Annotated in this window: 41 protein-coding genes and 2 pseudogenes; 25 read left to right on the top strand and 18 right to left on the bottom strand. The window is 74.2% G+C overall.

Going from position 1 to position 40,428, the window contains the following annotated elements; all coding sequences use genetic code 11:
- The 4 genes from RH94_RS01675 to hypA form a co-directional block, all read left to right on the top strand.
- The coding region (locus tag RH94_RS01675) for a nickel-dependent hydrogenase large subunit (RefSeq protein ID WP_073945900.1) at positions 1–1,794 on the top strand (1,794 nt) is incomplete at its 5' end.
- Positions 1,787–2,383 carry a NifU family protein gene (locus RH94_RS01670; protein WP_073945899.1) on the top strand — a complete coding sequence of 199 codons (597 nt, stop codon included), beginning with the start codon at positions 1,787–1,789 and terminating at the stop codon, positions 2,381–2,383. The genes RH94_RS01675 and RH94_RS01670, both read left to right, overlap by 8 nt.
- A complete protein-coding gene (locus tag RH94_RS01665) occupies positions 2,380–2,976 on the top strand; it encodes a DUF5947 family protein (RefSeq protein WP_073945898.1) in 597 nt (198 codons plus the stop codon). Before RH94_RS01670 ends, RH94_RS01665 begins: the two co-directional genes overlap by 4 nt.
- Before the next feature lie 17 nt (positions 2,977–2,993).
- Positions 2,994–3,350: a hydrogenase maturation nickel metallochaperone HypA gene (gene hypA / locus RH94_RS01660; protein ID WP_073945897.1), complete on the top strand. Its 357-nt coding sequence runs from the start codon at positions 2,994–2,996 to the stop codon at positions 3,348–3,350.
- Positions 3,351–3,408: 58 nt separating this feature from the next.
- Here the strand turns inward: hypA and hypE are convergent, their stop codons facing one another.
- The 8 genes from hypE to RH94_RS01620 all read right to left on the bottom strand — a co-directional run bounded on the left by hypE (position 3,409) and on the right by RH94_RS01620 (position 11,973).
- A complete protein-coding gene (gene hypE / locus RH94_RS01655) occupies positions 3,409–4,491 on the bottom strand; it encodes a hydrogenase expression/formation protein HypE (protein WP_073945896.1) in 1,083 nt (360 codons plus the stop codon).
- A complete protein-coding gene (gene hypD, locus RH94_RS01650; RefSeq protein WP_073945895.1) occupies positions 4,484–5,644 on the bottom strand; it encodes a hydrogenase formation protein HypD in 1,161 nt (386 codons plus the stop codon). The genes hypE and hypD overlap by 8 nt, the downstream gene beginning before the upstream one ends.
- Positions 5,641–5,976 (bottom strand): HypC/HybG/HupF family hydrogenase formation chaperone, encoded by a 336-nt coding sequence (locus RH94_RS01645; protein WP_073945894.1) that lies wholly within the window; start codon positions 5,974–5,976, stop codon positions 5,641–5,643. The genes hypD and RH94_RS01645 overlap by 4 nt, the downstream gene beginning before the upstream one ends.
- 32 nt (positions 5,977–6,008) lie before the next feature.
- Positions 6,009–8,369 (bottom strand): carbamoyltransferase HypF, encoded by a 2,361-nt coding sequence (gene hypF / locus RH94_RS01640; protein ID WP_073945893.1) that lies wholly within the window; start codon positions 8,367–8,369, stop codon positions 6,009–6,011.
- Positions 8,366–9,154 (bottom strand): hydrogenase nickel incorporation protein HypB, encoded by a 789-nt coding sequence (gene hypB, locus RH94_RS01635; RefSeq protein WP_073945892.1) that lies wholly within the window; start codon positions 9,152–9,154, stop codon positions 8,366–8,368. Before hypB ends, hypF begins: the two co-directional genes overlap by 4 nt.
- A 54-nt stretch (positions 9,155–9,208) precedes the next feature.
- Complete coding sequence (locus RH94_RS01630; RefSeq protein WP_073945891.1) at positions 9,209–9,808, bottom strand: hydrogenase maturation protease; 600 nt, start codon at positions 9,806–9,808, stop codon at positions 9,209–9,211.
- Positions 9,805–11,514, bottom strand: coding sequence for an enoyl-CoA hydratase-related protein (locus tag RH94_RS01625; RefSeq protein ID WP_073945890.1), 1,710 nt, complete (start codon positions 11,512–11,514; stop codon positions 9,805–9,807). Before RH94_RS01625 ends, RH94_RS01630 begins: the two co-directional genes overlap by 4 nt.
- Before the next feature lie 90 nt (positions 11,515–11,604).
- Positions 11,605–11,973: a hypothetical protein gene (locus RH94_RS01620; protein ID WP_073945889.1), complete on the bottom strand. Its 369-nt coding sequence runs from the start codon at positions 11,971–11,973 to the stop codon at positions 11,605–11,607.
- A 78-nt stretch (positions 11,974–12,051) separates the two neighbouring features.
- Between RH94_RS01620 and RH94_RS01615 the strand changes: the two genes are divergently transcribed.
- Positions 12,052–12,417: a transglycosylase family protein gene (locus tag RH94_RS01615; RefSeq protein WP_073945888.1), complete on the top strand. Its 366-nt coding sequence runs from the start codon at positions 12,052–12,054 to the stop codon at positions 12,415–12,417.
- Between the two features lie 39 nt (positions 12,418–12,456).
- On the opposite strand, the gene RH94_RS01610 is transcribed toward RH94_RS01615, so the two are convergent.
- Together RH94_RS01610 and RH94_RS01605 are read right to left on the bottom strand one after the other, a co-directional pair.
- Positions 12,457–13,338 carry a YegS/Rv2252/BmrU family lipid kinase gene (locus RH94_RS01610; protein WP_073945887.1) on the bottom strand — a complete coding sequence of 294 codons (882 nt, stop codon included), beginning with the start codon at positions 13,336–13,338 and terminating at the stop codon, positions 12,457–12,459.
- 45 nt (positions 13,339–13,383) lie between these two features.
- Positions 13,384–14,979, bottom strand: a complete 1,596-nt coding sequence (locus tag RH94_RS01605; protein WP_073945886.1) for an FAD-binding oxidoreductase — start codon at positions 14,977–14,979, stop codon at positions 13,384–13,386.
- 68 nt (positions 14,980–15,047) lie between these two features.
- Between RH94_RS01605 and RH94_RS01600 the strand changes: the two genes are divergently transcribed.
- Complete coding sequence (locus tag RH94_RS01600; protein WP_073945885.1) at positions 15,048–15,665, top strand: TetR/AcrR family transcriptional regulator; 618 nt, start codon at positions 15,048–15,050, stop codon at positions 15,663–15,665.
- Entirely contained in the window at positions 15,662–17,260 is a 1,599-nt protein-coding gene (locus tag RH94_RS01595; protein WP_073945884.1) for a glycerol-3-phosphate dehydrogenase/oxidase, read from the top strand. The genes RH94_RS01600 and RH94_RS01595 overlap by 4 nt, the downstream gene beginning before the upstream one ends.
- Positions 17,261–17,289: 29 nt before the next feature.
- Here RH94_RS01595 and RH94_RS01590 read toward each other — a convergent pair whose 3' ends face one another.
- A complete protein-coding gene (locus RH94_RS01590) occupies positions 17,290–17,808 on the bottom strand; it encodes a hypothetical protein (RefSeq protein WP_073945883.1) in 519 nt (172 codons plus the stop codon).
- 165 nt (positions 17,809–17,973) lie between these two features.
- Entirely contained in the window at positions 17,974–20,253 is a 2,280-nt protein-coding gene (locus tag RH94_RS01585) for a catalase (protein WP_073945882.1), read from the bottom strand.
- Positions 20,254–20,710: 457 nt separating this feature from the next.
- Between RH94_RS01585 and RH94_RS41900 the strand changes: the two genes are divergently transcribed.
- The 10 genes and pseudogenes from RH94_RS41900 to RH94_RS41880 all read left to right on the top strand — a co-directional run.
- Positions 20,711–21,427, top strand: coding sequence for a lipoprotein (locus tag RH94_RS41900; RefSeq protein WP_234425453.1), 717 nt, complete (start codon positions 20,711–20,713; stop codon positions 21,425–21,427).
- The gene (locus tag RH94_RS01580; protein ID WP_234425452.1) at positions 21,357–21,989 is read left to right on the top strand and encodes a nucleotidyltransferase family protein; all 633 of its coding nucleotides are present in this window, start codon (positions 21,357–21,359) and stop codon (positions 21,987–21,989) included. Before RH94_RS41900 ends, RH94_RS01580 begins: the two co-directional genes overlap by 71 nt.
- On the top strand, positions 21,986–22,276 hold the full coding sequence (locus RH94_RS01575) for a hypothetical protein (RefSeq protein ID WP_073945881.1): 291 nt from the start codon (positions 21,986–21,988) through the stop codon (positions 22,274–22,276). Before RH94_RS01580 ends, RH94_RS01575 begins: the two co-directional genes overlap by 4 nt.
- A pseudogene (locus RH94_RS41895) lies at positions 22,273–22,680 on the top strand (metallophosphoesterase family protein); the annotation flags it as partial. The gene RH94_RS01575 and the pseudogene RH94_RS41895, both read left to right, overlap by 4 nt.
- 1 nt (position 22,681) lies before the next feature.
- Positions 22,682–23,034 (top strand): metallophosphoesterase family protein (locus RH94_RS41890; RefSeq protein ID WP_234425451.1); only part of this gene is annotated, 353 nt, incomplete at its 5' end.
- Between the two features lie 40 nt (positions 23,035–23,074).
- Positions 23,075–23,539: a low molecular weight protein-tyrosine-phosphatase gene (locus RH94_RS01565; RefSeq protein ID WP_073945879.1), complete on the top strand. Its 465-nt coding sequence runs from the start codon at positions 23,075–23,077 to the stop codon at positions 23,537–23,539.
- Complete coding sequence (locus tag RH94_RS01560; protein WP_073945878.1) at positions 23,536–24,399, top strand: fructosamine kinase family protein; 864 nt, start codon at positions 23,536–23,538, stop codon at positions 24,397–24,399. The genes RH94_RS01565 and RH94_RS01560 overlap by 4 nt, the downstream gene beginning before the upstream one ends.
- A gap of 166 nt (positions 24,400–24,565) precedes the next feature.
- Positions 24,566–25,258, top strand: a complete 693-nt coding sequence (locus RH94_RS01555) for a GAF and ANTAR domain-containing protein (protein WP_073945902.1) — start codon at positions 24,566–24,568, stop codon at positions 25,256–25,258.
- A gap of 193 nt (positions 25,259–25,451) precedes the next feature.
- A pseudogene (locus tag RH94_RS41885) lies at positions 25,452–26,048 on the top strand (PP2C family protein-serine/threonine phosphatase); the annotation flags it as partial.
- 1 nt (position 26,049) lies between these two features.
- Positions 26,050–26,694, top strand: a 645-nt coding sequence (locus RH94_RS41880) for a SpoIIE family protein phosphatase (protein ID WP_234425450.1), incomplete at its 5' end; no start/stop codon positions are given.
- A 44-nt stretch (positions 26,695–26,738) separates the two neighbouring features.
- Here the strand turns inward: RH94_RS41880 and RH94_RS01545 are convergent.
- Positions 26,739–28,583 (bottom strand): glycoside hydrolase family 15 protein, encoded by a 1,845-nt coding sequence (locus tag RH94_RS01545; protein WP_073945877.1) that lies wholly within the window; start codon positions 28,581–28,583, stop codon positions 26,739–26,741.
- A 179-nt stretch (positions 28,584–28,762) separates the two neighbouring features.
- Here RH94_RS01545 and RH94_RS01540 point away from each other — a divergent pair, with 179 nt between their 5' ends.
- The gene (locus RH94_RS01540; protein WP_073945876.1) at positions 28,763–28,969 is read left to right on the top strand and encodes a hypothetical protein; all 207 of its coding nucleotides are present in this window, start codon (positions 28,763–28,765) and stop codon (positions 28,967–28,969) included.
- Between the two features lie 56 nt (positions 28,970–29,025).
- Here RH94_RS01540 and RH94_RS01535 read toward each other — a convergent pair whose 3' ends face one another.
- Positions 29,026–29,493, bottom strand: coding sequence for a DUF5709 domain-containing protein (locus RH94_RS01535; RefSeq protein WP_073945875.1), 468 nt, complete (start codon positions 29,491–29,493; stop codon positions 29,026–29,028).
- Between the two features lie 226 nt (positions 29,494–29,719).
- Here RH94_RS01535 and RH94_RS01530 point away from each other — a divergent pair, with 226 nt between their 5' ends.
- The gene (locus tag RH94_RS01530) at positions 29,720–30,325 is read left to right on the top strand and encodes a phosphatase PAP2 family protein (protein WP_073945874.1); all 606 of its coding nucleotides are present in this window, start codon (positions 29,720–29,722) and stop codon (positions 30,323–30,325) included.
- A 5-nt stretch (positions 30,326–30,330) separates the two neighbouring features.
- Positions 30,331–31,038, top strand: coding sequence for a phosphatase PAP2 family protein (locus RH94_RS01525; protein WP_073945873.1), 708 nt, complete (start codon positions 30,331–30,333; stop codon positions 31,036–31,038).
- Positions 31,039–31,096: 58 nt separating this feature from the next.
- Here RH94_RS01525 and RH94_RS01520 read toward each other — a convergent pair whose 3' ends face one another.
- Positions 31,097–32,593 carry a hypothetical protein gene (locus tag RH94_RS01520; RefSeq protein WP_073945872.1) on the bottom strand — a complete coding sequence of 499 codons (1,497 nt, stop codon included), beginning with the start codon at positions 32,591–32,593 and terminating at the stop codon, positions 31,097–31,099.
- Positions 32,594–32,760: 167 nt separating this feature from the next.
- Between RH94_RS01520 and RH94_RS01515 the strand changes: the two genes are divergently transcribed.
- Positions 32,761–33,144, top strand: a complete 384-nt coding sequence (locus tag RH94_RS01515) for a BlaI/MecI/CopY family transcriptional regulator (RefSeq protein ID WP_073945871.1) — start codon at positions 32,761–32,763, stop codon at positions 33,142–33,144.
- Between the two features lie 23 nt (positions 33,145–33,167).
- Here the strand turns inward: RH94_RS01515 and RH94_RS01510 are convergent, their stop codons facing one another.
- Both RH94_RS01510 and RH94_RS01505 read right to left on the bottom strand, forming a co-directional pair.
- Positions 33,168–35,510: a glycoside hydrolase family 65 protein gene (locus RH94_RS01510; RefSeq protein WP_073945870.1), complete on the bottom strand. Its 2,343-nt coding sequence runs from the start codon at positions 35,508–35,510 to the stop codon at positions 33,168–33,170.
- Positions 35,507–36,256: a beta-phosphoglucomutase family hydrolase gene (locus RH94_RS01505; RefSeq protein WP_073945869.1), complete on the bottom strand. Its 750-nt coding sequence runs from the start codon at positions 36,254–36,256 to the stop codon at positions 35,507–35,509. Before RH94_RS01505 ends, RH94_RS01510 begins: the two co-directional genes overlap by 4 nt.
- Positions 36,257–36,382: 126 nt before the next feature.
- On the opposite strand from RH94_RS01505, the gene RH94_RS01500 reads away from it, so the two are divergent.
- Positions 36,383–37,042, top strand: coding sequence for a nucleoside/nucleotide kinase family protein (locus tag RH94_RS01500; protein WP_073945868.1), 660 nt, complete (start codon positions 36,383–36,385; stop codon positions 37,040–37,042).
- 99 nt (positions 37,043–37,141) lie between these two features.
- Here the strand turns inward: RH94_RS01500 and RH94_RS01495 are convergent, their stop codons facing one another.
- A complete protein-coding gene (locus RH94_RS01495) occupies positions 37,142–37,549 on the bottom strand; it encodes a DUF3662 domain-containing protein (RefSeq protein ID WP_073945867.1) in 408 nt (135 codons plus the stop codon).
- Between the two features lie 160 nt (positions 37,550–37,709).
- Between RH94_RS01495 and RH94_RS01490 the strand changes: the two genes are divergently transcribed.
- From RH94_RS01490 to RH94_RS41875, 3 genes are all read left to right on the top strand, one after another.
- The gene (locus RH94_RS01490; RefSeq protein WP_073945866.1) at positions 37,710–38,642 is read left to right on the top strand and encodes a MurR/RpiR family transcriptional regulator; all 933 of its coding nucleotides are present in this window, start codon (positions 37,710–37,712) and stop codon (positions 38,640–38,642) included.
- Between the two features lie 309 nt (positions 38,643–38,951).
- On the top strand, positions 38,952–39,332 hold the full coding sequence (locus RH94_RS01485; protein WP_073945865.1) for a hypothetical protein: 381 nt from the start codon (positions 38,952–38,954) through the stop codon (positions 39,330–39,332).
- A 252-nt stretch (positions 39,333–39,584) separates the two neighbouring features.
- A partial coding sequence (locus RH94_RS41875) for an ANTAR domain-containing protein (protein ID WP_324614215.1) occupies positions 39,585–40,428 on the top strand: 844 nt, incomplete at its 3' end.

The raw sequence follows: 40,428 nt of genomic DNA, 5'->3' as shown, positions 1-40,428 counted from the left end.
ATGACGACCACTCAGGCTCGTGCGGCGGGGCGCAGGCCCGCGCAGATCGTGGACATGTCCTGGGACCCGATCACCCGGATCATCGGCAACCTGGGCATCTACACGAAGATCGACTTCGCCAACCAGGAAGTCGTCGAGTGCCACTCCACCTCCTCCCTGTTCCGCGGCTACTCCGTCTTCATGCGCGGCAAGGACCCCCGCGACGCCGGCTTCATCACCTCCCGCATCTGCGGCATCTGCGGCGACAACCACACCACCTGCTCCAACTACGCCCAGCAGATGGCCTACGGCGCCAAACCCCCGCCCATGGCCGAACACATCACCAACCTCGGCGAAGCCGCCGAATACATGTTCGACCACACCATCTTCCAGGACAACCTCGTCTTCGTCGACTTCTGCGAGGCCATGGTCAAGGCCACCAACCCCTCCGTCCTGGCCCGCGCCGAACGCACCGAAGCCCCCCGCGGCCACCTCCACGGCTACCGCACCATCGCCGACATCATGCGCGCCTTCAACCCCTTCGAGGGCGAGGTCTACAAACAGGCCCTCAAGATCTCCCGCACCACCCGGGAGATGTTCTGCCTGATGGAGGGCCGCCACGTCCACCCCTCCACCCTCTATCCCGGCGGCGTGGGCACCATGCCCCAGCCCACCCTCTTCACCGACTACCTCACCCGCCTGCTGCGCATCATCGACTTCGTCAAACAGGCCGTCGCCATGAACGACGACGTCTTCGACTTCTTCTACGCCGCCCTGCCCGGCTACGAGGAGGTCGGCCGCCGCCGCATCCTCCTCGCCTGCTGGGGCGCCTTCCAAAACCCCGACACCTGCGACTACCGCTACGCCACGATGAACACCTGGGGCAAGGACATGTACGTCACCCCCGGCATCATCGTCGACGGCCAACTCGTCACCAACAACCTCACCGACATCAACCTCGGCCTGCGCATCCTCCTCGGCTCCTCCTACTACGACGACTGGACAGGCGAAGAGCCCTTCGTCACCCACGACCCCCTCGGCAACCCCGTCGACATCCGCCACCCCTGGAACCAGACCACCCTCCCCCACCCCCAAAAACGCACCTTCGAAAACAACTACTCCTGGGTCATGAGCCCCCGCTGGTACCACCCCGAAACCGGCCGGCACCTCGCCCTGGACACCGGCGGCGGCCCCCTGGCCCGCCTGTGGTCCACCGCCCTGAACGGCCTCGTCGACACCCCCTACGTCAAAGCCACCGGCCACAGCGTCCGCATCACCCTCCCCAAAGGCCAAACCCTCCCCGAACACACCCTGGAATGGACCATCCCCCAGTGGTCCAACACCCTCGAACGCGACCGCGCCCGCCCCTACTTCATCGCCTACGCCGCCGCCATGGCCCTCCACTTCCTCGACCAGGCCCAACACCTCGTCCGCGCCGGCGAAACCCACACCTTCACCAACTACGAGGTCCCCGACGAAGCCATCGGCTGCGGCTTCCACGAAGCCGTCCGCGGCGTCCTCTCCCACCACCTCGTCATCCGCGACAAAAAGATCGCCAACTACCACCCCTACCCCCCCACCCCCTGGAACGCCAGCCCCCGCGACCACTACGGCACCCCCGGCCCCTACGAAGACGCCGTCCAGGGCCAGCCCATCTTCGAGGAAAACGGCCCCGACACCTTCAAAGGCGTCGACATCATGCGCACCGTCCGCAGCTTCGACCCCTGCCTCCCCTGCGGCGTCCACATGTACACCGGCAACGGAAAAACACTGACGACGACGCATTCACCGATGTACGGAGCCAGCCATGGCTGACGCCGGGCAGGACCCCTGTGCCGGGCGGCTCGCCGACCCGGAGGTCGAGGCGCGGCTCGCCCGGCTGGACGAGCTGCTGGCGGGGCTGGAGGCCGCGCCGGGGCCGACCGTGCGGTCGGCTCTCGAGGCGGTGCGGCTGCTGACCGAGGTGTACGGCGAGGCGCTGGGCCGTGTGCTGGACCGGGCGGACGACGGCCTGGCCGGGGATCTGGCCGGGGACGAGCTGGTGGGGCACCTGCTGGTGCTGCATCAGATCCATCCCGAGCCCGCCGAGAGCCGGGCCGCCCGAGCGGTCGAACGGCTGCGGCCGGCCGTGCGGGAGCGCGGCGGTGACGTGGAGTGGGTCGGCGTGGACGATCGGGTGGCCCGGGTGCGGGTGAGCACGGGCGGCGGCGGATGCGGTTCCGGGTGCGGCAGTGGTAAGGCCGACGTCACCGACGCGGTGCGCGCGGCCGTGCTCGCCGCCGCTCCGGAACTGGCGGCGGTCGAACCGGTACCGGACACGTCCGGGAAGCGGCTGGCTCCCGCGTTCGTACCGCTGGAGACGCTGGCGCGCCGGAGCGGGCCGCGGGCGCGGGAGGCGCGGTGACGGCGGACGGGGCGCTGGCCCGGGTCATCCGCTCCTCGGCCGGGCGGACGGCGTCGGCGCCGGGCGAGGTGTGCGAGCTGTGTGCCGCGCCGGTGCCCGAGGAGCACCGTCACCTCTACGACACCGCCGAGGCCGAGGTGCGGTGTGCCTGCGGTCCCTGTTCGGTGCTCTTCACCGGCAGCGGGGCGGGCGGCGGGCACTTCCGGATCGTTCCCCGGCGCCGGGTGCGGCTGCCCCGGGTCGACACGGCGGCGCTGGGTGTACCGGTCGGCCTGGTGTTCTTCGTGCCGCGCGACGACGGCACGGTCACCGCGCAGGGTCCGAGCCCGGCGGGGGCCATGCGGTGGGAGGTGGACGCGGCGGCCTGGCGGCGGCTGGCCGACCGGTTCCCGCAGCTGGCCACGGTGGAACCGGAGGTGGAGGCGCTGCTGGTCAACACCGTCCAGGAGTTCGACCACCACTGGATCGTGCCCATCGACGACTGCTTCCGGATGGTCGCGACGGTCCGTCGCGAGTGGCGGGGCCTGTCCGGTGGGGGCCGGGTGTGGCCCGCCGTCCAGGAGTTCTTCGCGGAGCTCACCGAACGGAGTTGAACGGAGCTGAGGCGGCCGTGCACGAGTTGTCGATCGCGACCGCGATCGTGGAGCGGGCCGAGGAGGTCGCCCGCGCCGAGGGGACGGACCGCGTCTCGGCGGTGACGGTGCGGGTGGGCGAGCTGGCCGGTGTCGTACCCGACGCCCTGGGTTTCGCCTTCGAGGTGGCCCGGGAGGGCACCGCGCTGGCCGGGGCCCGGCTCGTGGTCGAGCAGGTGACCGCGTACGCGTACTGCGTGCCGTGCGACCAGGAGTTCCCGGTGGGCATGCCCCCGTTCTTCTGGTGCCCGCACTGCGACCGACCGTCGCAGGACCTGCGCAGCGGGCGGGAGTTGGAGATCACCGGGATCGAACCAGGGCCGGTTCCGGCCTGACCGGCCGTCCGGAGGCGTACGGCCCCGCCGGTGCCCGGCGGGGCCGTCGTGCGAGCGGTCAGCAGATGCGCGGCAGTTGCTCGCCGAGCGGCAGGTCGACGACGCGGGTGCCGCCGAGGCCGGTGGCGACCACGACCATGCCGGGGTGGTCGGCGACGCACTCGCCGATCAGCGTGGCACCGCCGCCCTGCGGGTGGGCGCGCATCGCCGCCAGGACGGCCTCGGCCTCCGTAGGGGGTACGAAGGCGACGAGACGGCCCTCGTTGGCGACGTACAGCGGGTCCAGGCCCAGGAAGCCGCAGGCGCCCGCGACCGCCTCCGGGACGGGGACGGCTCGCTCGTGCAGCCGGACGCCGGTGCCGGAGGCGCGGGCGATCTCGTTGAGGGACGCGGCGAGCCCGCCCCGGGTGGGGTCGCGCAGCACGTGGATGTCCGGGGTGACCGCCAGCATGGCCGCCACCAGGTCGGCCAGCGGCGCGGTGTCGCTGGCGACCTCGACACCGAACTCCAGGCCCTCCCGCACGCTCATGATGGCCACGCCGTGCAGGCCGATCGGGCCGCTGACGATGACGGCGTCGCCCGGCCGGGCCCGCTGCGGGCGGATGTCCACGCCTTCGGGGACGAGGCCGACGCCGGCGGTGGTGACGTACACGCCGTCGCCGTGTCCGGCCTCCACGACCTTGGTGTCCCCGGTGGCCACGGTGACGCCGGCGGCCTCGGCCGCCGCGCCCATCGCGCGCGCGACCCGGTCGACCACGGTCAGCTCCACGCCCTCCTCCAGGACGAAGGCCGCGGAGAGGTAGGCGGGCCGGGCGCCGCTCATCGCCAGGTCGTTGACGGTGCCGTTGACCGCCAGGTCGCCGAGGCAGCCGCCGGGGAAGAACAGCGGCCTGACGACGTAGGAGTCGGTGGAGAACGCCAGCCGGGCGCCGCCGAGGTGGAGGACGGCGGAGTCGCCCATGGCGGCGAGGACGGGGTTGCCGTAGGCCGGGGCGAAGACGTCCTGGATCAGTTCGGCGGACAGGGCACCGCCTCCGCCGTGGCCCATCACCACGACGGGCTGGTCGCGCAGGGGGGCGGGGCAGGTCCAGTTCGCGGGGTCGACGGGGGCCTCGGCCGCCGCGGGAGCGAGGTCAGCCAACGGGATTCATCTCCTCGTGCGGGACACGGGAGCCCTGCGGCGCAGGAGCGGCCGGTGAGGCCTGTCCGTTCAGCCGGCGGTACAGGTAGTAGGCGGCGCAGGCGCCCTCGTTGGAGACCATGGTGGCGCCGAGCGGGGTGCGCGGGGTGCAGGTGGTGCCGAACGCGGAGCACTCGGTGGGCTTGATCAGCCCCTGCAGGACCTCGCCGGCCCGGCACACGGCGGGCTCCTCGGTGCGGATGCCTTCGACGTCGAAGCGGTACTCGGCGTCGAAGGCGCGGTAGGCGTCCGACAGCCGCCAGCCGCTGGCGGGGATGCGTCCGATGCCGCGCCAGGAGCGGTCGGCGACCTCGAAGACCTCCTCCAGCATGCGCAGGGCGGCCGGGTTGCCCGTCTCGCGCACGGCGCGCGGGTAGGCGTTCTCCACCCGGTGCTCACCGCGCTCCAGCTGGTGGACGGCGCGGCGGATGCCCTCGAGGATGTCCAGCGGTTCGAAGCCGGTGACGACGACGGGGACGCGGTGCCGCTGCGCCAGCTCCGGGTACTCGGCGGTGCCCATGACGCTGCACACGTGCCCGGCGGCGAGGAAGCCCTGCACCCGGCAGTCCGGGGCCGTCATGATCGCCTCGATGGCCGGTGGTACCCGTACGTGGGAGACCAGGAGGCTGAAGTTGTCCAGGCCCAGGCGGCGGGCCTGGTGCACGGCCATGGCGTTGGCGGGGGCGGTCGTCTCGAAGCCGATGGCGAAGAAGACCACCTGGCGGCCGGGGTTCTGCCGGGCCAGCTGCAGGGCGTCCAGTGGTGAGTACACGACGCGTACGTCACCGCCCTCGCCCTTGACCCGGAACAGGTCCCGGTCGGTGCCCGGCACCCGCAGCATGTCGCCGAACGAGCAGAAGATCACCTCGGGCCGGGCGGCGATCTCCAGCGCCTTGTCGATGACCTCCAGCGGTGTGACACACACCGGGCAGCCGGGGCCATGGATCAACTCCACCTCTTCCGGCAGCAGTTGGTCGATGCCGTGCCGGATGATCGAGTGGGTCTGGCCGCCGCAGACCTCCATCAGCGCCCACGGCCGGGTGACGGTCGCGCGGATCTCGTCGAGCAGCCGCCGGGCCAGCTCGGGGTCGTTGAACTCGTCGATGTACTTCATCGGGACTCACTTCCGCTCTTCTCGCGTTCCCCGGCCCCGGGTGTGTGCGGGGCCGTGCCGTCGGCCTGCTCGGCCGCCTGCGCCCAGGCGTCGCCGAACTCCTCCTCCAGCAGGCCCAGTTGCTGGAACAGTTCCAGGGACGCCCGGGCCGACTCCTCGTCCAGGCGCTGCAGGGCGAACCCGACGTGGACGATCACGTACTCCCCCACCTCCAGGTCGGGCAGGTATTCGAAACACGCCTGTTTCTGCACTCCGCCGAAGTCGACCAGGCCGGTGAGGGGGTCGGCGCGGTGGTCGATGGCCACGACTTTGCCGGGCACTGCCAAACACATGGGTCACTCCGTCTCGTCGCTGTACGGCGACCTCAAGGGCGCCGTCCGTCCTGTCGTTCGTGGGCCGCGACCACGAGCTGTCCGAGGGCCAGTCCGCCGTCGGTCGGCGGAACTTCGCCGTGGCGCAGCACGGCGAAGCCGTCACCGGTCAGGAGCGCGGCGCACTCCTCCTCCAGCAGGCCGTTGACGAAGACGCCGCCGCTGAGGACGACGGTGGTCAGACCGGTGGCCGCGCGGGCGCGCCGGCAGATCTCCGCCACGGCCCGCGCGACGCCCCGGTGGAAACGCGCGGCGAGGACCGCTGCCGGGGTGCCGCGCCGCTGGTCGGCGAGGAGTTCCCGCAGCATGGGCGCCGGGTCGCAGCCCAGGGGGCCGGGACCGTCGGTGAGCCCGAAGGGGTACGCCGCGCGGTCCGCTTCCCGGGCGGCGGTGGCGGCCGCCTCCAGCTCCAGCGCGGCCTGCGCCTCGTATCCGACGCGGTGGCAGACGCCCACGAGGGAGGAGACGGCGTCGAAGAGCCGGCCCATGCTGGAAGTGGGCACACAGGCCAGATCCCGCTCCAACTGCCGCTTCAGGAAGGACAGTTCCTCGGGCGTGCAGGCGGCGACGGAGGGCAGGTGGGCGTCCCACGGCAGTCCGGCGGCCCACAGCCGGGCCAGCGCGAGGCGGCACGGGTTGGCCACGCCGGCGTCGCCGCCGGGCAGCGGGGCGGGGGTCAGGTGGGCGAAGCGGCGGTGGCCGGCGTAGTCGGCGAGCAGGACCTCGCCGCCCCAGACGGTGCCGTCGTCGCCGTATCCGGTGCCGTCGAAGGCGATGCCGATCACGGGGGTGGTGCCGTCGAGGCCGTGCTCGGCCATGGCGGAGGCGATGTGCGCGTGGTGGTGCTGGACCAGCACGGGCCGCTGTCCCGGTAGGTGGGCGGCCCGTCGGCGGGCCCAGCCGGTCGAGTGGTAGCCGGGGTGGCGGTCGGCGGCCACCAGGGCGGGGCTGACTCCGGTCAGGCGCAGCAGGTGCTGTTCGGCCCGGTGGGCGGCCTGGAGGGTGGCCAGGTCGCCCATGTCTCCGATGTGCGGGCCGAACCAGGCGTGGTCGCCGTCGCCGACGCAGGGCACGTTCTTCAGGTCGCCGCCCACCGCGAGCGCGGGACGCACGGGGACCGGCAGGCGCACCGGGCGGGGCACGTAGCCGCGGGAGCGGCGCAGCACCTGTTCGGTGCCGTCGGGGCGGACCCGCAGCAGGGAGTCGTCGCAGGGCGAGGCGATGGGGCGGTCGTGGGCGAGCCAGGCGTCGGCGAGTCCGGCCAGCCGGGTCAGCGCCTCCCCGTCGTCGGTGACGATGGGCTCGCCGGAGCGGTTGCCGCTGGTCATGACCAGAGCGCGGGGGCCGGGGGGATCGCCGGGCAGCCCGAACAGCAGGGTGTGCACGGGGGTGTAGGGCAGCATCACGCCGACGTGGGGGCTGCCGGGGCAGACCTCGTCGCACAGACGGAGCCCGTCCGGCCGTGTGCTGCGGCGCAGCAGGACGATGGGGCGCACCGGGCCGGTGAGCGCGGCCCGTTCGCGGTCGGTGGGGGCGGCGATCCGCTCGACGGTGGCGAGGTCGGGACACATCACCGCGAACGCCTTGCCGCCCCGTTCCTTGTGGGCGCGCAGGGTGGTGACGGCGCGGGCGTCGGTGGCGTCGCAGGCCAGGTGGTAGCCGCCGAGTCCCTTGACGGCGACGATCCGGCCGGTGGCGAGCAGGGCGCGGGCCGCGGCCAGGGCGTCCGCGTCCCGGGCCGGGCGGATGCCGCTGCCGTCGGCGGGGACCAGGCGCAGCCGGGGGCCGCAGTCGGGACAGGCCACGGGCTGGGCGTGGAAGCGTCGGTCGACGGGGTCGGCGTACTCCCGGGCGCAGGCGGGGCACATCGGGAAGCCGGCCATGGTCGTGACCGCGCGGTCGTACGGCATGGCGGTGGCGATGGTGAACCGGGGGCCGCAGTGGGTGCAGGTGATGAAGGGGTGCCGGTGGCGGCGGTCGGCGGGGTCGGCGAGCTCGCGCAGGCAGTCGGCGCAGGTCGCGGTGTCGGGCGGGAGCTGCGTGCGGCCGGGGGCGTGGTCGGTGGGGCGGATGGTGAACGGGTCGGTGGCGCCGGTGGCGGGGAGGTCCTCGAGGCCGATGCCGGTGACGGCGGCGAGCGGGGGCGGCTGCCGGGCCAGCCGGTCGCAGAACCGGTCGACGCCGTCCGGCGGGCCCTCGACCTCGATCAGCACGCCGCTCGCGGTGTTGCTCACGAAGCCGGCCAGCGCCAGGTCGGCGGCCAGGCGGTGCACGTAGGGCCGGAAGCCCACGCCCTGCACCGTGCCGCGCACGGTGAGCCTGCGGCGCACCGGGCCGGTGACGGGTGCGGTCATGAGGCGGTGGTGGTGGCGGGGTGCGGATGCGCGTGGTGGTCGTGGGCCGTCTCCCCGGCGGTCTCGTGGACCGCGTGGTCGTGGTCGTGGCCGTGGGGGTGCGGGGCGAGGGGAGGGTGGTGGGGCGGGGCTCCGTCGCGGGCGGCGAGCGCGCGTTCCAGGAGGGTGTCGACGCCGTCGCCGGTACGGGCGCAGGACCGTACGATCTCCACCCCGGGGTTGACCCGGTGCACGTTGGTCCGGAAGGCGTCCTCGTCGAAGCCGGCCGCCTCGGCCAGGTCCGTCTTGGTGACCACGACCAGGTGGGCGGAGCCGAAGGCGGTGGGGTACTTCAGCGGCTTGTCCTCGCCCTCGGTGACCGCCATCAGCACGATCCGCAGGGTCTCGCCCAGGTCGTAGGAGGCCGGGCAGACGAGGTTGCCGACGTTCTCCACGAACAGCACCGCGGTGTCCGCGGGCAGCCAGCCCTCCAGGCGGGTGCGCACCTGGCGGGCCTCCAGGTGGCAGAGTCCGTCGGTGAGCACCTGCTGGACCGGCGCGCCCGAGCGGGCCAGCCGGCGGGCGTCGTTCTCGGTGGCCAGGTCCGCGGTCAGCGCGGCCGCCGGGACACCCCGGCCGACGGCGTGGGCCAGTACGCGGCCGAGGAGTTCGGTCTTGCCGCTGCCGGGGCTGGACAGCAGGTTCACCAGTGCGACGCTCTGCCGGGCCAGGTCGTCGCGCAGGGTGGCGGCCAGGTCGTCGTTCCTGGCGAGGACGGCCTGCTTGACGTCGACGGACCGGCACATGGCACTGCTCCTCGGAAAGTGGGCTCAGGGACGGGGGAGAGAAAGGCGGGTCTGTCACCGATCTTCGGCCGCGCCGGCCGCGAGGTGCGGCAGCGCAGCCGTGGGGGCCGGGGCGTTTTCCTCCGGGCGGACCAACGGCGGGGTGGCGGCGGGGTCGGCGAGCAGGACGGGGACCATCGTGTGCAGGGCCTCGACGGCGTGGGCGACGGCCGCGCGGACCGGGGCGCTGAGCCCGGGGACGATGTCCTCGTCCCCGCGAAGGCGCACCCGGGGTTCACAGGCGAGCACGAGGACGCGCGGGAGCGGTCCGTCGCCCAGGTGCGCGGCCAGGGCCAGCACCCTGGCGGGGTCCATGCCGTGGGCCTCGGGCGGGGCGGCGGCGCCGGTGGGGTCGGGGGGTTCGGGCTCGATCAGGGACAGGGTGCCGGGCTCGTGGCCGCGCGGCGCCGCGTCGACCAGGACGGCCGTGTCGTATCCGTCGAGGAGTTCGTAGGCGAGGTCCAGACCGCGGATGCCGAAGTCCCTTACCCGCACCCCGGGCGGCAGCGGGCGGGGGCCGAGGGCCTGGATCACCTCGGGGCCGAAGGCGTCGTCGGCGAGGAAGATGTTGCCCACGCCGGCGACCAGCAGCCGGGGGCGGGGCGGGGGCGTCATCGGGCGTCCCCGGTGCGCGGGGCGCCGGCCGGTGCCAGGGGGCGGGTGCCGCCGGTGGGGGCCTTGCGGACGAAGGCCGAGCGCAGCGCGTGATAGGGGGCCGCGGGGTCGAAGAAGATGTCGTGCATCCGCGCCAGTTCGGCGCGGCGGTACTCCGCGAGCGGCCGTACCGCCTCGTCGCGCTCGCGCGCCGCCGCCTTGGCCTCGATCCGCCGGCCGAGGCCGGGGGCGGCGGCGAGCTCGGCCGCCATGCGGTCGACCTCGGCGGTGAACTCCCCCGCCGGGACGGGCACCGGGCGGTCCACCAGGCCGAGGCCGTGGGCGGTGGCGGCGCTCACCGGAAGGGCCTCGGTGGTCAGCCGCTCGGCGGTCTCGGCGCCGGTGCGGCGCGGCAGGCTGTAGGTCCAGAACTCGGAGCCGTACAGGCCCATCCGGCGGTAGTGCGGGTTGAGGACGGCACCGGTGCGGCACCACACCTCGTCGGCGGCGAGGGCGAGCATGACGCCGCCCGCGGCCGCGTTGCCGCCGAGCGCGGCGACGACCAGCCGGTCGGTGGTGCGCAGTACCGCCTCCACCAGGTCGTCGATGGCGCCCAGGTTGGTCCACGACTCGGCGGCGGGGTCGTCGGACGCCTCGATGACGTTCAGGTGGATGCCGTTGGAGAAGAAGTCGCGGGTGGCGCCGAGCACCAGGACCGGGGTGGGGCGGGTGAGCGCGTGGCGGTAGGCGGCGAGCAGCCTGCGGCACTGGTCGGTGCTCATCGCGCCGCCGGGGAAGGAGAAGGTGACGTAGCCGACGTCGCCGCGCCGCCGGTAGCGGATGTCGGTCCAGGTGCGCCGCTCGGGGGGCAGTTCGAGCGGGACGGGCGCCTCCGGGGGCGCGGTGGGGCCGAGGACGGAGGCGGCCGGGCGTTTGAAGGGCGCGGGGTCGCCGGAGTTCTTGCGCGGCCTCAGCTCCGGGATCCACACGGCGCCGTCCCGGGTGGCTCGGCACACGGCTCCCGCCCGGGTGGCGAGCAGTTCGCCGGGGCGGCCGCGCAGTCGGTCCTCGGGGTGGCCGCCGTGCAGGAAGAGCTCACGGCCGAGGAGTTCGTCGAGGACGCCCGGCTGGGAGTCGGCGCCGCGGAGCTTGCGCAGCACGGTGGCGGTGCTGTCGTTCTCCCAGTCGATACGGCGCTGCTCCTGGCGCAGGAAGTCGCGCCACACGACACGGATCGAGGGGTCGTTCTGCGACTGCGGTTTGAAGGAGCCGTCCGCGTGGCGCCGTACGGCCAGCAGTACGGCGGCCACGGCGGCGTCGGAGGCCTCGTTGCGGTACAGGTCGCTCTTGCCGACCGGCGCCGTGGGGAACGGCACCGCCGCCCAGATGTCACCGGCGTCCATCGCCGCCTCGGCCTGCAGGACCGTCACGCCCCAGTGCGGTGCCCGGTCGGCGATCGCCCGGTCCAGGGAGGAGGGACCGCGGTCCCCCGGGGGCCCCGGGTGCACGATGAGACAGGTGTGCTCCCGCCACACGTCCTCGGGCAGCGCCGTCTTGAGCATCGGCGCGACGACCAGGTCCGGGCTCGTCCCGGCGACCGCGGCACGGACCGCGTCGGGGCCGTGCGAGGCGAGCACGACGTCGACGCGGTGGCCGTGGTCCGACAGTTCGGCGTAGACGCGCTGGGACAGGCTGTTGAACGCGCTGGCGACGAGCAGAATGTCCATGACGCGGCATCGTGGCCGGTTTCGGGGGTGCCGGAAAGGGCCTTCGCAGGGTTTTCGTCCGTCCGCCTCAGGTCGCGTCCTCCGTCTGCATCAGGTCTCCTCCTCCATCCGGATCGAGTTGCGCAGGTCCTCGAAGGCCGGGCTGCGGTCGTCCTTGTTCATCTCCACCAGCGCCCGGGCGACGGCGTCGAGCTTGCGCTGGACCGCGTGCTCGGCGCGCATCTCGGCGTTCTTCAGCAGGGCGAGCAGCAGCAGCGTCACGGCGGTCATGGACTCGCCCGCCAACAGCAGCAGTTCGACGGGCAGCCGGGCCGCGTGGGCGGCGACGAAGAAGCCGACGAGGACCAGGCAGATCAGGAAGAAGACGGGGGAGCTGGTGAAGTTGGAGGCGTACTCGGCGAACTGCTCGAACCGGCCGCGCCGGGGGCCGCCTCGGTGCACGGGATTCTTGAACGTCATGAGCGTGCCCTACCCCCGCCGACGGTTCCCGGCGCGTCGCTCCCTTACTTTCTGTTCATACGATGTAACAGTCTGCACATGATTTGTCAGCAGAACATCGACAGGGCAACCGGCCACCCCTCACGCCGTCGCGCGCTGCGCGGGGCCCTGCTGGCCGCGGCGACCACCGCCGCACTGGCCGGCGGGCCGACGGCGCCCGCGGCTGCGGCCGCCGCTCACGCTCCCGACTGGGACGCCATCGCCGCCTGCGAGTCCGGCGGCAACTGGAGGGCGAACACCGGCAACGGGTACTACGGCGGGCTGCAGTTCCGCCAGTCCAGCTGGGTCGCCGCCGGAGGGCTGAGGTACGCGCCCCGGGCGGACAAGGCCACGCGCAAGGAGCAGATCGCCGTGGCCAAGCGGCTGGCCTCCCTGCAGGGCATGTCGGCCTGGGGCTGCGCCTGACCCGTCGGCTCCTGACCTGCCGACCGCGACGCGGGCCGGTCAGCAGAGCACGGCGAGCGCGCCGGGCAGGACCCGGGCGGTGACGGGCAGGACGGCCTCGACCTCGCCGTCGGCGCCGTAGGGCACGGGGCGGTCGGCCTCGATACGGACCTGTCCGCCCCGCAGGATCCGCACCTCGGGGCGGTCGACGTGTGCGCCGGACTTCAGCTCCTTCATCAGGGCGAAGAAGAGCCGGCGCGGCGCGTGACGGATCATCACCACGTCGAGCAGGCCGTCGTCGACGCGGGCGCCGGGCGCGATCATGCGCCCGGAGCCGTAGTAGGGCGAGTTGGCGGCCACCACGGTGTAGCCGCGGTGGGTGTGCTCCTCCCCGTCCACGGTGACGCGGTAGCAGGCCGGCCGCCAGGTGGCGACGGCCCGCAGCCCGCCGGCGTAGTAGGAGGCGGCACCGCGCAGCATTCTGGAGCGGTTGGCGTGCCGGTTGGCGAGCGCGTCGACGCCCGCGTACACGCTGCCGAGGACGACGGTGCGCGGATGCACGGCCGACTCCACCTCGACGGTGTCGACCCGGCGCGGGGCGCCGTGCAGCAGGATCCGGGCCAACTCGGCCGGTTCGGCGGGCAGTTCGAGTGCGCGGGCGAAGTCGTTGCCGCGCCCGGCCGGGACGAGGCCGAGGAGGGTGCCGGTGCCGCTGAGGGCCCCGCCGACGCCGCCCGCGATGCCGTCGCCGCCCACGGCGAGGACGACGCGGCCCCGCTGCCCGGCGCCGCGGGCGAGGTCCTGGGCGTGGGCGAGGCTGCGGCTGTACTCGGTCTCCAGTTCCGCGCCGGCCTCTCGGAGCAGCCTGGCCACCCGCAGCAGCGCCGCGGCCCCGGCGGATCCGCCCGCGGTGGGGTTGACGATGGCGGTGAACTGTCGCATCGGTGGGCCTCCGGGGCGGGACGCGGGTCGGTGGTGGGGCGGGTGTCAGTCGAGGGGCAGCAGGACGCCGGGGTTGAGCAGACCGGCGGGATCCAGCCGCCGTTTGACGGCCCGCAGGGCCTCGACGCCGAGCGGGCCGGCCTCCCGGACGTATCCCTCGCGGTGGTCGGTGCCCACGCCGTGGTGGTGGCTGATGGTGCCGCCCGACGCGATGATCGCCTCGTTCGCGGCCCGCTTGGCGGGCGCCCAGTGTGCCACCGGGTCCTCGCCCTGGGCGCTGACCACGGTGAAGTACAGCGAGGCGCCGTTCTCGTAGACGTGCGAGATGTGGCACATCACCAGGGGCGGGGTGCCGGCCGCGGTGAGCGTGGTGGTGAGCGCCTCGCGGACGGCGGCGTACAGCCCGGGGACGCGGGACCAGAAGGCGGCGGTCTCCAGGGTCTCGGCGAACGCGCCCGCGTCCAGGAGGGAGTCGCGCAGGTAGGGCGCCGAGTAGCGGCCGTGGGCCCAGCGCTCGCCGGGTTCCTCGCCGAGGAAGGTGCCGCCGCACGCGCGCAGCACGGCCGCGGCGCGCTGTCCGCGGTGGGCGACGTCCTCGGCGGTGCCCTCATGACCCACGATCGCCTGGCAGCCGGTGTCCTGCCGGGCGTCGGGGGAGCCGATGGCGTCGGGCCGGGCGAGGCCGATCAGCGTCTCGGTCTCGTCGGACAGGCGCAGGACGGTCGGCCGCGGTCCGTCCTGGGCGAGCCGGCGCAGGGCCGCGGCGCCCTCCTCGAAGGAGGGAAAGCGCCAGCCCTCGTAGCGGCGGGTCCGCGGCAGCGGGCGCAGGCGCACGGTCACCGAGGTGATGACGCCGAAGGCCCCCTCGGAGCCGAGGACGAGCTGGCGCAGGTCCGGGCCGGCCGCCGAGCGCGGGGCGCGGCCCGTCTCGAGGGTGCCCTCGGGGGTGGCGAGGGTGAGGCCGAGCACCATCTCGTCGAAGCGGCCGTAGCCGGCGGAGGCCTGTCCGCTGGAGCGGGCGGCGGCGAACCCGCCGAGGGTGGCCCACTCGTAGGACTGGGGGAAGTGGCCGAGCGTGAAGCCGTGTCCGGCCAGCAGGGCCTCGGCCTCGGGGGCGCGCAGGCCGGGTTGCAGGGTGGCGGTGCGGGAGACCGGGTCGAGGGCGAGCAGCCGGTTCATGCGGCGCAGGTCCAGGGCGACGAAGGGGCGCCGCCGCTCGGGGGCGAGGCCGCCGACGACGGAGGTGCCGCCGCCGAAGGGGACGACGGCCAGGTCGTGCGCGGCGCAGGCACGCAGCACGGCGAGTACGTCGTCGTGGTCCGCGGGGAGGACCACGGCCGCCGGGCTGTCGGTGACGTCGCCGCGCCGGATCCGCAGCAGGTCGGGGGTGGACTTGCCGCGGGTGTGGCGGATGCGGGACTCGGCGTCGGTGCGGACGTGCGCGTCGTCGCCGACGGCGTCGCGCAGGGCGCGGAGGGCGGCGCCGGTCAGCGGTGGGGCGGGGACGGGGATGGCGTCCAGGGCGACCGGGCCGGTGGCGTGGGGCTTGACGCCGAGCAGGTCGCGCAGCAGGCCGGTCACCGTGTCGGGCAGCGGTGTGGCCCTGGCCGGGTCGCCCCAGCCGCTCCACAGCATGTCCATGGGGTCGTTCCTCACCGGTCGTGTCGGAGGGTGCCGCGGCGTCGCGCTGCGGCGTTACACTGTGACACATGACGCCTATTCGTCACAACGGTTCGGCGGGCTCGGCCCGCCCGGACAGCGATCCCGTGCTCGACGCCGTGCGCGACTGCGTCCTGGCGGTCGGGGTGCGCCGTACGACCCTGACCGACGTGGCCCGGCGGGCCGGCGTGTCCCGGATGACGCTGTACCGGCGCTGGCCCGATGTGCGGTCCCTGGTCGGCGACCTGATGACCCGGGAGTGGATCGACGTGGCCGGCCGGGCGAGGCCCGAGCGCCGGCCCGGGGCGGTCGCGCGCACGCTGCTCGTCGACGGGCTGGTGGCCGGGGTGAGGGAGTTCCGTGCCCATCCGCTCTTCCGCAAGATCGTCGACGTGGACCCCGAACTGCTGCTCCCCTACGTGCTGGACCGGCGCGGCGCCAGCCAGGAGGCTCTGCTCGGGCTGCTGGCCGAGGACCTGCGGGAGGGCCACGCCGACGGATCGGTGCGCGCGGGGCATACCGAACGGCAGGCCCGGTCCCTGCTGCTGATCGTCCAGTCCTTCGCCCTGTCGCTGCGCACGATGACCGACGAGGAGGACCCCGACCTGGACGAAGAGGCGCTCCTCGCGGAACTGCGGACCATCCTGGAGAGGACCCTGACGCCATGAGCACCGCCGGCAGCCCCGCCACTCCCGGCCACACGGCCCCCGACACCTCCCTCACCGCCGGGCGCCGCGCGCGCGAGCTGGACCGGACGGTGGACGGTGAGGCCGTGGACGTCCTGGTGGTCGGTCTCGGCGCGACCGGTGCCGGGGTCGCGCTGGACGCCGCGGCGCGGGGGCTGAGCGTCGCCGCGATCGACGCCCACGACCTGGCCTTCGGCACCTCCCGGTGGAGCTCCAAGCTCGTCCACGGCGGGCTGCGCTACCTCGCGTCCGCGCAGCTCGACGTGGCCCACGAGAGCGCGGTGGAGCGCGGGGTGCTGATGGAACGCACCGCTCCCCACCTGGTCGGCGCGCAGCCGTTCGTCCTGCCCCTGACTCCGCTGGTCCCGCGCGGCCAGGCCGCCCTGGCCCGGGCCGGTTTCCGCGCGGGCGACGGACTGCGGCTGGCGGCGCGCACCGCCCGCGCCACGCTGCCGGCGCCGCGCAGGCTGTCGGCGGTGGAGACCCGCCACCTCGCGCCCGCCGTGCGCGGCGCGGGCCTGCGCGGCGGCCTGCTGTCCTGGGACGGCCGGCTCACCGACGACGCCCGCCTGGTCACCGCGATCGCCCGTACGGCGGCGGGACGCGGCGCACGGCTCCTGACCCGGGTGCGGGCACTGGAACTCACCGGCTCCGGTGCCCGGGTGCGGGACGAACTGACCGGCGAGGAGGGCGAGATCAGGGCCCGCGCCGTGATCAACGCCTCCGGAGTGTGGGCGGGCGGCCTGGTGGACGGCATCCGGGTACGGCCCTCGCGCGGCACCCACCTGGTGCTGCGCGAGGGCCGGCTCGGTCCGCTGCCGGCCGGGCTGCACATCCCGGTGCCCGGGGAGACCAACCGCTTCGTGCTGGTGCTGCCGCAGGACGACGGCCGGGTCTACGTCGGGCTCACCGACGAACCCGTCGAGGGCGACGTCCCGGACGTGCCGACGGCCCCCGAGGCCGACATCGGCTTCCTGCTCGACGTACTGGCCTGCGCCCTGGACGTCCCCGTCCACCGCGACGACGTGGCCGGCGCGTTCGCGGGCCTGCGTCCGCTGCTGGACACCACCGCGGCGGCCGGGTCCGGCGCGGCGCCGCGGACCGCGGACGTCTCCCGCAGGCACGCGGTGCTGACCTCCGCGGACGGCGTGATCACCGTGGTCGGCGGCAAGCTGACCACCTACCGGCGGATGGCCGAGGACGCGGTCGACGCCGCCGTCGCCGCGCACCGCCTGCCCGCGGGCCCCTCCCCCACGGCCGCCCTGCCCCTCGTGGGCGCCGCCCCGCCACGGCTGCTGGCCGCCCTCCGGGCGCCGCGCCGCCTGATCCGCCGCTACGGCACCGAGGCTCCGGCCGTCCATGCCCTGGGCGCCCGGGATCCGCGCCTGCGCGAACCCGTCCTGGACGGCCATCCCGTCACCCGCGCCGAACTCGTCTGGGCCATCCGCCACGAGGGCGCCCTCGACGAGTCCGACCTCCTCGACCGCCGCACCCGCATCGGCCTGATCACCTCGGACCGCACGGCGGCCCTGCCGGCCGCGCGGGAGGCGGTGGGCGAGGCGCTGGGGTCCCGGTGAGCCCGTCGGGGCCGGGCCGTCGCGCCGGCTCAGGCGGCCATCGCCGGGCCCGGGGCGAGGCGGGTGAGGAGTTCGGCGTGGTGGAGGTCGGCCACCGGGGACAGCAGGTCGGGGTGGCGGAGGAGGGCCGCCGCGCGGCGGTCGCTGTCGTCGGGGGCGAGCAGGCGGCGGAACTCGACCGGCACGGCCGAGGGGTCGGCGAGCGCGTCCACCGCGCGGTCGGCCAGCTCGGCGTCGGTGAGCAGGCAGGCGGCCCAGCTCGCGACGACCTCGTCGACCCAGGTGCGCCAGGCACAGGTGTCCGGGTCGTCGGCCCCGGCGCCGTCCGCGCCGGTGACCCAGTCCAGGCGGGCCGCCCCTCCGGGGCCGGCCATCGTGACCAGGGCGGCGTCCATGGGCGTCGGGTAGCGCAACCAGGCCGCGACCGTGACCGCCTGGCGCGCCTGCACCTCGCAGAGGGCGGCGGCGAGCGCGCCGCCGGACGCCGGGTAGGCGCTGGTCAGCCAGTGGGTGGTGGCGGCGATGAGCGGGGAGAGGTCTTCGTGCACTACTGGGCCGTTCGAGCTGTTCACGGACAAAAAGGACGCGTGAAACGGTAGCTCCCGACCCTCGGGGAAAAATATGACGCAGGCCGCCTTCGGAGCGTGGTTTCCGCCACATCCACCGTGTGCACGGCGCCGAAGGCGGCCTGGTCCGCCGGATACCGGTGCCGGTCAGGCCCCGGCGGGGAAGCGTTCCCAGACGCGGTGGGCGCCCAGGAGCCGGGTGATCTGCTCCAGCGTGGCGGTGCCGCTGTCGCCGATGATCACGCCGGGCGCGTCGACGGGCACACCGGCCGCCTCGAGCGCGGCCTCGGCCCCCTTCCAGGCACCGATCGCCTTGCCGTGCCGGAAGGCCTCCGACAGCAGCAGACCGACGCGCGGGTCGTGGGTCGCCTGCCGTGCGGAGGGCAGGCCGGACTTGGCGTCACGGGCCCCGTAGGCGTCGGCGCCCACCCCCGGCGTACCGGCGATCAGGACGGCGTCGAACTCGACGGAGCGCGCGGTGGCGTAGGTGCGCTGGACGGTCAGCGCACCGTTGCCGTTGCCGAGCTTGCCGCCGGACGGCGCGATGACCAGGGGGACCATGCCCCCGGCGAGGACCGCCTCACGCACGGCCCGTACGCCGTCCAGGTCTCCGTCCGGCCCGGCAATGATGCCGATGACCCTGCCGTCCGTGGGCCAGGTGTGCCCGACCTGGGACAGCGCCGGGCTGGGCTCCACGTCGGCCAGGGGCACGGTCGGCTCGGGCGCCGGCAGACCGAGGCCCTTGGCGACCTCCTCGCACAGCTCGGGGTCGATGTTGGCCAGGACCTGCAGGCCCCGTTCCTTGACGGCCTGCTCGTAGCACTTGCCGAGCTCGAAGGTGTAGGCCCCGATGATGTGCTCGCGCTCCACCGGACTCATGCTGAGCCAGAACCGGCGCGGCTGGCTGAAGTGGTCCGCGAACGTCTCGGGCGCCTCACGGACCTTCTTCGCCTCCGGGATGCGCACGGGCGTCTCGACGTACGCCCCCGTGTCCGCGCCCGCGGTGAACGGGCAGCCGCCGTCCAGGGAGTTGGGGCGGTAGGGCGCGACACCCCGGTGCACGGCCGTCTGGTGGAAGCCGTCGCGCAGCATGTCGTTGACCGGTGCGTGCGTGCGGTTGACCGGGATCTGCCCGAAGTTGGGGCCGGCCAGACGGGTGATCTGGGTGTCCAGGTAGGAGAACAGGCGCCCGGCGAGCAGCGGGTCGTCGGTGATGTCGATGCCGGGGACGAGGTGGCCGGGGTGGAAGGCGACCTGCTCGACCTCGGCGAAGAAGTTCGACGGGTTGCGGTTGAGGACGAGCCGCCCGATGGGCTGCACCGGGGCGATTTCCTCGGGGACGATGTTGGTCGGGTCCAGCAGGTCGATGCCCTCGAAGGTCTGCTCGGGGGTGTCGGGGAAGGTCTGGATGCCCAGCTCCCACTCCGGATAGGCCCCCGCCTCGATGGCGTCGTACAGGTCCCGGCGGTGGAAGTCCGGGTCGACGCCGTTGATGATCTGAGCCTCCTCCCACACCAGGGAGTGCACACCGAGCTTCGGCTTCCAGTGGAACTTCACGAGCGTGGTGCCGCCCTCGGCGTCGACCAGGCGGAAGGTGTGGACGCCGAAGCCCTCCATCGTCCGGAAGGAGCGCGGGACGCCCCGGTCGGACATGTTCCACAGGACGTGGTGGGTGGCCTCGGTGTGCAGGGTGACGAAGTCCCAGTGGGTGTCGTGGGCGGTCTGCGCCTGGGGGATCTCCCGGTCGGGGTGCGGCTTGGCGGCGTGCACGATGTCGGGGAACTTGATGGCGTCCTGGATGAAGAAGACCGGGATGTTGTTGCCGACCAGGTCGAAGACGCCCTCGCTGGTGTAGAACTTGGTCGCGAATCCCCGGGTGTCGCGCACGGTGTCGGCCGATCCCCGGGAGCCCAGCACGGTGGAGAACCGTACGAAGACCGGGGTTTCGACGTCCTTGGCGAGGAACGCGGCCTTGGTCACGGAGGCCGCCGTGCCGTAGCCCGTGAAGACGCCGTGCGCCGCCGCGCCGCGGGCGTGGACCACGCGCTCGGGGATGCGCTCGTGGTCGAAGTGCATGATCTTCTCGCGCAGGTGGTGGTCCTGCAGCAGGACGGGACCGCGGGGCCCGGCCTTGAGCGAGTGGTCGGTGTCGTAGAGGCGTGCGCCCTGGGCGGTGGTCAGATAGCTCCCGGCCTGAGCCATCCTGCCCTGGTCCGCGCCCGTCGGCTGCCCGGTCGGGGAGTAGGTGTCCGGGCCGGACTGGTCCGGCTTGGGCGGCAGCGGCTCCCTGGGCTCCGTCGGCTCGGCGACGGACGGTGACTCGGGGCCGGGCTTGCCGGGGATGCCCTCCGCCGGTCCCGCGCCGTCGCCCTGCAGGGCGTCGGTCACCTTCTGCGCTGCCTTCTTGATGGGGCTGGCCTCACTCATGAGTACTGCTTCCTCCGGTTGGTGGCCGTACCGCGGTGCGCCGCGGCCGCGTGCTGTTCCGGCATGCCGGTCGTCGCCCGTCGAGCGTGGCCGCCGGGCCCGGACCCTCCGGGTCGCGGGCGGCGCGCGGGGCATGCGCGGGTCGGCGGGCAGGGGCTCGCACCGGGCGAGCCGAGTGAACGAAAAGCCCTGAAAGGGCATCGATGCCCTGAAAGGGCGTTCGTCTGGTCAATCTCTCACGGCGCGGGGAGTGGCGCATGGGACGTACAACGAGGGGGTGAACCCGCCGGACCGGCACCCGTGCGCTCCCTTCGTCCGCCGTTCTCGCACGACGGCCGTCCCCGGCCGCCTCACTTGCGTACCCAGGGCGGGGCGGTCGAGGCGTACGGGCCGCGCCCCGCCGGAGTGACGCGTCGGCGCCCGCGGTTCGGCCCGCGGGCTTCCCGTCACCTTCGACATCGCCGCGGGCTGGGAGGCCGGGGCCGTGGATCGGAGGGCCGGGGGCTCCCCCGCCGCCGAGGAGGCCGCCGACGCGCTCCTGCGCCAGGGCCCGGTGACCGCCGGGTGCGAGATCGGCGCCAGGGCAGCCGGGAACATCGGCTTCCCGCACGTGCGGACCGGCGTCCCGGACGCGGGTGACGCGCGTACGGTGCTGCGGGCCTTCGTGGCCGCCGAGGGCGCCGTGAGCGAGGAGAAGTACCGCCCGTTCCGTGCGGGCGGGTTCGAGGGCGCCGAGGTCGAGTACGTCCGCACGAGCGGGATCCCGGACGAGTCGAAGCAGGAACGCGCCCTGACCGTCGACACCCCCGCGGGCCAGGGCGTCCTGCACCTGGGCGGCCCGGACACCGGGGAGCACCAGCGGATGCTCCCCCGCCCACGAACTCGCCGAGAGGACCCCGCGCACCGCCTGAGCGGCACTCGGCCCGCCGCGGAGGACCGCTCACACCGTGTCGGAGCGGGCGCGGCGGGTACCCGACCGGGGCACGGAGGCCGCCCTGCCCGGCCGGGACGGCCGACCGTCCGGTGCGGTGAGGGGAGTGGTCATGACGCGCAACGGAGGCGACGCGGCTCCCGCCCGGCCAGCGGGATCCCCCGGTCTTCGTCTGGCGGCGGGCGGGGGCGGGCAGCCGGCGCCCCACGGGTCCGAGCCGCAGGACCGGCACCTGCCCCGTGACCGCAACCAGGCCATCCTGGAGGCGGCCAAGCAGGTCGGCGCCCTGCTGAAGCGGAAGGGGCACGCGTTCGCACTGGCCGGAAGCGTGGCCGCCTACGCCCACGGCGGCAGCGAGAACCTGCAGCACGACGCCGACTTCTGCGTACGGCCCGCCGACGCCGAAGAGGTCGCCGACACGCTGCGCGAGGGCGGCCTGACCGTCCACGCCCCGCCCGAGGACTGGCTGATCAAGGCCAAGTGCTTCGACCAGGACGTCGACATCATCTTCGAACTGGCCCACCGGCCCGTCTCCCTGGAGATGCTCGCCCGGGCCGAGGAGCTGCCGGTCGACTCGGTGCGCATGCCCGTCCTCTCACCGACCGACCTGCTGTGGAGCCTGATCGGCGCCTTCTCCGAACACCACTGCGACTTCGGGGCCGTGCTGCCCGTCGCCCGTGCGCTGCGGGAGAAGGTCGACTGGGGCCGCGTCCGGCGGGACTGCGGGGACGAGCCCATGCCCGCCGCCTTCTTCTTCCTTCTCGAACGCCTGAACGTCATCGCCCCGCAGAAGGAGCAGCCATGAGCAACCACGGCGCAGAGCGGTCGTCCGGCGCTCCGGGCGCCGGCGACAACCTGGAGTACCGCGTCGCCCGTCTCAAGGAGCGGATCGCCGCCGGCCCCCTGGCCGAACTGGGGGTGCGGCTGGAGGTGCGCGGCGAGGCGGTGCTGCTGACCGGCACCGTTCCCACCACCCACTGCCGGGACGAGATCTGCCGCGTCGTCGACGAGGAACTGGTCGGCCACCGGGTCCACTGCGACGTCGTCGTCGCCGACGCCTCCTCCCCCGACCACGTGGAGGACCTCGCATGATCCGGATAGCAGCCGTCGGGGACATCCACATGGCGCCCGAGAGCCAGGGCACGCTCCGGCCCGCGTTCGACACGCTGCCCGAGTGCGCCGACGTCCTGCTGCTGGCAGGGGACCTCACCCGGCACGGCACGCCGGAGGAGGCCCGGGTGGTGGCGCGGGAGATCCGGGACCTGCCGGTGCCGGTCGTGGCCGTCCTCGGCAACCACGACCACCACGACGAACGGCCCGAGGAGGTCACCGCCGTCCTGGAGGACGCCGGCGCCCAGGTCCTGGAGGGACGCGGTGTCGTCGTGCCCTGCGGCGGGGCGCGCGTCGGCGTCGCCGGCACCAAGGGGTTCGGCGGCGGCTTCGTCGGCCGCTGCGCGGGCGAGTTCGGCGAGCCGCTGATGAAGGAGTTCGTCCGGNCCCGCCGCTGCGCGGACGGACTGCGTACGGCGCTGGAGCGGCTGGGCGAGCAGGGGTGCGACGTGCGGATCGCGCTGACCCACTACTCCCCCGTGCCGGAGACGCTCGCCGGTGAGCCGCCCGAGATCTACCCGTTCCTCGGCAGCTACCTGCTGGCCGAGGCGATCGACACGGCCGGCGCCGACCTCGCCGTGCACGGCCACGCGCACGCCGGCACGGAGAACGGCATGACCAGCGGCGGCGTCCGGGTGCGCAATGTCGCCCAGCCGGTCATCGGGCGGGCCTTCCACGTCTACCACGTGCACGCTCGGGAACCGGTGGCGGCCGGCGCGCCCGGCGAGCGGTCCGGCTGACCCGGTCTCCGCCGGGGCAGGGGCCCGTACGCTGGGGGCCGTGCACATCTGTTTCGTCTGCAGCGGGAACATCTGCCGCTCGCCGTCCGCCGCGCTGGTGTTCGCCGAGCATCTGCGCCGTGAGGGGCTCGGGGACGCGGTGCGGGTCACCAGCGCCGGCATCGGCCCCTGGCACGTGGGAGAGGCCATCGACGGGCGGGCCGGTGAGGTGCTGGCCCGGCACGGCTATCCGGTCGAGCACGTGGCCGCGCAGGTCGGGGCCGAGCACCTGGACGCCGATCTGCTCCTGGCCCTGGACGGCGGTCACGAGAAGGCACTGCGGCGACTTGTCGACGACCCCTCCCGGGTGCGGCTGCTGCGCTCCTTCGACCCCGACGCGACCGGCGACCTCGACGTGCCCGACCCGTACTACGGCGGCCCGGAGGGCTTCGACGAGGTGCTGGGCATGATCGAGGCCGCGGCGCCCGGTCTGCTCGCCTGGGTGCGCGAGCGCCTCGCCGCATGACCGGCACCGCCGACGGTCCGGGCGCCGCGGCCGCCCGGCTGACCGGCCGGCCGGTGACCGGCCGGAGCCCGCTGTCCGGGGCCCTCACCGAGGTGACGCTCGACGACGGACGGGTGGTCGTGGTCAAGCGCGGCGACGCCCCGGGGGCGGTGTGCGCCGAGGCCGCGGGACTGCGCTGGCTCGCCGGGACGGGCACGGTGCGGGTCCCGGCGGTGCACGGCCACGACCGGCGCTGGCTGGTCACCGACCGGGTGCCGCAGGGCCGGCCGAGCCCGCGAGCCGCGGTCCGGTTCGGCCGCGGCCTGGCCGCCCTGCACGCAGCCGGGGCACCCGCGTTCGGCGCCCCGCCGCCCGGCGGACCGGCGGAGGCGTACATCGGGCTCGCGCCGATGCGCAACGTCCCCGGCACCGACTGGCCGCGCTGGTACGCCGAGCACCGGGTGCTGCCCTATCTGCGCCGCGCGGTCGACGACGGCACCCTGCGGCCCGCCGAGACGGCCGTGATCGAACGCGCCCTGGACCGGCTGCCCGAGCTCGCCGGCCCCGCCGAACCGCCCGCGCGACTCCACGGCGACCTGTGGAACGGCAACGTGCTGTGGGGCGCGGACGGCGAGGTCCGGCTGATCGACCCGGCCGCGCACGGCGGGCACCGGGAGACGGACCTGGCGATGCTCCGCCTGTTCGGCTGCCCGCACCTGGACCGCGTGCTCGACGGCTACCGGGAGGCCGCGCCGCTCGCCGACGGCTGGGCCGACCGCATCGGACTGCACCAGCTGTTCCCGCTGCTGGTGCACACGGTGCTGTTCGGACGCGGATACGCCGGACAGGCGGTCGCGGCGGCCCGCGGCGCCGGCCGGTGACCCGCGCACCGTCCTCGACCGGCCGGGCCGGGGCATCGGCGTGCCGGGAGCCATGATCGGTGCTGCGCGGTACGCGTGCGGGTGCGCGGTAGGCTGCCAGTGCCGGAGGCTGCGGGCGATGCCACCCCCGCACGGGTGCGCGTGGCGGGGAGAAGGGCGGGTGCGGATGGACTGGCGCGAGTTCGCCGAACAGATGGCCCTGCTCGCCCGGCGCCTGCTGGCGCAGGAGTCCGCCCAGGAGACGCTCGACGAGATCGTCCAGGCGGCCGTCGAGCTGATCGAGGGGTGCGAGGCCTCCGGGATCCTGGCCCTGCGCAAGGGGCGTGCCGTGACCCTGGCCACGACCGCGGACATGGTGGTGGAGTCCGACCGGCTGCAGGGAGAGCTGGGCGAGGGGCCCTGCTTCGACGCCGCCCGGCGGGCCAACGAGGACCGGCTGTTCCGCATCGCGGACCTCACGCAGCCGCAGCCGGACTGGTCGCGGTACGCGCCGGCCGCCCGTGAGCTGGGCGTCGGCAGCATGATGGGCTTCCTGCTGTACACCCACGACGACGACTTCGGTGCCCTCAACCTCTACTCCAGCCGCCCCGGTGCCTTCACCCCGGACAGCGAGACGGCCGGCTGGCTGCTCGCCTCGCACGCCGCCGTCGCCCTGGCCGGCGCCCGGACCGTCGACCAGCTCGAACACGCGCTGGAGACCCGGCACGCCATCGGCGAGGCCATGGGTATCCTGCGCGAACGCCACCGTCTGAGCGAGGACGACGCCTTCGCCGTCCTGCGCCGCATCTCCCAGCACCACAACGTCAAACTCCGCGACGTGGCCCAGAACATCCGTTCCGGGGCCCGCAAGCAGAGCTGACACGGCCGGACGACCGCCCACCCGGGCTCCGCACACCGACGGCCCCGGCGGGCCGGGCGCGTGGCGGCCCCTCGCCTCGGCGGAGGCGGCAGTGTAGACATGGCACATGGTCCGACTCCCGGGGCGAACCGGTACTCGGCCGACCCGCCGTTCCAGCGGCCGGCGCCCCCGGCCCGCGCCCGGTCCTGCCCGGCGGGCGCGCGAGGAGGAGCCCTTCGACGCCGGGGAACTGGCCCTGGCCGAGGAGCTGGTCGCGCGGGCCGCGGTCTCCATCGACAACGCCCGCCGCTACACCCGCGAGCACGGGCTGGTGGTCGCCCTGCAGCGCAGCCTGCTGCCGCGCGGTCTGCCCGAGCAGCAGGCCCTGGACATCGCCTACCGCTATCTGCCCGCGCAGGCGGGCGTGGGCGGGGACTGGTTCGACGTACTGCCGCTGTCCGGGGCGCGGGTCGCGCTCGTCGTCGGGGACGTGGTCGGGCGCGGGCTGCACGCCGCGGCCACGATGGGGCGGCTGCGGACCGCGGTCAGCAACTTCTCCGCCCTGGACCTGCCGCCCGAGGAGCTGCTCGGACTGCTGGACGAGCTGGTCGTCCGCATCGACCAGGACGAGCGGGCGGACAGCGCCGGCGTCCCCGTGACCGGTGCGACCTGCCTGTACGCGATCTACGATCCGGTCTCCCGGCGCTGTGCCGTGGCCCGCGCCGGCCATCCGCCGCCCGCCGTGATCGCGCCGGACGGCTGCGGGACGTTCCCCGACGTGCCCGCCGGTCCCCCGCTCGGACTGGGCGGGNGGGCTGCCGTTCGAGACGGCCGTGCTGGAGCTCGCGGAGGGGAGCCGGCTGGTGCTGTACACCGACGGGCTGGTGGAGGACCGGGAGCGGGACATCGACACCGGTCTGGAGGAGCTGCGCACGGCGCTGGCCTCGGCCGGCGAGTCGCCCGAGGAGACGTGCCGGGCCGTGCTGGACGTCCGGCAGCCGTTCCGGCCGGGCGACGACATCGCGCTGCTCGTCGCCCGTACCCGGGCCCTGGGTCCCGAGCGGGTCGCCGAGTGGGAGGTGCCGGGCGGCCCCGCGGCCGTCGGGGACGTGCGCGCCGCGATGAGCCGGCGGCTGGACCGGTGGGGGCTTCAGGAGCTGACGTTCACCACCGAGCTGATCCTCAGCGAGCTGGTCACCAACGCGATCCGCTACGGTGCCGGGCCCATCCGGGTGCGGGTGCTGCGCGACCGCGCCCTGATCTGCGAGGTCTTCGACAGCGGCAGCACCTCACCGCACCTGCGCCATGCGGCCGACACGGACGAGGGCGGCCGCGGGCTGTTCCTCGTCGCGCAGATGACCGGGCGGTGGGGCACCCGCTACACCCCCACCGGGAAGGTGATCCGGGCCGAGCAGCCCCTTCCCCTCCCGGCACCGGACGGCGACCGCGCCGGCTGACGCACGGGCGCGGGCGCGGCGGTTCCTTCCGGCGGCACGCGGGGTCAGCCCAGGGCGCGGTCGAGGTTGTAGGCGGCGCTGATCAGCGACAGGTGGGTGAAGGCCTGCGGGAAGTTGCCCTGCTGCTCGCCGGTGGGGCCGATCTCCTCGGCGTACAGGCCGAGGTGGTTGGCGTAGGTGAGCATCTTCTCGAAGGCGAGGCGGGCCTCGTCGAGGCGGCCGGCCCGGGTGAGGGCCTCGACGTACCAGAACGAGCAGATGGAGAACGTGCCCTCGTCGCCGCGCAGTCCGTCGGGGCTGGCCTGCGGGTCGTAGCGGTAGACGAGCGAGTCGGAGACCAGGTCCTCGGTCAGCGCGTCCAGGGTGGACAGCCACTTGGGGTCGGTGGGCGCGATGAACTTCGCCAGCGGCATCATCAGTACGGCGGCGTCGAGCACGTCCCCGTCCTCGTACTGCACGAAGGCCTGCCGTGCCGCGGACCAGCCGCGGTCCATGATGCGGCGGTAGATGGCGTCCCGGCTCCGCCGCCAGCTCAGCAGGTCGGCGGGCAGGCCGCGGCGGTTGGCCAGCCGGATGGCGCGTTCGACGGCCACCCAGCACATCAGGCGGGAGTACAGGAAGTTCTTCCTGCCGCCCCGGGTCTCCCAGACGCCCTCGTCGGGCTGGTCCCAGTTCTCGCAGACCCATTCCACGAGCGCGGACACGTCGTCCCACTGGGCGCTGGAGATCGGCTGGGCCCACTTGTCGTAGAGGTAGATGGAGTCGATCAGGGCGCCGTAGATGTCGAGCTGGAGCTGGTCGGCGGCGGCGTTGCCGACCCGTACGGGGGCGGAGCCGAGGTGTCCCTCCAGGTGGGTGAGTTCCCGCTCGGGCAGGTCGGTGCGGCCGTCGATGCCGTACATGATCTGCAGCGGGCCGGTGCCCCTGCCGTCGCCGGGGCTGATGTGCCGGGTCAGGAACCGCATGAACGCCTCGGCCTCGCCGGCGAAGCCGAGCCGCAGCAGCGCGTAGACGGCGAACGCGGCGTCGCGCACCCAGACGTAGCGGTAGTCCCAGTTGCGCTCACCGCCGATCCGCTCGGGCAGGCTCGTGGTGGGCGCGGCGACGATGGCGCCGGTCGGGGCGTAGGTGAGCAGCTTCAGGGTGAGGGCGGAGCGGTGGACCATCTCCCGCCAGCGGCCGCGGTAGCGGGACTGGGCGAGCCAGCGGCGCCAGTAGGCGACCGTGGCGCAGAACTGCTCCTCGGCCTCGGCGTGGGCGCACCGCCGCGGGGCCACGGAGCCGCCCACCTGGTCCAGGGCGAAGACGGCCGACTCGCCCTCGGCGAGCTTGAACTCCGCCCGCAGGTCCGGTCCGTCGGTCTCCAGGGGCACGGTGGCCGTCAGGGAGAGGGAGAGTTCCGCGGACTCGAACAGGACGGTGCGGCCCTCCATGCGGACCGTGTGCGGGTCGGCGCCGTAGTGGAAGCGGGGCGCCACCCGGGCCCGGAACGCCAGGGTGCCGCGTACGCACAGCACCCGGCGGATGAGCCGGTGCCGCTCGGCCTCGGCGGATTCCTGGTGGTCGCCGGTCACCGGCATGAAGTCCTGTACCTCGCCGACGCCGTCCTCGGTGAAGAACCGGGTGATCAGCACGTTGGTGTCGGGGAAGTAGAACTGCTTGGTGCGGGCCGCCTCGGCCGCGGCGAGTTCGAAGCGGCCGCCGCGCTCGGCGTCCAGGACGGAGGCGAAGACGCTCGGGGCGTCGAAGGAGGGGCAGCAGTACCAGTCGATCGTGCCGTCGGTGCCGACGAGGGCGACGGTGCGCAGGTCACCGATCAGACCGTGGTCGGCAATCGGCACGTAGCGGGGGGTGCCCGGCCCGGGCCGCCGGCTTCGGGTGTCGGCCATCGCGGCTGCCTCCCTTCCGGTTCTTCCGGTTCTTCCAGCTTAGGAGCTGGCGGTGGGTCCTTCCGGATGCGGGGTGCGGCCCGGCGGGCAATCGTGGGAGAAGGTCCCGCTTCCCGCGGCACGGGGCCGCATCCGGACCCGGGCCCGAGCGGGGAGCCGGCCGGACCCGAGGAGGACACATGTCGACGTCACAGCCCGATGCATCCCGTTCTTCGGGGGACCGTTGCACCCCCGACCACGTCCTTCACGCCCGTACCGGCACCGACGTCTCCCCCGAGGACGTGGTGCTGGCCGCGGGCCGCGACATCACCCCGCGCAATCTGGAGTGGGCCAGGCGCAAGCTCGAAACGGAGGGTCCGGCCGCCCTGGACAAGCTGCTGCCCTAGGGCCGGGAAGGGGCCGGAGCTCTGGAGCTCCGGCCCCTTCCCGCCGTACTGGCCGATCAGGGCAGCGTGTCGTCGTCGACGACGTGTACGGCGGCCTCCTCCGCGCCGGCGGCTCCCGCGTCGACGCCCTTGTCGGCGGCGATCTCCTCCTTGGTGGTGTCGGTGTGGGCGCCCTCGTCCGGGGCGACGAGGCGGCCGGCGCGGTCCGTGCCCGCCTCGGGGTCGACCGGTTCGCCCTCGCCGCCGGGCAGGTCGCCCACGGCGTCGCCCTGCGGCTCCTCCACGTCGGGCTGCTCCTGGGCCAGCCGCTGGTCGAGGCTCTCGCCCTGGTGCTGTTCGGCGGCCGTCGTGCCGTACTTGGTGACGCCCAGGGGCTTCTCCGGCGGGGAGTACCCCTCGTCGAGGGTGTCGTCGTAGGTCCGCTCGCCCACCGCGTTCTGCATGTCCAGTGGCGCGGCGTCCTCCTGTTCCTCGTTGCCCCCGGTGGGCTGATAGGCGTCGTCGGCCATCGGATCGGTGCTCACGGGTTCCTCCTCCTGGCGACTGGGGCGTCGGCGTGTCGTGGTCCGCGTTTCCCGCGGGGCCCGTCCCAATCACCCGCCGGTGACCCGGGCCGGTTCACCCGTCGGGGCGACCACGGGAACGCTCCGGGAGTCGTTGTCGTCTACAGTTCGGTGGTCGGTCTACAGATCTGTAGTCACTCGGTCGGCGCCGCCGCCGCGCGTCCGCCGGCCCGAAGGAGGCATGTGGATGATCCCCGCCCTGTCGGGCCCGTCGGTCGACGGTCCCGTCTACACCGGCGTGGTGGACCTGGCCCGCCGCTCCCCCGCCTGGCTCGACGGCACGGTGGTGGTGTGGTCGGCGTACGGCCTCGCCGTGTTCGCGGTGCTGATGCTGGTGGGCTGGTGGCGGGCGCGCCGGGTGGGCGCCGCGGCGGCGCTCACGGCTCTGGCGGTGCCGTTCGTCGTGGTGGCCGCCTACGCCGTGAACACGGTGGTGAAGCTGCTCGTGCGCGAGGTACGGCCCTGTCGCGCACTGCACGTGGTCACCCTGGAGGCCTGTCCTGCCCGTACCGACTGGTCCTTCCCCAGCAATCACGCGGCGATCGCCGCCGCGGCCGCGGTGGCGCTGTTCTTCGTCTCCCGCCGCCTGGCCGCGGTCGCGTGCGTGGCCGCGGCGGCGATGGCCCTCTCCCGGGTCTGGGTGGGCGTGCACTATCCGCACGACGTGGCGGCCGGGCTCGTGGCCGGCGCCCTGTCGGCCCTCATCGCGATGAAGGCGCTGGTGCGCCGGCCCGAGGGGGCCGCCCGGTGCCTGACCGCGACGCGGCTGCGACCGCTGCTGGTGGGGTCGTGAGTGTCATGAGGCTCCCCCGGCGCGGGAACACCGCCGACCTCGCGGGCGGCGTCGGACTCGGCGCGTGGGCGGCGTTCGCCGTGCTCGCCCTGGTGGTCGTCGGCGACGGCGCCCCGCTGTCCGTGGACAGCACCCTGCTGTCCTGGTCCGTCGGCCACCGCCCGGAGGTGGCGGTGGCCGTGGCCCGCGGGCTGACCGCGACCGGCACGGGCGCCTTCCCGTACCTGTTCGTCGTGGTGGCCGGCCTCGTCGTCGGCCGCACGGCCCGGCAGCGTGTGGTCGCGGCGGCCCTGTGCGTGACCTGCCTGGCGGCGGGCCAGATGGTGCGCTACGGCGTGCTCGAGCTGATCGCCCGCCCGCGCCCGCCCCGGGAGGACTGGTTGACCCACGCCTCGCGCTGGTCGTTCCCGTCCGGGCACGCCACCACTTCCGCGCTCGCCGCCGGGCTGGTGATCGTGGCGATCGCCGTACGCGCCCCGCGCGGCCGTACGGCGATCTGTCTCGTCGTCGGCTGCTGGGGCGCTCTGGTGGGGCTGACCCGGGTGTATCTCGGGGTGCACTGGTTCACCGACGTGATCGGCGGCTGGCTGTTCGCCGTCGGCTGGCTCGGGGTGTGCCTGTGCGCGGCGGCCCGGTGGCTGCCCGCCCGTCTGGTGACCGGCCTGACGGCGGCGGCCGGGGGACCGGCACACGAGCGGTCGCACTCCGCCTGACGCGGTCGCGCCGCCCTCCGGCGGATCACCGTGGGCGTGGCGGCGGGCGGCGGGATCGTCAGGGACCGGTGCTCTCGCGCGTCCGGGGCGCGATGTACAGGCGCAGGTCGCCGGACCGGTGGGAGGGCCAGGTGCGGGCGTAGGCGGGCGGGGTGCCGTCGGGGGTGGTGAGGGCGGCGACCGGCAGGCGCCGGGCGGTCCGTTCGATGACCGCCCGGGTGGTGTTGGCGTTGTGGCCGTCGGTCGCTGCGGAGCCGCAGCCGGTGTAGAAGGCGATCGGGACGGCGTTCTCGCCGGTGAGGAGACAGGGCGGGCGCACACCGAGGCGGTGCAGGTCGGCGGCGGTGGCGGACCAGGCCCGGCGGGCGGCGGTGGTGCGCTGGACGGTGTGCGCGAGGACGGCGTACTGCACGGCCAGGTGCCCGGCGAGGCCGAGGGCGACCAGGGACAGGGCCAGGGGCCGCCACCGGCCGCCGGGTGCCCTGACGAGGTGGACGAGGGCGTCGGCGACCGGGATCGCGAGCAGGGCGTAGGCGGGCAGCAGGAAGCGGGGGGCCGCGTATCCGATCAGGAACAGGTACGGGAAGGCGGCCGTGGCGGCGCAGGCCAGTGCCACCAGGGTGGGCGGGGTCCGCCGGGCGCGCAGGGCCACGGCGAGGCCCAGCAGGGCGAGCAGTGGCAGGACGTACCACCAGGCGGTGACGGCCGGGTTGGGCACCGCGCCGGTGCACGGGCGGCACAGGGTGCGCCCGCCCAGGCTGCGCAGTTGGTCGACCACGGCGAAGTGCCAGCCCAGGCCGCCCTGGATGGCCGAGCCGTCGGACAGCCGCTTCAGCAGGCCGCCGTAGCCGGCGTAGGCCTCGATCACCCACTCGGCGGAGCCGGCCACCAGTCCGGCGAGCAGCGCGGCGAGCGGCGGCCGGCGGCGTTTGAGCACGGCGAGCGCGAGCAGCGGGAGGACGGCCCAGACCGCGTCCATGGGGCGCATCAACGCCATGAGAGCGGCGCCCCCGGCCAGGCCCCACAGCGCGGCGCGGTCGCGCCGGCCGGGCCGTACGCGCAGGAAACAGCCCGCGCAGGTCAGGGCGCCGATGGCGACCCAGTAGTTGGGCATCGCCTGCGGGCCGTAGAACAGCGTCACCCACAGGGAGGCGAACAGGGCGCCGGCGAGGGCCAGGACGCCGGAGGGGAAGGCGTGCCGCCACACGCGCAGGGCCAGGTACAGGGCGAGGCCGGAGAGCACCGCGAGGTAGACGCGCAGCAGCGCGGTGGACGACGACCAGGAGGCGACCGGTGCGACGAGCAGCGGGACGCCACGGGCGCGCGGGGCGCTGAAGAAGGCGGCCGGTGCGTGCGGGCCGACCTGGCTGACGTAGACGGTCTCGTCCCAGCCGAGGCCCATGCCGGGACGGACCAGGAGGAGCTGGGCGAGGGTGAAGGCCGCGGCCACCACCGCGACGAGGACGTCGCCGCGGATCCGGGGACCGCGGCGGGAACCGGGCTGCGGCCCGGACCGTCGCGCCCCGGTGAGTATGGCGTGCGTACTGTCGGCCATCTCCACCCCTCACCCTGCACGCACCAGGAACGCCGAAGAGACATCGAGAGAAACACCAGCGGAGAACGGGAAGCGGAAAACAGGAACAAACTATCCCGCGATGCGCCCGCTCGCGGGCGGGACACCGCCGAACGCCTGATTTCCCTACGCACTGTAAGGTTGAGGGCATGGCTGGCAGAGGGCCTCACGGCAGGGCGGAACGGCGCAGCTCGGGCGAGCTGGAGAGCGAGGTCCTCGCCGCTCTGTGGGGCACGGAGCGGCCGCTGACGCCGTCCGAGATCCAGCTGGAGATCGGCGGCGGCCTGGCCTACAACACCGTGCACACCATCCTCAAGCGCCTCTACGACAAGGGCCTGGTACTGCGCGACGTGAACGGACGGCGGGGCGCCTACCGGCCCACGAAGAACGCGGCGGAGCTGACCGCGCAGGCGATGCACGACGCCCTGGGCCGGGGCCCGGACCCGATCGCCGCCCTGAGGCAGTTCGTGACCGGGCTGAGCCCCGAGCAGGAGCGGGCCCTGCGCGACCTGCTCACCGGTGGCGCCCTCTGACGGCCGCCGTCCGCACCCCTCGGTCAGTGGGAGTGGGGCTTGCGGTGCGGGGGCTGTTCCGGGGCGGGCCGGTGCGCGGGGGGCGGGACCGGGCGGGTCTCGGGAGCGCCGGGGTGGAGCGTGACCGGAGCGCCGTGGTGACGGATCCTCAGGGGCGGGCCGTCCACCAGTGAGTACGTGGCGCTCTGCTGGGTGATCTCCACCCGCAGCCGCCGGCCGCGGAACTGCAGTATGAAGGCGAGGCGGCTGAGCTTCTCCGGCAGCCGCGGCGAGAACCGCAGCGTCTCGCCGACCCTGCGGGTGCCGCCGAACCCGGCCACCAACGCCATCCAGGTGCCGGCCAGCGACGCGATGTGCAGTCCGTCGCGGGTGTTGTGCTCCAGGTCCTCCAGGTCCATCAGGGCCGCCTCGGTCGTGTAGTCGTAGGCGAGGCGCAGATGGCCCGCCTGCGCGGCGATGGTGGCCTGGACGCACGCCGACAGCGAGGAGTCGCGCACGGTCAGCGGCTCGTAGTAGGCGAAGTTGCGGGCGATGTGCTCCTCGTCGAACTCGGCGCCGCAGGTGTACATCGCCAGCACCAGGTCGGCCTGCTTGATCACCTGCTTGCGGTACAGGTCGAAGTAGGGGAAGTGCAGCATCAGCGGGTACTGGTCGGCGCGGGTGCCGGCGAAGTCCCAGCGCTGGTAGCGGGTGAAGCCCGCGCTCTGCTCGTGCACGCCCAGTTCGCCGTTGTACGGGATGTTCATCGCCTCGGCGGCGTCCCGCCAGGCGGCGCTCTCCTCGTCGTCGGCGCCGAGGCGTTCGGCCTCCTTCGGGTGGCGTTCGACGGCGTCGGCGGCGGCCAGCAGGTTCGCGCGGGCCATCAGGTTGGTGTACGTGTTGTCGTCGGCGAGCGCGCTGTACTCGTCGGGGCCGGTGACGCCGTCGAGGTGGAAGGTGCCGCGGTGGTCGTGGTGGCCGAGCGAGCGCCACAGGCGGGCGGTCTCCACGAGCAGTTCGAGCCCGGTGTCGCGTTCGAAGTCCTCGTCGCCGGTCGTCGCCACGTGGCGCACCGCGGCGTGCGCGATGGCGGCGTTCACGTGGAAGGCGGCCGTCCCGGCGGGCCAGTACGCCGACCCTTCCTGGCCCTCGATGGTCCGCCACGGGAACGCGGCGCCGCGCAGGCCCAGTTGGGCCGCGCGCTCCCGGGCGGCGGGCAGGGTGTTCTGCCGCCAGCGCAGCGCCTCGGCCACGGCGTCCGGCGAGGTGTAGGTCAGCACGGGCAGCACGAACATCTCGGTGTCCCAGAAGGCGTGCCCGTCGTAGCCGGAACCGGTCAGCCCCTTGGCCGGGATCGCCCGCTCCTCGGCGCGGGCACCGGCCTGCAGCACGTGGAAGAGGCCGAAGCGGACGGCCTGCTGGATCTCCTCGCCGCCGTCCACCTCGACATCGGCGCGCGCCCAGAAGTCGTCGAGATAGACGCGCTGTTCGTCGGCCAGACCGGTCCAGCCCACGCGCGCGGCGGCCGCCAGGGCGGCGTCCACCTGGTCGCTCATCGCCGGCAGGGAGCGGACGCCGGACCAGCCGTGGGCGACGAGCTTCTCCACCCGCAGCTTCTGCCCCGGCTCCAGGACGGAGGCGACCGTCAGCCGGGCCAGGTCGGGGTGGCTCTCGCTGCCGGTCGTGGTGGGCTCGGGGCCGGAGACGACGTGGTCGGCGGCCACGGCCACCCGCAGGCCGCTGTGCCGGGTGCGGTGCACCAGGCGCAGCCGGTGACCGGAGGCGAAGTCCTGCTCCGGCTCCAGCGGGGACTCGAGGGCCAGTGCCGCCCGCGGGTCTCCGTTGGGCTCGGGCAGCTGCTCGTTGGCGACCAGCTCCGACTGGACGACCACGCGCGCCCGGCAGTCGACCGGCTCCACCTCGTAGGCCACCGCGGCGATGGAGCGCTGGGTGAGGGAGACCATCCGGGTGGCGCGCACCCGGATCCGGGTCCCGGCGGGCGAGCACCACTCGCAGGTCCGCTCCATCACCCCGCGGCGCAGGTCGAGGACGCGCTCGTGGGAGACGAGCCGGCCGTAGCGCAGGTCGAACGGCTCGTCGTCGACGAGCAGCCGCAGCACCTTGCCGTTGGTGACGTTGATGATGGTCTGGCCCGACTCGGGGTAGCCGTAGCCGGCCTCCGCGTACGGCAGCGGGTGCACCTCGTACACGCCGTTGAGGTAGGAGCCGGGCAGGCCGTGCGGTTCGCCCTCGTCGAGGTTGCCGCGCCAGCCGACGTGCCCGTTGGACAGCGCGAAGACGGACTCGCTCTGGGCGAGGACGTCGAGGCTGAGTTCCGTCTCGCGCACGGTCCACGGCTCGACGGCGTACGCACCGTGGGTGATCACGCGGCACCCCCCGCGGCGAGGAGTTCGGCGAGGTCCCCGACGACCACGTCGGCGCCGTGCGCGTACAGGGCGTCCCGCTGTCCCACCCGGTCGACGCCGACGACGTATCCGAAGCGGCCCGAGCGGCCCGCCTCCATGCCGGCCAGCGCGTCCTCGAAGACGGCGGCCTGCTCGGCGTCGGCGCCGAGGTCGTGGGCGGCGGCCAGGAAGGTGTCGGGGCGGGGTTTGCCGGGCAGCCCGCGCTCGCGGGCGACCACTCCGTCGACGCGGACGTCGAAGAGGCGTTCGGCGTCGATGGAGCGCAGTACGTCGCGGGTGTTGGCGCTGGAGGAGACGATCGCGGTCCTCAGGCCCGCGGCCCGGACGGCCTCGATGTAGCGCAGGGTGCCTTCGTACGGCTCCACGCCGTCGGTGCGGATCTTCCGCAGGAGGAGTTCGTTCTTGCGGTTGCCGACCCCGTTGACCGTCCGCGCGTCCGGCGGGTCGCCGGGACCGCCCTCGGGCAGACGGATGCCGCGGGAGGCCAGGAAGGTGCGCACCCCGTCCGCGCGGGGGCGCCCGTCGACGTACTCGTCGTAGTCGGCGACCGGGTCGAACGGCCGGAAGTCCGCGCCGTCCCGCTCGCGCAGGAACGCGTCGAACGTCTCCTTCCAGGCGGCCGCGTGCACCACGGCCGTCCTGGTGACCACCCCGTCCAGGTCGAAGAGGCACACCGTGATGTCTTCGGGCAGACCAAGCTGTGTCATACAGGCACCTTTCCCCGCATGGCGGTTTCGAGAGGGTGTCGAGTGCCACATCTGACGCACTTTCCGACCAACGAATGCCCACGGTATGCCGATATGCGTCATCGCCCGGGTGCCACACTGTGGCGTGTGGAGCTGACCTTCGACGACCTCCTCACCCGTGCCCGGGCCCTGACCGGCCCCGGGCGCCGCGCGCTCCTCGGCATCGCGGGCAGCCCCGGCTCGGGCAAGTCGACGCTGGCCGGGCATCTGGTACGGGCCCTGAACGGCGACGGCGGGCCGTGGGCGGCGCACGTCCCGATGGACGGCTTCCACCTCGCCGACGCCGAACTCGGCCGGCTCGGCCGCCTGGGCCGCAAGGGCGCGCCGGACACCTTCGACGCGGCGGGGTACGCGGCGCTGCTGCGCCGGCTGCGCGGGGAGCGGGACGAGACGGTGTACGCGCCCGGCTTCGAGCGGGTCCTGGAACAGCCGCTGGCGGGCGCGGTCCCGGTGCCGCCGTCGGCCCGGCTGGTCGTGACGGAGGGCAACTACCTGCTGCTGGACACCGGGCCCTGGGCGCGGGTGCGGCGCGAACTGGACGAGGTGTGGTTCTGCGAGCTGGCGGAGGACGAGCGCGTCCGCCGTCTCGTCGCCCGCCACGAGGAGTTCGGCAAGGCGCACCAGGAGGCGGTGGACTGGGTGCTGGGCACCGACCAGCGCAACGCGGACCTGGTGGCGGCGACCCGGGGCCGCGCGGACCTGGTCGTGCCGGAGTCGGCCGTGCCGTCCGGCCGGCGCGTGGCGTGAGCCGGCCCGCGGCGTGCGCCCCCGGGGCGGGTGCGCGGGCTGCCGGCCGTGTCCGGCCCCACTGTCGCCGAGGCCGAGAGGAGGCCGCAAGTCCCGTTTCTACGGCGGGCGTCGGAAGCCCTCCGCGCTGACGTGCGGCATGACGTGGCAGGCCACGCGGTAACGGCCGTTGGGCACCTGGCGGGAGCGGGCGATGTGCACGGTCAGCGGGCCCGCCCACTCGTAGCCGCGGCGCTCGGCGTGCCGGGCCAGGCTGTCGGTGAGCGCCTGGCCGACGCGGCTGCCGCTCCGGGTCAGTTCGTCGTGCACGGAGTCGGCGAGTTCGACGTCGTAGGCGTTGGGTACCACGACCCGCCGCTCGCCGATCACGACGGCGTTGGCGTCGCACTCGCGGCGCAGCGCGTCGAGGAGTTCGACCGGTTCCTCCGGTTCCTTGCCGGCGAGCCGCGCCCACAGCGCCTCCCACCGGTTCTCCAGGGCCTGTTCCAGGGCGCTGAGTGCGCTCATTTCGGTTTCCACCTGCCGGGACGGTCGGTTCTCGGTGTGCCGGTACGGGCTCGTCCACGGCCGCGGGTGCCCGTGCCGGGTGCCCGTATGCGTGCCCGCCCTGGTCATGACGGTGAGTGGGCTATGTTGGGCGTCTGTGGGAGACAAAGGAGGCACCTCGGTGCCATCGCCGCAGCAGGCTCGCGCACAGGCGTCCACGATCACCTCGAGGAAGACGGGGAAGACGGCGCCGCGCGCCCAGGCCGCCCCGGCGTCCCAGCTCAGAGCCCTTTTCGACGGACCGCACCTGTCTCCCGGGCAGCGCCGCATCGCCCAGTACCTGATCGAGCACATCGCCGAGGCGGCGTTTTTGTCGATCACGGAACTGGCGGACCGGGTGGGCGTCAGCCAGCCGTCGGTGACCCGGTTCGCCGCGGCGGTCGGCTTCAGCGGCTACCCCGCGCTGCGCGAGAAGCTCCAGTCCATCGCGCTCAGGGCGCTGGCCGGGGGGCCGGGCGCGGCCGAGGAGGACCGGGGCAACGCACTTCAGGCGGCCGTCGACGCGGAGATCGAGAACCTGGAGAACCTGCGCCGGGACTTCGCCGACCCCGGCCTCGTGATCGACACCGGCCGCAAGCTGTCGCGGTCGACCCCGCTGACCGTACTCGGCCTGCGCATCTCGATGTCGCTCGCCGAGTACTTCGCCTACGCGGCGCGGCGCGTCCACCCGGACGTGCGGCTGGTGACGCTCGGCGGCAGCGTCGCCTACGACGCGCTGCTGCAGTCCCGTGAGGCCGGCGGCACCTGGGTGCTGGCGTTCTCCATGCCCCGGCACTCCCACGAGACCCTGGCCGCCGTACGGGTCGCCCGCGACGCCGGACTCAAGGTGGCCCTGATCACCGACCTGGCGCTCGGGCCGGTCGCCGACGAGGCCGACGTCACCTTCGCCACCGGCGCCGGCTCCCGCCTGGTCTTCGACTCCTACGCGGCGCCCGGCGTGATGTGCGCGGCGCTGTTGCAGGCCATGACCGACGCCGATCCCGAGCGGACCCAGGCGCGGCTGGAGGAGTACGAACAGATCGCCGACCAGCATCAGTTCTTCCTCCGGGACTGACCGGACCCGGGCTGAGCACCACCCGAGGTGAGGGCCGCCGTTCAGAGCAGAGATGAATGTTTTCATACGTCTTGCAAAGCGAACGGCATATATAAATACTTCTCACGGATCACGGCCACTCCACTGCTTCGGCACGTGTCCACCCCGCACACGGGCACCCCGTGCGCCGTCTCCCACCGGCGTCGGCGCACGGGGTGTCCGGTCGGGCATCGCCTGCGCGAGCGCCCGCGGTGGCCCCGGTCATCCCCTAGGCCGGGGCCGCCCCATCCCCGTCGGACCACCCTCCCCGACGCCGCACACCCGGAAGCGATGATCATGCCTCTGACAACCACGCGCATCAGCCCGGACTGGCCCTGCCAGGTCAAGACCCCTGGCAGCTACGACTGGGAGCGCTCGGCGGCCAAGTGGCTGCGCGAACTGGTGCCGGCACGCTACGGCAGCTACCCCGCGCTGATCCGCCACCCGGTGCTGCTCGCCCGCCATGCGCAGATCCAGGTCCAGCAGGAGGTCCGGGTGGCCCGCACCGCCCTGCAGACGGCGCGTGCCGAGCTGCCCCGGCTCGGCATGCCCGAGGCGGTCATCGAACACACGATCAAGCTGTACGCGGCGGAGCTGCTGCAGCTGCAGCACATCGCCCGCAGTGTCCGCGCGGTGACCGAGGCGCTCGTGGAGCGCGGCACCCAGCGCTGACCCCTCCGGGCCGCACGGCCACGGCCCGGACCCGACCGGCACGGCCGCACGCGTCTCCCCGACCCCAGGACCCCATGCACGGCCCCGGCCCACACTCCCTCATCCAGACTCCGGCCCGCACGCCCCCGCACCGGACCCGGCCCGCGCAGCCCCACGCAGGCCCCGGCCCGCACGCCCCCGCCCGCGGATCCCGCGCAGATCCGGACCGGCGACCCGGTGATCCAACCGCCCGGTATGTGCGATGCTCGTCGCGTGACCAGCGAACCCGCCTTCCCCGGGGAGGCCGGCGCCGTACCCGATACGGCGGCGCTCGCCAAGGTGGTGGCCAGGCAGCGCGCCGAGCTCGACCGGCTGCAGGACCTGGCGGCGACCTCGGCCGTCCTGGAACGGGCCAAGGGGGCGCTGATGGCGCTGACCGGCTGCTCCCCGGAGACCGCGCACGAGGAGCTGGTGCAGCGGGCCAAGGCCGCGAACCGCACGCTCATGGAGGAGTGCTGGCTCATGCTCGGCAGCCTGGTGCCCCCGCTGGACCGGGCCGCCGAACTCTCCCCCGCGCCCGTCGGCGTCGCCCCGGCCTCCGTCGGGGCCCCGCCCGCCGCCGGTGCGGCCGGCGGCAAGGACTCCGCCGTCCTCGCCGTGCTCGGCAGGGCCCTGGTCCGGGTCTCCACCCCCCAGGACCTCGCCCGGTGTCTGCTGGACCACCTGGCCGCGCCCGTCGGCGCCGACGCGGTGATGATCTACCGGCAGCTGCCCGCCGTCGGGCTGGAGCTGATCGGCCACGCCGGCATCGACGACACTCTCGCCGGCCAGTGGCGGCAGGTGCCGCCGGTCAGCGGGATCCCCGCCCGGGACGCCCTCGGCCGCCGCGAGGAGCTCTGGCTGGAGGACCCCGCGGAGGACAGGAAGCGGTACCTGCTGATCGGGGACCCCAGCGCCCGGTGGCTCTCGCGCGCCTGGCTGCCCGTGCCCGGCGGGGACTCGGCGGACGTGGCGATCGGTGTGCTGCGCGACCGCCCGGGCGCGTTCACCCCGCGCACCCGGAAGCTGCTGCGCGGCGTGTCCCGGCTGTGCGCCGCCCGGCTGCGCGCCTTCGCCG

Source organism: Streptomyces kebangsaanensis, assembly GCF_001906585.1.
Classification (GTDB): domain Bacteria; phylum Actinomycetota; class Actinomycetes; order Streptomycetales; family Streptomycetaceae; genus Streptomyces; species Streptomyces kebangsaanensis.
This window is presented reverse-complemented; position numbering and strand designations above follow the sequence as displayed.

What these genes read in the sequence shown, in the direction of transcription:
- RH94_RS01625 (WP_073945890.1), bottom strand. Translation starts at nt 11,514, where the DNA reads ATGGACATTCTGCTCGTCGCCAGCGCGTTCAACAGCCTGTCCCAGCGC.
- RH94_RS01540 (WP_073945876.1), top strand. Translation starts at nt 28,763, where the DNA reads ATGTCGACGTCACAGCCCGATGCATCCCGTTCTTCGGGGGACCGTTGC.
- RH94_RS01515 (WP_073945871.1), top strand. Translation starts at nt 32,761, where the DNA reads ATGGCTGGCAGAGGGCCTCACGGCAGGGCGGAACGGCGCAGCTCGGGC.
- RH94_RS01610 (WP_073945887.1), bottom strand. Translation starts at nt 13,338, where the DNA reads ATGCGACAGTTCACCGCCATCGTCAACCCCACCGCGGGCGGATCCGCC.
- RH94_RS01585 (WP_073945882.1), bottom strand. Translation starts at nt 20,253, where the DNA reads ATGAGTGAGGCCAGCCCCATCAAGAAGGCAGCGCAGAAGGTGACCGAC.
- RH94_RS01495 (WP_073945867.1), bottom strand. Translation starts at nt 37,549, where the DNA reads ATGAGCGCACTCAGCGCCCTGGAACAGGCCCTGGAGAACCGGTGGGAG.
- RH94_RS01520 (WP_073945872.1), bottom strand. Translation starts at nt 32,593, where the DNA reads ATGGCCGACAGTACGCACGCCATACTCACCGGGGCGCGACGGTCCGGG.
- RH94_RS01630 (WP_073945891.1), bottom strand. Translation starts at nt 9,808, where the DNA reads ATGACGCCCCCGCCCCGCCCCCGGCTGCTGGTCGCCGGCGTGGGCAAC.
- hypD (WP_073945895.1), bottom strand. Translation starts at nt 5,644, where the DNA reads ATGAAGTACATCGACGAGTTCAACGACCCCGAGCTGGCCCGGCGGCTG.
- RH94_RS01645 (WP_073945894.1), bottom strand. Translation starts at nt 5,976, where the DNA reads ATGTGTTTGGCAGTGCCCGGCAAAGTCGTGGCCATCGACCACCGCGCC.
- RH94_RS01600 (WP_073945885.1), top strand. Translation starts at nt 15,048, where the DNA reads ATGACGCCTATTCGTCACAACGGTTCGGCGGGCTCGGCCCGCCCGGAC.
- hypB (WP_073945892.1), bottom strand. Translation starts at nt 9,154, where the DNA reads ATGTGCCGGTCCGTCGACGTCAAGCAGGCCGTCCTCGCCAGGAACGAC.
- RH94_RS01620 (WP_073945889.1), bottom strand. Translation starts at nt 11,973, where the DNA reads ATGACGTTCAAGAATCCCGTGCACCGAGGCGGCCCCCGGCGCGGCCGG.
- RH94_RS01670 (WP_073945899.1), top strand. Translation starts at nt 1,787, where the DNA reads ATGGCTGACGCCGGGCAGGACCCCTGTGCCGGGCGGCTCGCCGACCCG.
- RH94_RS01595 (WP_073945884.1), top strand. Translation starts at nt 15,662, where the DNA reads ATGAGCACCGCCGGCAGCCCCGCCACTCCCGGCCACACGGCCCCCGAC.
- RH94_RS01560 (WP_073945878.1), top strand. Translation starts at nt 23,536, where the DNA reads ATGACCGGCACCGCCGACGGTCCGGGCGCCGCGGCCGCCCGGCTGACC.
- RH94_RS01525 (WP_073945873.1), top strand. Translation starts at nt 30,331, where the DNA reads ATGAGGCTCCCCCGGCGCGGGAACACCGCCGACCTCGCGGGCGGCGTC.
- RH94_RS01575 (WP_073945881.1), top strand. Translation starts at nt 21,986, where the DNA reads ATGAGCAACCACGGCGCAGAGCGGTCGTCCGGCGCTCCGGGCGCCGGC.
- RH94_RS01555 (WP_073945902.1), top strand. Translation starts at nt 24,566, where the DNA reads ATGGACTGGCGCGAGTTCGCCGAACAGATGGCCCTGCTCGCCCGGCGC.
- RH94_RS01615 (WP_073945888.1), top strand. Translation starts at nt 12,052, where the DNA reads ATGATTTGTCAGCAGAACATCGACAGGGCAACCGGCCACCCCTCACGC.
- hypF (WP_073945893.1), bottom strand. Translation starts at nt 8,369, where the DNA reads ATGACCGCACCCGTCACCGGCCCGGTGCGCCGCAGGCTCACCGTGCGC.
- RH94_RS01485 (WP_073945865.1), top strand. Translation starts at nt 38,952, where the DNA reads ATGATCATGCCTCTGACAACCACGCGCATCAGCCCGGACTGGCCCTGC.
- RH94_RS01505 (WP_073945869.1), bottom strand. Translation starts at nt 36,256, where the DNA reads ATGACACAGCTTGGTCTGCCCGAAGACATCACGGTGTGCCTCTTCGAC.
- RH94_RS01605 (WP_073945886.1), bottom strand. Translation starts at nt 14,979, where the DNA reads ATGGACATGCTGTGGAGCGGCTGGGGCGACCCGGCCAGGGCCACACCG.
- RH94_RS01530 (WP_073945874.1), top strand. Translation starts at nt 29,720, where the DNA reads ATGATCCCCGCCCTGTCGGGCCCGTCGGTCGACGGTCCCGTCTACACC.
- RH94_RS01545 (WP_073945877.1), bottom strand. Translation starts at nt 28,583, where the DNA reads ATGGCCGACACCCGAAGCCGGCGGCCCGGGCCGGGCACCCCCCGCTAC.